Source organism: Streptomyces sp. NRRL S-646, assembly GCF_000720765.1.
Classification (GTDB): domain Bacteria; phylum Actinomycetota; class Actinomycetes; order Streptomycetales; family Streptomycetaceae; genus Streptomyces.
Window position 1 is genome coordinate 57,672 of the sequence record NZ_JODC01000033.1, and the last position, 42,880, is coordinate 100,551.

Genomic DNA, 42,880 nt, shown 5'->3' on the forward strand with positions numbered 1-42,880 from the left:
GGACCTTCGACGGCGTCGGCGCGATCAGCGGCGGAGGCGGCAACAGCAGACTCCTGATCGACTATCCCGAACCCCAGCGCGGCCAGATCCTCGACTACCTCTTCCGGCCCGGCTACGGCGCCTCCCTGCAGATCCTCAAGGCCGAGATCGGCGGGGACACCAACTCCACCTCCGGAGCCGAACCCAGTCACCAGCACACCCGCTCCGACCTCAACTGCGACCGGGGCTACGAATGGTGGCTGATGGAGCAGGCCAAGGCCCGCAACCCGAACATCAAGCTGTACGGGCTCGCCTGGGGCGCGCCCGGCTGGATCGGCGGCGGGAACTTCTGGTCCACCGACATGATCAACTATCTGGTCTCATGGCTGGGCTGCGCCAAACAGCACGGACTCGGCATCGACTACCTCGGTGGCTGGAACGAGCGAGGCTACAACGTCTCCTGGTACGAGCAGCTGCGCAGCGCGCTCAACAGCAACGGCTACGGCAGCGTCAAGATCGTCGCGGCCGACTCGGACTGGGCCGTGGCGAACGACGTCGACTCCAACCCGGCGTTCGCCGCAGCGGTGAACGTCATCGGCACGCACTACCCCTGTGGCTACCGTTCCTCCCAGTCCACCTGCTCGGTGCCGTCGGCCGCCACCTCGTCCGGCAAGCAGCTGTGGGCCAGCGAGAACGGCTCGGACGACTACAACGCGGGAGCCCCGGCCGTGGCCCGCGGCATCAACCGCGGATACATCGACGGCCGGATGACCGCGTACCTCAACTGGCCGGTGGTCGCCGCGATCACCCCGAACCTGCCGTACCCCACCATGGGACTCGCCCTCGCCTCGCAGCCGTGGTCCGGGCACTACGCGATCGGCAAGAACACCTGGGTGATGGCGCACACCAGCCAGTTCACCGCTCCCGGGTGGCAGTACCTCGACGCCTCCAGCGGCTACATCGGCGGCAACCGGAACAACGGCAGCTACGTCTCGCTGAAGTCCACGAACAACTCCGACTACTCCACGGTCATCGAGACGATGGATGCCGGCAGCGCCCAGACGCTGAACTTCAACGTCACCGGAGGGCTGTCCACCGGAACCGTCCACGTCTGGTCGACCGACGTCAACTCCGGCAACCCGGCCGACTATTTCGTGCAAGCCACGGACATCACACCGTCGGGCGGCGGCTTCAGCCTGACCGTGCAGCCCCACCGCATATACACCCTGACCACCACGACCGGTCAGGGCAAGGGCACCGCCACCGGCCCCGCCCAGGGCGCGATGAGCCTGCCGTACAGCGACTCCTTCGACGGCTACGCCACCGGCACCGAGGCGAAGTACCTCATGGACTGGCAGGGCGCCTTCGAGGTGGCGGGCTGCGGCGGCGGCCGCAGCGGCAGGTGCGTGCGCCAGATGAGCCCGCAGAAACCGATCACCTGGGACGCGTTGTCCGATCCGCACGCCCTGCTCGGTGACGTGGGCTGGAGCAACTACACCGTCTCGTCCGACGTGCTGCTCGAACAGCCGGGATACGCTGAGCTGATCGGCCGCGCGAACGGGCAGGACTACAACAGCACCGGAGGACTCAACGCCTACCACCTGCGGGTGAGTGACACCGGAGCCTGGTCGATCCTGAACTCCAACACCAACGGCACCGTCTCCACCCTCGCCCGTGGCACGACCACGGCGCTGGGCACCAACCGGTGGCACACCCTGGCGCTGACCTTCTCCGGCAGCACCATCACCGCCGTCATCGACGGCTCCACGGTCGGTTCCGTCAACGACCGCACCTGGGCCGGCGGACAGGTCGGCTACGCGACCAGCCAGGGCGAGACGGCACAGTTCGACAACCTGTCCCTCACGCCCGGCAGCGGCGGAACCGGCGGCGGCACGACCGCCACGATCGTCGGGGCCGCCTCCGGCCGGTGTGTGGACGTACCGAACCAGTCGCAGACGTCCGGTACCCAGGTGGAGCTGTGGACCTGCACCGGCGCCGGCAACCAGAAGTGGACGCGCAACTGATCCGGCGACTGCCTAGATCACCCACCCCCGTCAATGACCTGAGAGGTTCCGCATGACCTCCTCCTCCCTCCCGATCAGCCGACGCCGGCTGCTGGCCGCGACCGGCGCGGCCACGGCCTTCGGCCTGCTGCGGTTCGCCCCCGAGGCCGCCGCGACCGACGGCCCCGCGAGCTACACCGCGAGCTGGTCCTCCGTGGACCAGCACCCCCCGGCCGCGGCCTGGTTCAAGGACGCCAAGTTCGGCATCTACTACCACTGGGGCGTCTTCAGCGTCCCCGCCTTCGGCAACGAGTGGTATCCGCGCAACATGTACATCGGCGGCTCGAACGAGAACAAGCACCACATCGCCACCTACGGCGACCCCTCGGCCTGGCCGTACAACAACTTCATCGACGGAGCCCGCGACAAGGCCGGCAACTTCGTGCAGTTCGCCCCCAGACTGGCCTCCCAGGGCGGCAACTGGGACCCGGAGGCGTGGGCCCGGCTGTTCAAGTCAGCAGGCGCCAGGTTTGCGGGCCCGGTCGCCGAGCACCACGACGGCTTCTCCATGTGGAACAGCCGCGCCAACCCGTGGAACTCGGTCCGGCACGGCCCCAGGCTCGACCTCGTCGGGCTGCACGCGCAGGCCATCCGTGGGCAGGGCCTCAAGTTCATGGCCTCCCTCCACCACGCCTACCACTTCAACGGCTTCTACGACCACGTGCCGAACCAGTCGGACCCGAACCTGCGCATCCTCTTCGGCCAGCAGGGCTCGGCCGCCGAGAACCAGCTCTGGTACGACAAGCTGGTCGAGGTCGTCGACGGCTACCAACCGGACCTGATCTGGCAGGACTTCGACCTCAACCTGGTGCAGGAATCGGACCGGCTGCAGTTCCTCGCGTACTACTACAACCGGGCCGTCGCCCGGAACAAAGACGTCGTCGCGACCTACAAGGACGGCCTCGACAACAAGGGCGAGGTCTTCGACTTCGAGCGCGGCGGCCCGGCAGGACTGCTCACGCCGTACTGGCTGACCGACGACAGCATCTCCTCCTCCAGCTGGTGCTACACGGTCGGCATCGGCTACTACTCGACGCAGGCACTGCTGCACTCGCTGATCGACCGGGTCAGCAAGGGCGGCACCATGCTGCTGAACATCGCCCCGATGGCCGACGGCACCATCCCCTCCGGGCAGCAGTCGATCCTGCTCGCCATGGGGGACTGGCTCGGCCGCTTCGGAGAGGCGGTCTACGGCACCCGCTCCTGGACCAGTTACGGCGAAGGCCCGACCAAGATGGGCGGAGGCTCGTTCAGCGGACCCGTGGCCGGCAAACCGCAGGACATCCGGTTCACCCGCAGCCAGGACAACAAGGTCCTCTACATCACCGCGCTGGGCTGGCAGGGCGGCACGATGACCGTCACCACGCTGAACTCGAACCAGATCAACCTCAGCAGCCTGACCGGCGCCCAACTGCTCAACAACGCCGCCGGCACCTACGTGAACCTGCCCGCGCCGACCCAGGACGCCTCCGGCCTGCACCTGGCCATGCCCTCGTCGAACCCGCCGTTCAGTGCCCTGGCGTACACGGTCAAGCTGACCTTCTCCGGCGAGATCCCCGTCCTGGGCGCACCGGGTGGCTCCACGACCTGGGTGAAGATCGCCAACGCGACCAGCGGACTGGTGCTCGACAGTGGGGGCAACGTCGCCTCCGGCTCCAACCTCAAGCAGTGGAACTACGACGGCAGCACCAACCTGCAGTGGCAGCTGATCGACCTCGGCAACGGCTACCACCGCATCATGAACCGCACCAACGGCATGGCCGCCGACAGCTGGGGCAACTCCGCGAACGGCGCTCCCGCCCGGCAGGAGACCTGGAACGGCGGCAACAACCAGCAGTGGTCGCTCAACAGCCTCGGTGACAACCGCTACCAGATCGTCAACCGGGGCACCGGCACCGCCCTCGACGGCAGCGGCAGCACCACGGTCGGCTCGACGACGGTGCTGTGGACACCGAACTCCAGCACCAACAACGAGTGGACCATCACCGCCGTCTGAACCCCCCGACGACCGACGCTCCCTGTCCATCCCCCGACCAAGGAAGCAGGTCTGCATGAAACGCAAACCGCTCTTATTGACCATCACGGCCGCGTTACTCCTCGTCCTGTCAGCTGCGGGCACCTCGTTCAGCAGAGGCCTCACTGCACCCGCGTCGGCCACGGCCACCGCCGGCTGCGGCAAGGCCCCGACGCTGACGAGCGGCACCCACACGATCCAGAGCGGCGGCCAGACCCGCAGTTACATCCTGCGGGTGCCTGCCGGCTACGACAGCAACCACCCCTACCGGCTGATCTTCGGTTTCCACTGGCGGGGCGGCACGATGGGCGACGTCGACTCGGGAGGAACGGACGGATACAACTGGTCCTACTACGGCCTGCGGCGCCTGGCGGACAACGCGAACAACGGCACGATCTTCGTCGCCCCTCAGGGCAACGGCAACGGCTGGGCCAACCCCGGAGGCCAGGACGTGGCCTTCGTCGACGCCATGGTCAGCCAGATCGAGGCAGGTCTGTGCGTCGACACCACCCAGTTGTTCTCCGCCGGCTTCAGCTACGGCGGCGCGATGTCCTACGCACTCGCCTGCTCCCGGGCGACGGTCTTCCGCGCGGTCGCGGTGTACTCCGGCGCGAACCTCAGCGGGTGCAGCGGCGGCAACCAGCCCATCGCCTACATGGGACTGCACGGCCTCAGGGACAACGTGCTGCCCATCCAGTCGGGACGAGACCTGCGCGACACCTTCGTCCGGAACAACGGCTGCACCCCGCAGAACCCGCCCGAGCCGGCCTACGGAAGCCTGACGCACATCATCACCACCTACTCAGGATGCAGGTCCGGATACCCCGTCGTCTGGGCCGCGTTCGACGGAGCGGGCCACGACCCCGGTCCGATAGACGGTTCCACCGGTGACGGCTGGCGCACCTGGACGTCGGCAGCGGTGTGGCAGTTCTTCGCACAGTTCGGCTCGAACCAGCCGCCGCCCCCGCCGCCCTCCGGCAACCAGGAGATCGTCGGCCAGCAGTCGGGGCGCTGCCTCGACATCAACAACTCCACGACGGCCAACGGCACGCAGGCACAGCTGTGGGACTGCAACGGCGGCTCCAACCAGCGGTGGACACACTCCGCCGGAAAGCAGCTGGTCGTCTACGGCAACAAGTGCCTGGGCGTCGGCCAGTCCGCGGGCAACGGCACCGCGGCGGCGATCTGGGACTGCAGCGGGCAGGCGGACCAGCAGTGGAACATCAATCCCGACGGCACGATCACAGCCGTGCAGTCCGGGCTCTGCCTGGACGCCAGCGGCCAGGCGACCGCCAACGGGACGAAAGTCCAGCTGTGGAGCTGCTCGGGCGGTGCGAACCAGCACTGGCGTCTGCAGAACTGACCCACCGGGCGCCAGGCACGTCATCGTGCGGGCCTGGCCCCGCGGCTCCTGGCGGCGGAAGCGGGCGTGGACAGCCACAGCCACCCCGGCGGCGTTAGGCTCCGGAACATGCGGATCTCCGTCTCCTCGGACATGGACGAACACGTGGCGCGCTCGCTCGTCGCGGAACTGAACAGGCGCGGCCACGAGGTCGTTCCCCACGGGGCGCTGAGCCCCGGGGACGACCCCCAGTGGGCCGCGTGCTCCCAGGCCGCGGCCCGCGAGGTCGCCGAGGGGACCGCCGACCAGGCGGTCGTGTGCTGCTGGACCGGCACGGGCGCGTCCATCGCCGCCAACAAGGTGCCCGGCGTACGGGCCGCCCTGTGCACCGACGCGTACACGGCGGACGGCGCCCGCCGCTGGAACGACGCCAATGTGCTGGCGCTGAGCCTGCGACTGACGTCCGAGGCGCTGCTCAGGGAGATCCTCGACGCCTGGTTCGCCGCCTCGGCCAGCGAGGACGCCGAGGACCGGGCGAACGTGGAGCTCGTGGGACGGCTCGACGTCGGCAGGAGCACCAACTGAACGGCACCCCCTTGCTTACTTCAATAAAGGCGCTTTAGTTTAGTCAGCATGATGTTGACCCAGCGGGAGCGCGAGATCATCGCGCTGCTGCGCCGAGACCCGCTGGCCGGGCCGCAGGCGATCGCCGACGCCCTCGGCAGCACCCGGGCCGCGGTGAACGTGCACCTGTCCAACCTGGGCAAGAAGGGCGCCATCCTCGGCCGCGGCTACATCCTCCGCGAGGAGAACGCCGTGGTGGTCGTCGGCGGGGCCAACGTCGATGTGAAGGTACGCAGTCTCGCCCCCGTACGGCAGCGGACCAGCAACCCGGGGCGGGCCGGCACCACCGCGGGCGGTGTGGGCCGCAACATCGCGGAGAACCTGGCGCGGCTGGGCACCCCGACCCATCTGATCGCCGCCGTCGGCCGGGACGCGGCGGGCGAGCGGCTCCTCGCCGAGACCGCGGCGGCCGGGGTGCGCCTCGACCACGTGCACCGCAGCGCCCACCCGACAGGGACATACACGGCGGTCCTCGACGCCGACGGAGACCTGGTCGTGGCGGTCGCCGACATGGCGGCCACCGAAGCTCTGGCGCCCGAGGACCTGCACCCGGCCCGCGAGCTGATCGCCCACGCCGACATGCTGGTCCTGGACGGCAATCTGCCCGCCGAGCTGCTGGCCCACGCGATGGACATGGCGCAGCCCGCCGCCATACCGGTGGTGATCGACCCGGTCAGCGCCCCCAAGGCGGCCCTGCTCGGGCCGCTGCTCACCGCTCGCCGCCCGGTCTTCGCCCTGACACCGAACCTCGACGAACTGCGCGCCCTCCTCGGGCACCCCATCGGCGACAGCGAGGCCGACGTGACGGCCGCCGCCGACACGCTGCACACCCGCGGGGTTCGCCATGTGTGGGTACGGCTCGGGGCGCGCGGCAGCGTGCTGAGCACCGCGGGCGAGGAGGCGACCTTGCTGCCCGCGCCGCCCGCCGAGGTCGTCGACGTCACCGGCGCCGGGGACGCGATGCTCGCCGCGTTCGTCCACGCCCTGCTGGCCGGAGGCGACCCGGTGGACGCCGCCCGCTACGGACACGCGGCCGCGGCCCTGACGGTGCAGAGCCCGGCGACGGTGCGCCCCGACCTGACCCCGCGTCTGATCGAGGACGCGCTGACCGACCCGACCGAACCGAACGACCTGAACGATCCGATGCGGAGCCAGAGATGACCACGCCCACCCCCGCCCCGACCCCCGCGACCCCCGTCCCGCACCCGCGTCTCGTGCTGACCGACGAGGTCCGCGAGGCGCTGCGCGACGGGCGTCCCGTCGTGGCGCTGGAGTCGACGATCATCAGCCACGGCATGCCGTACCCGCAGAACGTGCAGATGGCCGTGGAAGTCGAGCAGATCATCCGCGACGGCGGCGCCGTCCCCGCGACGATCGCCGTCCTGCACGGCCGTCCCCACATCGGGCTGACCCAGGCGGACCTGGAACTCCTCGCGACGGCGCCGGACGTCACCAAGGCCAGCGTCCGCGACCTCGCTTACGTCATCGCGCGGGGCACTCACGGCGCGACGACCGTCGCCGCGACCATGCGGCTGGCCGCGCTCGCCGGAATCCGTACCTTCGTCACCGGAGGCATCGGCGGTGTGCACCGTGGCGCGCCGACGACGTTCGACATCAGCGCCGACCTGACGGAACTGGCCGCGACCGGCGTCGCGGTGATCAGCGCGGGCGTCAAGAGCATCCTCGACATCGGCCTGACCCTGGAGACGCTGGAGACCCTCGGCGTGCCGGTTCTGACCTACGGCACGGACGAGTTCCCGGCGTTCTACTCGCGCCGCAGCGGCTTCACCTCGCCCATGCGCGTGGACTCGCCCGCCGAGATCGCCGCCGTGATGCACGCCCGCTGGGATCTCGGCATCCCCGGCGGCGTCAGCATCGCCAACCCGGTGCCCGAGGACGAGGAGGTCCCGGCCGAGCGCATGGACGGCGTCATCGCCCAGGCCCTGGCCGAGATGGACAAGGCCGGCATCACCGGCAAGGACACCACCCCCTACCTCCTCGGCCGGATCGTGGAGCTCACCGGCGGCGAGAGCCTGCGCACCAACATCGCGCTGGTCAAGAACAACGCCCGGCTCGGTGCGCGCATCGCCGTCGAGTACGCCAAGCTCGGCTGAGACCGCGCCGCGGCTCACAGACTCCACAGCGCCGCCACCAGCGGCCGCCGCAGATCCGCCCGCCGTACGCACAGCCCGATCGGGAACGGCTCCGGCGGCGGATCTGCGGGAACCACCGCCAGCCGGTCCCGCACCGCACTGTGCTCCAGTACGAGCCGCGGGACCACGCCCGTGCCGCAGCCCAGGGCGACAAGCGTCAACAGCCCCTCGTGGCCGTCCGGTTCACAGGCCACCTCCGGTCGCATGCCGCGGGTGCGGAACCAGCGGTCGGCGGCCTCGCGGACGAGCCCGCGATGGGGAAGGACGAACGGGCCGTCGAGACCGGGGTCCGGGCGGTCCCGTGCGGTGACAAGGACCAGTTCGGTGACCGCGACGGTACGGCTCACCAGTCCCTCCGGCAGCCGCGCCGGGATCCCTGCCACGGCCACGTCGACCTCGCCCTCGTCGAGCCGGGCCAGTGCGGCCGCCGCGTCACCGGTGCGCAGGTCGAGCAGGACCTGGGGGTGGGCGGTCCGGAAGGGGGTCAACAGGTCGGGCAGCAGCGCCTGGCAGGCGGTCACCGTGGCGAACACCGCCAGTCGGCCGGTGAGTTGGGCCGGATCGGGATGCTCCTCGCGGTAGGAGCGCCACAACTCCAGTGCCTGCACGGCGTATTCGCGAAAGCGGTGCCCCTCCGCAGTCAGCGACACGCCGCGCGGCCCGCGCTCGAACAGCCGGTGCCCGAGATCGGTCTCCAGGCGCTGCACCGTGCGGGTCAGCGTCGCCGGGCTGACATGGCAGTCGAGGCTCGTCCGCCCGAAGTTCAGCGTCTGCGCCAGATGCAGAAAAAGACGCAGCTCCCGATGGTCGTCCCGCACCCGTGACCTCGCTCTTTCACTTCGCGCAACACTCCGCTGCACATGTTGCGCTTGCTGCAACGAACTCCCGGAGCCTACAACTCGACCATGACCTCCACCGCGTACACCTCCCGCGTGTTCCCTCTCGAAACGATGCACGTGCCCGGCGGCACCGAGACCATCCTGCGCGGCGGCCGGCACCTCTTCCCGCTGCTGCCGCAGGCCTTCGCCGGCGTCGGCCGCATCGGCGTCATCGGCTGGGGCCCGCAGGGCCGCGCCCAGGCCCTCAACCTGCGCGACTCGCTCGCCGGTACAGACATTCAAGTGGCCGTCGGACTGCGCCCGGGCTCCGCGTCGGCCGCCGACGCCCGCGCCCACGGCTTCACGGAGGAGAACGGCACACTCGGCGACTGGCTCGCCGTCACAGCCGAAAGCGACCTGCTGATCCTCCTGATCGCGGACGCCGCCCTCGCCGCCCACCACCAGCAGATCTTCGCCGCCCTCAAGCCCGGCGCCGTGATCGGCCTCTCGCACGGCTTCCTGCTCGGCCATCTCCGGGAAACCGGCGGGGAGTTCCCGTCCGGACACGGAGTGATCGCCGTGTGCCCCAAGGGCATGGGCGACTCCGTGCGCCGCCTGTACCAGCAGGGCGAGCAGATCAACGGCGCAGGAATCAACAGCAGTTACGCCGTCCACGCCGACCCCGACGGTCGTGCCGTCGACCTCGCGCTCGGCTGGTCGGTCGCGCTCGGATCGCCGTACACCTTCCGCACCACGCTCGACAGCGAGTACCACTCCGACATCGTCGGCGAACGAGCCATCCTGCTCGGCGCCGTGCACGGCATCGTCGAGAGCCTCTACACCCGCGCCCGCCTCGACGGCCACAGCCCCGTCAGCGCGTACGAGAAGACCTGCGAGAACATCACCGGACCGATCGCCCGCACCATCTCGCACAGTGGGCTCCGGGCCGTGCGAGAGGGCCTCGACCCGGCCGGCCGGGACGTCTTCGACCGCGCGTACACCGCGACGTACGCGCCCGCCCGAGAGATCGTCGCCGAGATCTACGACGAGGTCGCCGACGGCACCGAGCTGCGCAGCGTGATCCTCGCCGAACGGCGGCTCGGCAGCCGCCCGATGAGCGAGATCGGCGGCTCACCCATGTGGTCGGCCGGCGACGAGGTGCACGCCCGGCGCGGCGAACGCGACCTGCCGGTCGACCCGTTCACCGCGGGCGTCTTCGTCGCCACCATGACCGCCCAGATCGACGAGTTCGCCGAACGCGGCCACCCCTGGTCGGAGATCGTCAACGAGTCCGTCATCGAGGCCGTCGACTCCCTGCTGCCCTACATGCACGCCCGCAACGTCGCCCACATGGTCGACAACTGCTCCCGCACGGCCCGTCTCGGCGCCCGCCGCTGGGGCCCCCGCTTCCAGTCGGCCTACGAGCAGATCGCCTACCCGGCCGCCGAGCGCCCTGCGGACGAAGCCCTGTTGACGGCCTTCGACACCCACCCCGTCCACGAGGCGCTGGCCGCGGCGGCGAAACTGCGGCCGTCCGTGGACATCTCAGTCTCCTGAGGTCGTTGTCAGTGGCGGCGGTTAGCCTGCGGGCATGATCGAGACGACCGGCGACGACCGCCGCTTTCCGCCCGCCCTGGCCGCCGTGGCCGAGGTGGCGTTCGACTACGACGACGGCGAGGGCATCGACTTCGAGCCCTACAACGCCTTCGACTCCGCGGAGGAGACCACCGACTGGATCCGTCACTGGACCGGCAACCACGAGCTGGACGGCGACGCCTACCGGGTCTTCGGACAGGACGGCACCGGAGGCCTCGTCGCCCTCTGGTGCGTGCGGCCCGGTCGGCCACTCGCGGAACAGCCCGTGGTGTTCCTGGGGTCGGAGGGGGAGCGGGGTGTCGTCGCCGGAAACCTTTCCGACTTCCTGTGGGTGCTGGCCGACGGCCTGGGCCCGATGGAGGTCATCGAGTACGAGCAGCGCGAGGCCCGCCCGAACCCGACGCTGGCCGAACTGGCCGACAGGCACGCCGGCACCCCGCGCCGGACCGCCCGGGAGATCATCGCCGAGGCGCAGGCCGAGTTCCCGGCCTTCTCCGAGGACCTGGACGAGCTCTGCCGTTGACGCAGCCGATCAGATGTCGGCCGCCTGGAGGTACTGTGCCACCCCGTGCCCGAGCGACCAGTCGGCCGACCCGTTCTCGGTCACGGTGACGAAGACGTTCCGCGGCTCGGTCCCCGCGTAGGCCTGCGCCAGTTCGGCGATCCGCCGGTACAACGCCTGCTTCTGAGCAGCCGTGCGGCCGGAGCGCATGGTGATCGCGACATAGACGATGCCGTGGTCGCGCTGCACGCCGAGGTAACTGCCGTACCGCAGCGTGCTGTTGGTGCCGTCGTGGCCGACCAGGATCTGGAAGTGGTCGTCGGCGGGAATGCCGAGCGTCTCCACCAAAGCCTCGTGCACGGCTTGGCCGAGCGCGTCGAGGCGTGTGGCGTCGGCTCCCAGTGCGTCGATACGGACCAGAGGCATCGGCGGTGGTCCTCCTTTCCGCTCAGCGCCACTCGACGGCGAACGCCCGGCCGGGGTTCTCCGTGAGGACGCGATTGACGAGTTCCTCACCCAGTTCCAGCGCGAGCCGCGGCCGCACTCCGCCCAGCAGATACGGCATCCCCGGACCGCCGTCGACCGACCGCGCCCCGGCCACCACCGTGTCCCCGCCGAGCAGCAGCCGGTGCCCGAAACCCGCCTCGGTGAGGGCCCGGACCGCGACCGGCATGCGCCAGTCCGTGGCGTGATGGGCGCGGGACGGGCCGTCGAAAGCCAGCCAGCAGCCCGCCTCGGCGGCCTGCCGCTGGACCACAAGGTCGGGGGAGCGGTTGAGGTGGCCGAGGATCACCCGCTCCGGCGGGACACCCAACTCGCCGCACAGCAGGTCCAGTACGTCGAGCGCACCCGTGCCCATCTCCAGGTGGACGGCGATGGGTGCCCCCGTCGCGTGGTGGGCCTCGGCCGCCGCGGTCATGGTCCAGCGGGCGTGCGCGTCGAGCGCATGGAAGCCGCCGGCCACCTTGACGAGCCCGGCGCGGACGCCCGACGTGCCGATGCCGTCGGTGAGTTCGGAGACGAACACGTCGGCAAGCCTGCCGCGCAGCTTCTTGAGCAACTCCGGTGCGTAGTGAGCGGCTTGGTGCAGTCCGGTCGCGCAGACCACGTGCACGCCGGCTGCCCGGGACAGCAGGGGCAGGTCGGCGGCCCGACGCCCCATCCCCAGAGGCGTCCACTGCACGACGCTCGCCCCGCCCGCCGCACGGAACGCCTCCAACTCGGCCCGCGCGGCTGAGGCGTCGCTCAGCTCCTGGCCGGGCAGTTGCGGGCTGCTGAGGAAGAGATGGTCGTGCGCGTCGCACACACCCAGGTCCTCGGGCCGCACGTCCCCCAGCACCGTGCGGACGCTGCTCACCACTGCCGCCCGCACGGCAACTCGTCACGCCCCGGCGCCGACATGTGCAGCACCTCGAACACGTCGCCCTCGGCCTTCGGCGTGTCGTGCTCCCACAGCGAGAAGTGGACGAGCTCCCAGCGGCTCGAGTCCACGGCCGCCGCCGCGAGCACCGCGCCGTCCTCGCCGGCCAGCCGCGCGGTCTCCCGCGCCGCGTCCGCCATGACGTCGGCCAACACCACGCCCTCGGGCACCGGTTGACGCCGCCGCACCGCGAACCGCGCCGGTGAGCCGGGGGCGCCGCCCTCCTCGTACGCCAGGCCCGTCCACTGCCGGACCGACGGTCGCCCGAAGTCGTTGCTGAGCCCCTGGAAGGCGCCGCCCCACAGGAAGGTGTTCATGCCCTCCATGGTGTTCCACAGGTAGAACGGCGCGTACTGGTTGACCGGCGAGCCATTCACCCCGCGCTCGCGCAGGAGGAACGTCTTGAAGCCGAGGCCCTGCCAGTCGTCCAGCAGATGCCCGATGCGGGCGACCCGGCCGCGGATGATGCCAGTGTCGTAGTCGGCGGGCAGGGTCAGCTCGTACTGCATGGCGTGCATCGGGTGCCTCCTCAGGCGGGGTAGTCCTCGAGGCCTACGTGCGCGTCCCACTCCGCGGTGGTGCCGTCTTCGGCGGCCTCGACGACCGCGAGATGCGTCATGAAGGTGCGCGGCCCGGCGCCGTGCCAGTGCCACTCGTCCGGCTCGATCCACACGGTGTCGCCCGCGCGGATCAACTCCGGTGCACCGCCCTTGCGTTGTACGAGACCCTCGCCCTCCAGGACGTGCAGCACCTGACCGTGCGGATGGCGGTGCCAGGCGGTGTGGGCGCCGGGTGTGAAGTGGACGTTGAACATGCGCAGCCGGGACGGTGCCGCGGGCGCGGCTATCTCGTCGAGCCACACCGAGCCGGTGAAGTTCTCCGCCGGGCCCTGCCGGGTGTCGGGGCGCTTCCTGGTGATGTGCACAGACCTGAACTCCTAACGCGGGGCGAGAAGGGAGAGCAGCCCTCGGACGCCGGCGTCGAAGGCGGTGGGGGAGCCGGAGGCGCGGGCGAGGACATAACCGCCCTGGACGGTGGCGAGGACGGTCGCGGCGATCTCCTCGCCGTCCAGCGAGGGCGCGAACTGGCCCTGCTCCTTGCCCTCTTCGACGATCCCGGCGATCTGCTCGCGGATCGCGTCGAGCGTCTCGTCGACCGGTGCGCGCAGCTCGTCGCTGGCGATGACGTCCGGATCCATCGTGAGCCGCCCGACGGGGCAGCCGCGCAGCACGTCACGCTCGCGCAGCAGATAGGCCTCGATGCGCTCGTACGGCGTTCCCGGCCCGCCCAGTACTCCCTCGGCGGTGGCCCGCAACTCCTCGGCCGTCCGCCGGATCGCCGCCAGCGCGAGATCCGGCTTGCCCTTGAAGTGGTGGTACATGCTGCCCTGTCCGGCGCCCGATCGCTCCAGGATCGCCTTGGGGCTGGTGCCCACGTAACCGCGCTCCCACAGCAGCTCACGGGTGGACTCGATCAGCCGGTCCGAGGTGCTCTCCGAGGTGCTCATGAACCTACTGTACATACTAGTAGTTACAGAAGTCGAGCCCTTTGGGAGCAGCGGACCCGACCCCGTGTACTCCCCGGGAGGTACGCGCACTGCCGCTGGCCGTACGACGACCCGGACCCCTCCCCGGCGGGAGTCTCGAGCCATCACCACAAGACGCACCACAGACCGTTCAGGAGATGACCCGAGATGCAGACCCTCGCAGACTGGCACGGCGGCCCCGGCCCGTGGATCCTCTTCTTCCCGCTGATCTGGGCGGCCGTCGTGATCGGCGTCGTGACCGTCCTGCGCCGCACCGTGTGGCGCGGTCGCGGCGGCCCGTGGCGGGCCATGGGGGACACCCGCCCCTCCGGCGACTCACCCCTCGCAGTCCTCGGTCGTCGCTTCGCCTCCGGTGAGATCGACGAGGACGAGTACTGGCGCCGACTGTCCGTGCTGGACGAGCAGTTCGGCCGCACCAAGGGCGGTGCGGCGTGACCACCACGACCGCCGTCCGCACGGCCGCCCGGGTCGTCGACGCCGTGAAGGTGTACGGCCGCGGCGACACCGAGGTGAGGGCCCTGGACGGGGTGAGCGTCGACTTCCCGGTCGGCCGCTTCACCGCGATCATGGGACCCTCGGGCTCCGGAAAGTCCACCCTGATGCACTGCGCGGCGGGCCTCGACACACTCAGCTCGGGCACCGCGTACATCGGTGACACCGACCTCGGCGGGCTCGACGACCGCCGGCTCACCCTGCTGCGCCGCGACCGCCTCGGCTTCGTCTTCCAGGCGTTCAACCTGGTGCCGACGCTGAGCGTCGCGGAGAACATCACGCTGCCCCTGGACCTCGCGGGCGGCAAGGGCGACCCGGAGTGGATCGAGGCGCTCATCGACGTCGTCGGCCTGCGCGACCGCCTCCACCACCGGCCCTCAGAACTCTCCGGCGGGCAGCAGCAACGCGTCGCCGTGGCACGGGCGTTCGCCGGGCAGCCCGACGTCGTCTTCGCCGACGAGCCCACCGGCAACCTCGATTCCCGCTCCGGCGAGGAGGTCCTCGGCCTGCTCGGCCGCGCGGTGCGCCAGACCTCCCGCACCGTCGTCATGGTCACCCACGACCCGGTCGCCGCAGCCCACGCCGACGAGGTCGTCTTCCTCGCCGACGGACGCCTGGTCGACCGCATGGAATCCCCGACCGCCGACAAGGTCCTGGACCGCATGAAAGCCCTCGAGGTGCCGTCATGAACGCCTCCGTACGCCTGAGCGTGTCCTCCCTGCGCGCCCACAAGCGGCGCTTCGCCGGCACCTTTCTCGCCGTCTTCCTCGGCGTCGCCTTCCTGGCCGGCACCCTCGTCATGGGCGACACGCTGCGCGCCAGCTTCGACTCGATGTTCGGCAACGCGACCAGTGGCACGGGCGCCGTGGTGCGCAGCGCCGATGCCATCACCACACCGGGCGAGAGCCAGGGCGTGCGCCAGCCGGTCGACACGGCCCTGGTGAACACCCTCGAACAGGTGCCTGGAGTCGCGGCCGCGGCACCCGACATCGAGGGCGCCGGCCAGCTCGTCGGCAAGAACGGCAAGCCCATCGGCGGCAAGGGCCCGCCCACCCTCGCCGGCAACTGGATCACCGACGCCAGGCTCAACCCCTACCAGCTCGCCGAGGGCCGCGCCCCGCAGAGGGCCGGCGAGGTCGTCGTCAACCGCGGCGCCGCCAAGAAGGGCAACCCGAAGATCGGCGACACCACCACCCTCCGAACCCCCGATCCGGTCAAGGTGACCATCGTGGGCCTTGCGACCTTCGGCGGCGAGGACGGCATGGCGCAGGTGACCTTCACCGGCATGACCCGCGCCGACGCCGAGAAGTACCTCACCGCCCGCCCCGGCGAGGCGGCGAGCATCAAGGTGCGGGCGGGCCCCGGCGTCAGCGAGAAGAAACTCGTCGACCGCCTGACTCCCGTACTCCCCAAGGGAGTCGAGGCCATCACCGGTCAGGCGTCGGCCCAGGAGAACACCGACATGATCTCCAGCCAGTTCCTGACCATCTTCACCACCTTCCTTCTCGTCTTCTCCGGCATCGCCCTCCTCGTCGCGACCTTCTCCATCCACAACACCTTCGCGATCGTCGTCGCCCAACGCACTCGGGAGAACGCCCTGTTGCGCGCCCTCGGTGCCTCCCGCCGACAGGTCACCGCAACGACCCTGATCGAGGCCACCGCCGTCGCCGTGACCGCCTCGGTGGCGGGCCTCGCGGGCGGCATCGGCATCGCCGCCGGACTTCAGGCCCTGTTCCCGGCGATCGGATTCCCCTTCCCCGACGGCAACCTGGTCATCAGCGCCCTGTCCATGACGCTTCCGCTCGCGGTCGGCATCGTGGTCTGCCTGGGCTCCGCGCTGCTGCCCGCAGCCCGCGCCGGCCGCACCGCCCCGCTGGCCGCACTGCGCGAGACGGCCGTCGACACCTCCGGCGCCTCCCGCACCCGCGCCGTCACCGGCATGGGCCTCGCCGCCCTCGCCGTCGCCAGCACGCTCAGCGGGGTCCTGGTCTCACCGTCCCTCTGGATGGCGGGACTTGGCGCCGTCCTTGCCCTGGTGGCGTTCGTCGTCCTCGGCCCGGTGGCCTCGACCACGGCTGTACGCATCCTCGGCGGCCCGCTCGACAAACTCCGCGGCGTCACCGGCGGTCTCGCCCGCCGCAACGCCCTGCGCAGCCCCAAGCGGACGGCCGCCACCGCCAGCGCCCTGATGATCGGCGTAGCCGTCGTCTCTCTCTTCACCGTCTTCGGCGCCTCACTGAAGGCCACCATGAACCAGACCGTGTCCCGGTCCTTCGCCGGCGACGTCGCCGTCAGCACACCGTCCTTCGGCGCGGGCGGCAGCGGCCTCAGCCCCCGGCTCGCCGGCGCGATACAGCAACTCCCCGAGGTCCACACTGCCGTGGGCCTGGGCCGCGGAGTGGCGAAAGTCGACGGCAAGGGACGGGCGTTGACCGTCACCGACCCCGTCGCCCTGGAGCGCACCTTCGACCTCGGCAAGGTCGACGGTTCACTCCGCGCCCTCGGCACCGACGGCATCGCCATCACCAGGGCGGAAGCCGACAAACAGCACCTGTCCACCGGCAGCCGGGCGCGACTCAGCTTCACCGACGGCAAGAAGCAGACCTTCACCGTCCGAGCGGTCTACGGCCAGTCCGAACTCGCCGGCGACTACGTCATCACGCGCGCTGCCTGGGCCCCGCACCGCACCCAGGACTCCGACAGCCTGGTCGCCGTCTCCTTCAAGGGCGGCGTGAGCACGGACGCGGGCAAGGCCGCGGTGCAGAAGGTCGCCGACCGGTACGGCAACCCCGAGGTGCAGACCCGCAGCGAGTACGCGCAGTCCTCGGCCGGTGGCATCGACATGATGCTGACCCTCGTCTACGCCCTGCTCGCCCTGGCGGTCCTCATCGCGCTGCTCGGCATCGCCAACACCCTGACCCTGGCGATCCACGAACGCACCCGCGAACTGGGCCTGCTCAGGGCCGTCGGCCAGACCCGTCCCCAACTGCGGGCCATGGTCCGCTGGGAGTCGGTGCTCGTCGCCGCCTTCGGCACGGCCGGCGGCCTCGGCCTGGGCGCCTTCCTCGGCTGGGTGCTGGTCAAGGCCTCGGACGGCGCCAGCGACAGCGCCTTCGCCTTTGCGATTCCGCCCACGCAACTGGTGATCGTGGCCCTGGTGGGCCTGGCAGCCGGCGCCCTCGCAGGCCTGCGCCCGGCCCGCCGGGCGGCCCGCCTGGACGTCCTGCGCGCCATCGCCACCGAGTGACCGACGCCCGGCTACAAGGTCGTCGAGCCGCCCTGCCCAACGGCACTTCGGCGGCCGGCCGGCTCCACGGCATGGGCCCTCCAACGCCCACTGCACCGCCGGACACCGGCTGAGGCGCCCCCGGAGGCGACCGACCCAAAATCACCGCCCGGTCAGCCGGCAACGGCGGACCGGGCGGGAGCGTGCGTGGACCTGTGGCCGTCGGCCGCGTGCTCGACCTCCACGAGCCGGCGGGCCGGCTTGTCGGCCGTACGGCGTGGAGGGCGGGCCGGCGCCGCCACCGGAGCGGGCGTGGTGGGCAGTGCGAACCAGACGACCTTGCCCGAGTCGCCGTCGGGGCGCGCCCCCCAGCTCTCGCTCACCGCGGCCACCATGGCCAGCCCGCGCCCGGTGGTGGCGGAGGCTTCCACGTCCCGCACCTCGGGCAGGCGGGGGTCGTGATCGCGTACGGAGACCATGAGCCGGTCCAGCACCAGCTCTATCTCGACGGTGCACAGCTTGTCGGGCTGGGCGTGCAGGTGGACGTTGGTCAACAGCTCCGTCACACCGAGCGCGGCCCGGTCGATGAGGGGGTCGAGATGCCAGTAGCGCAACTGCGCAGAGACGATTCTGCGGACCTGGCCGATCCGCGACGGCAGGGCTTGCAGCTCTACCGTGCAGTGCCTGCTTGGGTGACTGATCACGGCTGCGACTCCCCGACTTAAGAGGTCCGGAAGAACACGGAGTACGGATCCAGCAGGTGCCTGAGGGCCTGGCCACCTGCCGTCGTGCCCGGCGGGCTGGTTCGCAGCGTTATCGCCGGTAAACCCAGAGTGACGTGAGAACAGCGTGACCCAGGGGGCGTGGGACCGCAACTCGCGATCGGCTCCGCCGACCGTGCGGGTGCGAGCCCGCCGCCGCCCTGAGGGCTCTGTCAGCCGCCGCGCCCCGCCGCTTTGCGTACGGCCTCGATGAAGCGGCGTGCCGCGGGCGGCCCCGGCTCGCCCGGCGCCGGGTCGTGATCGCCCAGGGTCAGCAGGTACCGCTTGCCGTTGAGGTCCGCGAGCGCCCGGTCCTCCGCGGAGAACCAGGGCTTGGAGGCGCGCACCGCCTGCACCGGCGCGCTGTCGATCTCGGTGCCGTAACTGGTGAGCAGCGCAAGTCTGCCGTCGCTGATCCGGACCTGCCCGGCCCGGGTGAGCGAACGCAGCCGTTTGCCGATCCGCACGCCCGTCGCCGTGAACTCCGGCTCCGCCATGCCGCCCGCCCCCTTGTGGCCGTCCGGTGCGCTGGACCCTGCTCCTCCGTGGGCGTGTCCAGCTCGTGTCGTGATCCAGTGTGCGCCCCCGTTCGGTGCAGTCTGCCTGCACCCGACGGCGAGCACCAGTACGCACGACACGCTCGGAGTGAGCGCCCGGAGCACTCGCGCGAATGCGCCCCCACCTTCGCCCGCCCTTTGGCCCCAGGGTGTTCTTTGGGGTGCTCAAAGGTGCGTTTATGCAGGTGAGAAGCGTGCGGAAGGTGTTTATGATCGATGCGTCGGCCGCGCGACGCGCCGTCGGCGCACAGCCTAAGGAGCACCCGTCGTGAGCACCTCCCAGCAGACCCGGACCGGCAAGACCCTCGATGTCGACCACAGTGACGCCGCCTACCGTGACTGGCTGAAAGAAGCCGTCCGCAAGGTCCAGGCCGATGCCAACCGCTCGGCCGACACGCATCTGCTCCGCTTCCCGCTGCCCGAGAAATGGGGGATCGACCTGTACCTGAAGGACGAGTCGACCCACCCGACCGGCAGCCTCAAGCACCGGCTCGCCCGCTCGCTCTTCCTCTACGGACTGTGCAACGGCTGGATCCGGCCGGGCCGCCCGGTGATCGAGGCGTCCAGCGGCTCGACGGCCGTCTCCGAGGCGTACTTCGCCAAGCTGATCGGCGTGCCCTTCATCGCCGTCATGCCGCGCACGACGAGCGCGGAGAAGTGCCGCCTCATCGAGTTCCACGGTGGGCAGTGCCACTTCGTGGACGACTCGCGCAAAATGTACGAGGAGTCGGCGCGCCTTGCGGTGGAGACGGGCGGCCATTACATGGACCAGTTCACCTACGCCGAACGGGCCACGGACTGGCGCGGCAACAACAACATCGCCGAATCCATCTTCCGTCAGCTGGAGTTGGAGCGGTTCCCGGAGCCCGCGTGGATCGTGGCCACGGCGGGCACCGGCGGCACCTCGGCGACCCTCGCGCGCTACGTCCACTACACCCAGCGCGACACCCGCATCTGTGTGGCCGATCCGGAGAACTCCTGTTTCTTCGAGGGCTGGACCACCGGCGATCCGGACGTCACCAGTGACTGCGGCTCGCGCATCGAGGGCATCGGCCGTCCCCGTATGGAGCCGAGCTTCGTGCCCGGCGCCGTCGACCGGATGATGAAGGTTCCCGACGCGGCCACCGTCGCCGCCGTACGGGCGCTGGAGCAGGCCATCGGCCGCAAGGCGGGGGGCTCGACGGGCACCGGACTGTGGAGCGCGCTGAAGATCGTCGCCGAGATGGTGGCCGAGGGGCGGAAGGGGAGCGTGGTGACGCTGCTGTGCGATCCGGGCGACCGCTACCTGGACAAGTACTACTCCGACGCGTGGCTCTCCGAGCAGGGGCTGGACATCGAGCCTTACTCTGCGGCGATCGACTCCCTGCTGGAGACGGGCGTCTGGCCCTGCTGAGCGAAATCCCCAAGCGGATTCGGCCGCGCCCCTGAGGGGCGCGGGGCTGTGTCGATATGCGGCTCCGCCGCGTGGGCGCGACCAGCCACGACGGACCCGCAGTCCACCGACGGCCAATCGCGGCGCTTCCCGCGGAGCGCCTAGCGCGCGAGCCGCCGGTCCAGCGAGATCACCGCATCACGGAAAGCCCGCCCGAGCCCCGCCCGTGCCGCCTTCACCACGAACCGGAACAGCGCCGTCCCGTCCGCGCCGAAGGTCCACTGCACGCGCGTGCCCGTCCCGGCCGGTATCAACCGCCACTCCTCGGCGAGGGCGCGGGCGCCTGGTGCGTTGGTGACGTCGACCCGGTAGGCGTACACCTCCGCCTCCTTCGCCGCGATGACCGTCTCCCGGAAGCGCCCGCCTCCCTTGAGCCGGATGTCGCGCCCGGCACCGTCGTCGAGGGATCGTGCATGTGTCACGGCCGCGAACCATTCCGCCCACCCGGGCACATCGTCGTTGAGGGCGTGGAAGACCGCCTCGGGTGCCGCGGAGATCTCCTGAGCGAAGACCAGACGCACGGGGGCGGTGTCGACGAAGTCGAGCCCGACGGGACGCAGACGGTGGGCCATGAACGCGAACCCCCTTGACGGAGAAGGGCGGTTGACCGGGGCGACGTCACGATAGCTGGCGACCCGTCAGATGTCAGCAGCGCCCGGAGGGATCAGCTCTCCGGCTCGCCCACCACGACCAGCCGACGCAGATGCTCGGAGATCTCCTCGCGCGCGTCGCCCGCCAGGCCCGCGTCCGTCACCAGCGTGTCGACCTGCTCCAGCGCCGCGAACGAACTCAGGCCCACCACACCCCACTTGGTGTGGTCGGCGACCACCACCACCCGCCGCGCCGACTGCACCAGGCGCCGGTTGGTCTCGGCCTCCGCGAGGTTCGGCGTCGACAGGCCGGCCTCGAGCGATATGCCGTGCACACCGAGGAACAGCACGTCGAAGTGGAGTGCCGCGATCGCCTGGTCGGCCACCGGCCCCACCAGCGAGTCGGAGGGCGTGCGCACCCCGCCGGTCAGCACCACCGTGGCCGCACCCTGCCGGGGGCCGGAGGTGCGCTGCGCCGCATGGAAGACGTCGGCCACCCGCACCGAGTTCGTCACGACGGTCAGATCCGGCACCTCCAGCAGATGGTGGGCCAGCGCATACGTCGTCGTACCGCCCGACAGCGCGATCGCGGTACCCGGCGCCACCAGCTGGGCCGCCGAGCGCGCGATGTCCTCCTTGGCCGTGAGCTCCAGACCCGACTTGGCCTCGAAGCCCGGCTCGTGCGTGCTCGCCTCGACGACCGGCACCGCGCCGCCGTGCACCTTCTCCAGCACGCCCTGGCGGGCCAGCGCGTCCAGGTCGCGGCGCACCGTCATGTCCGACACGCCGAGCTTGCGGGTCAGCTCGTTCACGCGAACCCCGCCCCGGCGCCGGACCTCGTCCAGAATCAGGGCGCGCCGCTGCTCCGCGAGGAGGTTCTGATTCTCGCTCACGTACGCTCCGGTCCTTTCGCCTGGGGCCGTCCGACACGCCCTGCACACCTGCTCCGACAAGGACATTCTCCCCTGTCCCGGTGCGCGGACGTCCCATCCTTGCACGGGTGGGCCCCCAGGACGCCACCTGCCCGACGCGCACATGTCACCAATGCCCCTTCTGTTACCCGCAGATCACCCGGATCGGGGAGATTCCGTGTTCAGGGGTGTACGCCCCCGCCCGAGCGGAGATCCTTGTGCCCGCACGGACACAAGAAGACGGCGCGTCACGGGGGAAGTGCGAACAGTGGAACGTGCACAGGAACGTGTCCCGACCAGCGGCCCCATCCCGGGTCCCGAGGGGTCCGCAACCGCCCTGGAGCTCCTGGTCCACGGCGTGGGCGGCACCACACCCCAGGAGATGCTCAATGATCCGCGCACGGTGCGGATCACCGGCGACGACACGGCGGCCGTCTTCCGGCGCGCCGAGGACGTCGACGCGGAGAGCAGACCCGAGGACTACCGCGGCCGACCGGTGCCGGAGGCGTACGTCTGGTGCAATCTCACCTCCGGCAACAGCGCACGGGCCCTGTGGCTGCTGCTCCTGCCGTTCATGGTGGTCAACCTCGCCCACTGGATGCGGCCCACCGCGCGCGGCCACCGGCAGACGGTCCGCCTGTACGGGCTGCTCGTACGGCTGGCGGCCCTGACGTTGACGGTGCTGCTGGTCGCGGCCGCCTGCGAGGTCGCCCTGGACCTGGCGGCCTGGCAGTGCGCGGGCACGCGCGCGTGCGCGGAGCGGCACTCCTGGCTCGGCTTCCTGTCGCCCGAGGTGTCGCACAACGGCTGGTGGAGCAGGCCCGGACGCCGGCTCGCCGTCGCGGCCCTGGTGCCCGCCGCGCTCACCGGCCTGCTGTGGTACCTCTCCCACCGCACCTGGAGCGCGTACGAGTCCCAGCAGCCCATCGACCGCCGGCCCGAATCCGACGAGGAGACCGGCCGCACCGCGCTGGACCGGCCCGGCTTCTGGTACGGCCGTCGACTGGTCGCCCGGCTGCGCGCCGCCCACACCGCGGCGGGCCTGCTGACGGTCGCCGCGGCGGTCGCGTCCTCCGCGGCACGCTTCGACGGCAGATCAGGCGGCCCGGCGGCACTCGACCTCGCGGGCGAGATCCTGGAGGTGGCGCTCGTCGCCACCGCCGCGGTCGTGGTGTGGGTGGTCTGTCGCCGCGGGCGCAGCGAGAACCGCCTCGACCAGGAGCTGGACGAGCGCCTCGTACGACGCCTGCCGCTGACCGCCCTCCTCCTGCTGCTGCTCTCCGCGGTGTACGCCGGTTGGGAGCGCCCGGGCTGGCAGTCGGGCGGCCTGCTGGCCGGCGGCGGCACCACCTTCGGCGCTCTCGCCCTGGTCCAGGGCTTACTGGTGATCGCCCTCGCGGTGGTCGCCCACCTGCTGTACCGCAGCCACCCCGACACCCGCACCGTGCTGCGCGGCCAGGGCGGACCCGCCGTCGCGATGCTGGCCTGCGCCCTGGGCGGGGTGATGTCCGGTGGCCTCTCCCAGCGGGTGTCCGACTGGCTGGACGGCACCGGCGCCTCGATCGACGGCCCGCCGGTACTGCTGACCTGGCAGGCGTCCGTGATCCCCGTACTGCTCCTCGTCCTGCTCGTCTTCTGCGCCGGGCTGGGCCGGCGGGCCTGGCTGCTGCGCCGCACCGAACTGGGCACCGTCGAGCTCGACTACCCCGGCGAACCCAAGGACACGGCGCGCACCCGCCGCATCGCCACCACCCGCGCGCTGGCCGCACTCACCGACCGCGGTCCCCTGGTCGTCGCCGTCACCTCCGCCACGACCCTGCTGCTGGGCGCCGGAGCCCTCCTCGGCGCAAAGAACACCGAACAGGCGCCGGGCGAGGCCGCGCAACACGCCTTCGCCTTCGTGCACGGCGCGGCACAGACCGCCCAGGCTCTGGGCTCCTGGCTGATCGGCCTGGGCTTCATACTCTTCGTCACCTGGGGCAGGCGCGCCTACAAGGACGCCTCCGCGCGGCGCACCATCGGCATCCTGTGGGACGTCGGCACCTTCTGGCCACGAGCCGCCCACCCCTTCGCCCCGCCCTGCTACGCCGAGCGCGCGGTACCCGACCTGACCTGGCGGATGGCCACCTGGACGCGGGCCACGGGCGGCCGCCTCGTGCTCTCCGGGCACTCCCAGGGCAGCGTGCTCGCGGCCGCCGCGGCGTGGCAGCTGAAGCCGTCCGTCCGCAGGAGGGTCGCCCTGCTGACCTACGGCTCCCCGCTCGAGCGCCTCTACGGCCGCTGGTTCCCGGCCCACTTCGGCCCCGCCGCCCTCAGTTCCCTGCACCACGACGTCGACTGCTGGCGCAACCTGTACCGGCTCACCGACCCCATCGGCGGCCCGGTCCGGCTGTCCGGCGACTGCGGCCCCGAGGTGGACCGCGCACCCCTGAAGGACCCTCTCGCCTACGGCCGCACCGCCCAGCACCCGCTGCCGGCCCCGATCCTGGGCCACGGCGACTACCAGGCCGACCCGGCCTTCGCCGAGGAGCGGGAACGGCTGCTGGCCCGGCTGCGCTCGGAGGTACCAGCTCCACGCCCCGAGACACGGTCTCAGGGGGTGTCGGGAAGATCCTCGGCGTAGAGCAGGGTCAGATCGTCCGTGCTCGGCTCGTCGACCTGCGCGACCCGGCCCGCATGCCGCTCGACCATCGCCTCGAAGGTCTGGCGGGCGGTCCGGCCGTTGCCGAACGCCGGGCCCTTCGGGATCGCCGTGAAGTACTTCAGCAGCGCGTCCGCGGTGCCCGGCGCCAGCCGGTACTCGTGCTCGTCGGCCTGCTGCTCGACGATCCGCAGCAGTTCGTCGGGCTCGTAGTCGCTGAAGGTGATGGTCCGTGAGAAACGGGACGCCACACCGGGGTTGACCGAGAGGAACCGCTCCATCTCGGCCGTGTAGCCCGCGACGATCACCACGACCGCGTCCCGGTGGTCCTCCATCAGCTTCACCAGCGTGTCGATGGCCTCCTTGCCGAAGTCCCGGCCCGAGTCCTCCGGTGACAGCGCGTACGCCTCGTCGATGAACAGCACACCGCCGCGCGCCCTGTCGAAGGCCTCCTGGGTGCGGATCGCCGTCGAGCCGATGTGTTCGCCGACCAGGTCGACCCGTGACACCTCGACCAGATGCCCCTTCTCCAGCACGCCGAGCGAGGCGAGGATCTCGCCGTAGAGGCGGGCCACGGTCGTCTTGCCGGTGCCGGGGGAGCCGGTGAAGACCAGATGCCGCTTGACCGAGGCCGCCTTGAGGCCCGCCTGCTGCCGGCGCCGGCCCACCTCGATCATGTCGGTCAGCGCCCGCACCTCGCGCTTGACGCTCTCCAGGCCCACCAGCGCGTCGAGTTCACCCAGCACGGCCTTCGACGTCCGCGCCGACTGCTCGGGCTGCGAGGGCTGCGCGGCGGCAACCAGGGGCTCCTGCTCGGTGGTGCGCTGCCCGGGGATCGCGCCCAGCAGCCCGGGCGAGTGTGCGGCCGTCTGTACGACGGTCTCCCGGGCCGCGGGCGGCCTGAGGCCCGAGCTCTCGTCGCTGGTGCAGTCCTCGACAACGGGGCCCGAACCGGGGGCCGCGTCGCCGCCCTCCGCGAACTCGTACCCACCGCGCGCGCACCGCTCCGTGCGGCACTTGCGCAGTGTCGTACGGCTGCCGTCGATCACATGGAAGCCGTAGCCGCCGCTGCCCGTCACCCGGCAGCCCACGAAGCTGCCGCGGCCGCCCGCCGACACGTAGAAGCCCGCCTCGGCGGGGGAGTCGATCGTGCAGCGCTCGATGGTGGGGTCCGCGCCCTTGGTGACGATCACGCCGGTCTGGGTGGCGTCGATGGTGCAGTTGCTCAGGGTTCCGCCGCTGCCGTGGTCGCGGAACCAGGCACCCGTCGCGGCGTCCCGGATGCGGCAGTCGTCGAGTTGCGCGGTCGCGCCGTCGCTCACCGAGACGGCGGTGTTGCGGACCTGGGACAGGTCGCTGTCGACGACGTCCGCGCGCGAGCCGCGGTCCAGGACGAACAGGGCGTCCGGCACGTCGTGCACCCGGCAGGACTCCAGCACCGCGGTGGCGCCGTCGCTGACCCACACCGCCGGGTAGTCGCCCGTGCTGTCGAAGATCTCGCACTGGTTGGCGTCCACGCGCGTGCCCGGATCCCACACCGACAGGCCGTTGCGCCCGAACTGACGCACCGTCGTCCGGGTCAGGGTGAGCACCGAGCGCGAGCGCAGATCGACCGCGTTCTCCGGGATGTCGTGGATGCGGCAGTCGGCCAGGGTGAGCACCGCGTCCGTGTCGAGCGTGACACCGTCCGCGGTGGTGCGGTGCACATCGCAGTCCGTGAGGTGCGCGGTGGCCCGGCCGGTGACCTGGACGCCGCTGCCCCGGACCTCGTACACCTCGCAACCCACCGCTTCCAGCGCGGAGTTCTCCCCGGTCGCCGACAGCCCCGCCCCCGAAGCGTGATGGATCCGGCAGCGCTCGAGGCGCGGGTGTGCTCCGCCGCGGACCGCGACCCCCGACTGACCGGCGGCCACGACCTCGCACTCCTCGAACACCCCGCCTCCGCCGTCGAGTACGGCGATACCGATGCCGGCCGGATTGTCCACGGTGCACCGCCGCACGGTCGGACGCGCGCCTGCGCGCACCTCTATGCCGGCCGCGGAGCGGGTGATGATCCGAACGTCCAGCAGTTCCGGTGTGCCCTCCTCGACCAGCAGGGCGGGCACCGAAGCGTCCTGCCCCTCCACGTGCAGGTCCTGGACCACGGCGGAGGCACGCACGGTCAGCGGCACCCCGTCCACCGGTGCGATCCGCACCGAACCGGCAGAGCCCTCGGGCCCACGGAGGGTCACCGACCGCTGGACGACGAGGTTTTCCCGGTAGGTGCCGGGTGCGACGGTGAGGACGTCACCGTCGGCGGCGGCCTCCAGGGCGGCGGCGAGCGATGCGTACTCACCCGTGCGGCGTCGCCACCGCGATGTGCCGGTGTGCGTCACCTGGACCGTGCCCTGTGCCATGGCGTTGCTGTGCCCCCACCTCGTGGTACGCGGGTTGATGCCGATTGCGTTCGGCCGGTCCACCGTAGCGTGCGCGCGGGCGGTGGGTTGACCAGAGCCGTAAGGCCGTCAGCTGCCCGTCCCGGTCCTGCCCCAGTCCGGGCCCGCCCGGTCCCAGGCCTGGTCCCAACGGGCGTACCGGCGACGGACCATGCGCCAGACGATCAGCCGCCTGCCGCCCTCGACGGCACCCGCGGTGAGCATGGCGGCACCGAACCCGGCGAGCACTGCGTGGGTCGTCGCCGTCGTGGAGTCCAGCGGACGGGCCACTATCTGGCCGTGCAGGTCCGTCCATATCTTGAAGTGGTCGCCGGGGTTCGGGGACTTGAGCTCCGCCAGGGCCGCGCCGTGGTGGCCGGAGCCGTCCGGTGCGGTCCAGTCGGCGATGACGCGGCTGCGCAGGTCCCGCGCCGAGGACGTCTCGGGGTCGGTGTCCAGTGGGGAGCGGTCCAGTTTGCGCACCACGGTGGCCGTCACCAGGTGGCGGGCCGTGCGCTGGTCCCGGACGGACTGCTGCAGGGCGTCCCGGGCGATGCCGCCGACGAGAGAACCGATCACGGGCGCGACGGCCAGGATCAGCAGCAGCGCCACCAGCGCCACCCACGCCTCGATCAGATCGCTCGTGCGCCGCAGCGGATTGTGCCGCCAGCGCCAGAGGCCGCCGATTGCTCGCACTGTCCCGCACCCCCTTCCCGCTCCGTGATAACCCCCGGTGGAGCCGTTCACCCGCGGGCCCGGTCAAAGAGAGATCGAAATCACCTGTCACCGGGGCCTCTCATGAACTTCTCACGAAAACTCAACGCCGAGGCCCCCGCCCATGGTTCCCGCACTCCGGTCCTTGTCCGGATCTTTCTTCGCGGACCGCCTCGCAGCCGCCGACCGCTCCGCGAGCTATGCGAGGACCGTCACCGGATCGCCGACGCGGATCGCGCCGGGGGAGAGGGGAACCAGGTTCTGGCCGAAGGCCAGCTTGCCGTCGATGCGGCGGTGGCGTCCCAGCGTGGCCAGTGGTTCCTTGCCCCGCACAGCGGTGCCCTGGTCGGTGGTGGTCACCACGCAGCGCCCGCACATCTTGGCGATGCGGAAGGTGACCTCGCCGATCGCGATGCGGGACCAGTCGTCCTCGGCCCAGGCCGCGGTGCCGGCCACGACCACGTTCGGCCGGAAGCGGTTCATCGGCAGCGGCCCCTCGCCCGGGCGAGCACCTTGGGCGATCAGGGAGTTGAGAGCCTCGAGGGAGGCGACCGTGGTGAGCAGAAGTGGGTAGCCGTCGGCGAAGCTGACTGTCTCGCCCGGCCGTGCGTACTCCGGGTCCACGGGCCGGCGCGTGGCCGGGTCGTCCATGTGCACGAGGCGCACACCGGTGCCGAGATACGCGCTGCACCAGGCGTGCGCGGCCGTCTCCGCGGCGAGAACCCCCTCTACCTTGTCGCCGAAGATCTCCACCGGCACCGTGCCGACCGGACGGGGCACCGGAACGGACAGTGGGTCCATGCCCGGCGCGGACAGACGAACGCCGCCGCCGGGCACGAGCTCGGCGGCGGCAAGCGCAAGGCGCGGCTGCTGACGTTGTGTGACGACCTTTCCCCCGTCGTCGATCAGCACCCAGCGCCGGTCTCCGGCCAGCCCCCAGGGCTCCACGACGGCTTCCCGGGGCGCAAGGCCCCGGAACGCCTTCACCGGATGCACGTGAATCGACTGCAGCAGCGCGTTCCCCATCAGGCCATCCTGCCAGGCGGCAGTGACAGCCGGGGAGGACGGATCAGTAGCCGCGGTACTGCTGCTGGTTGTTGTACGGGTCCTGATACGGAGCCGGGGCGGGCCGGGCAGCCGCGGGGCGCATCGCCTCGTAGCCCGTGCCGGCCGCCATCGGCCGTTGTGGCTGCGGCGGCTGCGGGCCGGGATAGCCGCGCGCCGTGGCCTGCTGAGGGATGTAGGCCGCGGGCGCCTGCTGCAGTGGTGCCGGCTGCTGCGCCTGCGGATAGCCGTAGGAGGACTGGGAGGGACCCGCCGGAAGGGCCGGCAGGGCCGACGGCAGGGCCGGCAGGTAGCTGCCCGGCGCGTCGTACGCGGCGGGGACCCGGATCGGAGCGATCTGCGGGGTGCCCCGCTCGGCGACGAGCCGGTCGTAGATCGGGGTGTCCGGGAAGGCGGAGTAGTAACCGCCGCCGAAGGTGGAGCGGGGGGAGGTCATGGCTCATAAGTTAAGCCCTCGATGTGCTAGTTGGGGAGACCGATAAGAGGGTTGTTTTGAGTGTTCGCAGTGACGCGGGATCCCCAATGCGAGCGAACTTGGCAAAAAAGGGCGTCGAACGAGGTACCGGTCCTGTAAAGGCCGAGCTCGGGACGGGTTACCGGCGGGTTGGTCACCGGTCCTCCTGTGCTCCTCGTGGGAGTTCGCCGTCCCGGGGAATAGGTTGTGCGGGTAGAGAACGGAAGAGCCGCCGGGATCCGGACGGCGCAGTGACACGTGATGGGGGCGGACATGTCAATGCCGAAAGGATCGAATACGCCGGTGCCGACGACGGCACTGCGGGTGGAATTGGGCTGGCGTTCCGGTCCCGGTGTGCCGGACGCGGACGCCTCGGCACTTCTGCTCGTGGGCGGCAAGGTCCGCTCCGACGGCGACTTCGTCTTCTACAACCAGCCCGCGCACGCCTCCGGGGCGGTCCGATACGAGGGCAAGCGCGACGGCGGCGGCCGCATCGTCGACACCCTGCTCGTCGACCTCGCGCGCGTGGAGCCCGCGATCGAGACGATCGTCCTCGCCGCCTCCGCGGACGGCGGCACGTTCGGACAGGTCCCCGACCTCTACATCGAGGTCCGCGATGCCGCCCAGGGCGGCGTGGCCGCCCGCTTCGACAGCACGGGCGCAAGCGTGGAAACCGCTTTCGTGCTCGGTGAGTTCTACCGCCGCCAGGGCGCCTGGAAGTTCCGCGCGGTCGGCCAGGGCTACAGCAGCGGACTCGAGGGCCTGGCCACGGACTTCGGGATCACTGTGGACGAACCGCAGCACAACGCCCCCGCGCCGCCGGTGGCCACGTCCCCGCCCGTCGCGCCGCCGGTGACCATGCCGCCGCCCACTGCGCCGCCGGTCCACATGCCCCCGCCGGTCGCGCCTCCGGCCGCCGTGCAGCCACCTCCGCCACCCGCACCCCCGGCGCAGCCGGTCCGCCTGAGCAAGGTGACGCTCACCAAGGCAGCCCCCGCGGTCTCACTGGCCAAACAGGGCGGCACCTCGGGCGCCATGCGCGTGAACCTCAACTGGCAGGTGCGCAAGCAGTTCTCGGGATGGGGCAGCAAACGTGGCCGCGCGGTCGCCATGCACGCAGACCTCGACCTCGACCTGTGCGCCCTGTACGAACTCACCGACGGCAGCAAGGGTGTCGTCCAGGCCCTCGGCAATGCCTTCGGGGCCCTGCAGCGGCCGCCGTACATCCATCTTGACGGCGACGACCGCACCGGCGCCGTCGCGAGCGGCGAGAACCTCACCATCAACCTCGACCACAAACAGTCCTTCAGGCGGATCCTCGTCTTCGTGACCATCTACGAGGGCGCACGCTCCTTCGCGGACCTGCACGCCACGGTCACCCTCCAGCCGCAGTTCGGCGCCGCGATCGACTTCTCGCTCGACGAGTGCACGGTCCCCTCGACGGTGTGCGCGCTCGCCCTGATCACCAACACGGGCAGCGACCTGGTCGTCCAGCGCGAGGCCCGCTACCTGGTGCCCGAGCGCGGGGTGAGCCCCCAGCGGACCGTCGACTACGCCTACGGGTGGGGCATGAACTGGACTCCTGGCAGGAAGTGAGCGCCTGGTGCCTTGACCGGGAAGGTTCGCCGGGTTGGTGGGCGTCTCTGCGGGGTCTGAGCAGGTTGGATGTGAGCCAACGTCCGATCCCAGCCGTGGAGGCGCGATGGCCGAGCCTGTGCGGGTGCGCAGACTGACCGACCAGGAGGGGCAGAAGCTGCAGCAGATCGTGCGCCGGAGCAGCACCGGCTCTGTGCGCTGACGGCACGCGACGATGCTGCTCGCCTCGGCCGGCGGGAACCGGGCGCCGGTGATCGCCTTGGAACGCTTCCCGGCTCGCGTGTTCGCGTTCGACGAGGTCGGCCCGTTGGGCATCCGCCCCACCGGCGGGGCCCGCTGAGCCCCTTCCGATCACCCCGAGCGGCACCCCGCGACCTATCGGCGCAGCCACGGCATGCGCTACTTCCACGGCTGCTACTCCCCCAAGGAGGTGTCCCTGCGCGGAGTACCGGGGCGAGGTTCCTGTCAGCACAGGCACTGCTGAATGCAGCGCTCGCTCAACCAGTGGGCAAGCCTTCCCGGTCAAGAGCCTAGAGAGGGTGCTCGTCCGCGACGGCGTCCGGGCGGGCGTAGGTGCGGCCCTTCCAGGCCGCACCGCGTCCCCGGTAGTGCTGCACCGCGGAATCGAGAGTCATCAAGAGATAGAGGAACGCGGTGAACGGCAGCAGCGGAGCGAGCCACAGCGGCTGGCGGTAATAGCGGAGCATCGGGATGTACGTTCCCGTCATCACCAGCCACGCGGCACCCCCGACGAGTCCCGCTGCCCCATCCCCGGCGGCCAGACCTGCCACCAGGGCCGCGGGCGGCACCAGATACACCAGCACCAGCCCGGCGACCGTCCCGACCAGCAGCAGCGGGTTGTGCCGCAACTGCGCGTACGCGCTGCGTGACACCATCCGCCACAGATCGTGCAGCCGGGGATAGGGCCGCACGCTGTCCACCCGCTCGGCCAGCCCCAGCCAGATGTGCCCGCCGCTGCCCTTGATCGCGCGCGCGAGCGCCACGTCGTCGATGACAGCGTGCCGGATCGCGTCCGGGATCCGCGCCCGCGCGGCGGCCTCGGTGCGCAGCAGCACGCAGCCACCCGCGGCGGCCGCAGTGCGTGTCCCCTTCCTGCCGATCCGGCGGAACGGGTACAGCTGCGCGAAGAAATAGACGAAGGCCGGCACCACGAGCCGCTCCCACGGGCTCTCCACCCGCAGCCGCGCCATCTGTGACACGACGTCGAAGCCGCCGCTGCGCGCGGCGGCGACCAATGCGCGCAGGCTGTCCGGCGCGTGCGCGATGTCCGCGTCCGTGAGCAGCAGATATTCGGGTCCACGCGCGCGTGCCAGGTTGATGCCGTGCCGCACGGCCCACAGCTTGCCCGTCCAGCCGACGGGCGGTTCGCCGGGGGAGGCGACGGTCAGGGGCAGTCCGCCGCGGGTGTCCGCCAGTGCGCGGGCCAGCTCCCCGGTGCCGTCCGAGCTGCCGTCGTCGACCAGGAAGATCTCCGCCCGGCCCGGATACTCCTGGGCGAGCAGCGACGGCAGGCTCGCGGGCAGCACGGCGGCTTCGTCGCGCGCGGGGACGACCACGCACACCGACGGCCACTCGTCGGGATCCCGGCGGGGCGGCAGCCTGACGTCCGTGCGCCAGAAGAAGCCCTGACACAGCAGCAGCCACAGCCAGGCGGCGAGTGATACGGCGGCGATCCACACGATGGCGCTCACCCGCGCAGTCTGCCCCACCCGACCTGCCCGCAAGGGCCCATCGTCTATCGTGGCCGGGTGAAGATCGCGCTCATGGACTCCGGAATCGGTCTGCTTCCTGCCGCCGCCGTGGCGCGCCGTCTGCGGCCCGACGCGGATCTCGTCCTGTCGTGGGACCCCGACGGGATGCCCTGGGGACCGCGCACCCCGGAGGACATCACCCAGCGTGCCCTGGACGTCGCCGGGGCTGCCGCGGCGCACAAGCCCGACGTTCTGATCGTCGCCTGCAACACCGCGTCCGTGCACTCCCTTCCGGCGCTGCGCGCCCGTTTCGAGCCGGAGCTGCCGATCATCGGCACCGTGCCCGCGATCAAGCCCGCCGCCGCCGGCGGCGGCCCCGTCGCAATCTGGGCCACCCCCGCCACCACGGGCAGCCCCTACCAGCGGGGTCTCATCGCCGAGTTCGCCGCGGGTGTGGACGTCACTGAAGTGCCCTGTCCCGGGCTTGCGGACGCCGTGCACCACGCCGACGAGGCGGCGGTCGAGGCCGCCGTTGCCGCGGCCGCTGCACGCACCCCCGACGACATCACGACCCTCGTCCTCGGCTGCACCAACTACGAACTGGTCGCCGAGCGCATCCGCACCGCCGTGCAGCAGCCCGGTCGGCCGCCGCTCATCCTGCACGGCACCGCCGGCGCGGTCGTCGCCCAGGGCCTGCGCAGGATCGGCGCGCAGCCCGCCCCCGAGGCCCCCGCCGACGGCACTCTCACGGTGCTACTCAGCGGCCGTGAGGCCGAGCTGCCCGAGACCGCGCTGACCTATGAAGAGGGACGTTTCCTCAAGGCGGTCAGCCCCGCACGGTGACCGGAAGCCGCGAAACGCACGCCCGCGGTCCGCGCTACGCCCGGTGGGCACGGTCACACTCCGCGACTCGGTGCCCGCGCAGCGAAACCTGAGTAACCTCGTAGCCATGAGGGACCACCCCCACGGTGAGAAAGCCAAGCACTCCGACGTCTGGACCGGACACGCCACCAAGCGGGTCCAGTGGCTGCCGGCGCTGGCCGGGGCGGCCGTCATGGCGCTCGGCATCGAGCTGGCCGTCGACTCCGCCTGGACGTCCGGCATCGTTCCGCTCGTCATGGCCGTCGTCGGCTGCATCGCTGCCGGCCTGCTGGTCCTCTTCGGCACGCTCGCGTTCCTGCACGTCGATCTGAAGCTGGACACGGAGTGCCTCGAGGTGCGCTGCGGCCACATCGGTGTGCCGCGCCGCCGCATTCCCCTCTCCCATGTCGCCGGCGCCGAATTCACGGCGCACGTCAACCCGCGCCACTGGGGCGGCTGGGGCTACCGCTGGCGGCCCGAGAAGGGCACCGCGGTCGTCGTGCGGCGCGGCGAGGGCGTCGTCCTGCGCCTGTGGGACGGGCACACGTTCACGGTCACCGTGGACAACGCCGAGGCCGCGGTCCGGGTCATCAAGGACCGGCTGCGTCCGGGCACGACCGGCGCACTGCACTGAGCACCCCCCCGTCATGGTGTGAGCCGGTCACGGCGCGGGGGTACGCCCACCTCCTGCTGCGGTGACTCGTCGGCGAGCGGACTGGCCGTGGCCAGGCCGGCAAGGAGGCCCGCGCCGACCGACACGGCGGTGAAGCTCAGCGCGTTGCCGACCGCGGCGATCGCCGCCAGTCCCGTCAGGGCCGCCCCCGCAGTGAGCACCACCGGTGTGGGCCGAGGAGAGCGCCACAGCGCATGCAGCACCCAGCAGAAGGAAGCCCCCAGCAGGACCACGCCGACGACGCCCTGTTCCGAGGCCTGCTGCAGCAGCGCCGAGTGCGGCTTGCCGTCCGAGAGCAGGGTCCGGGTGGCCGTCGTGCTCAGTTCACCGAAACGCTCCGGTCCCACGCCCAGCGCTGCATTGCGGTGCGCCAGATGCAGGGCGTCCTGCCACAGCTGGATGCGGTGCTGGGTGAGCGGGCCGTCCAAGGAGGCGGTCAGTCCCTCGGGCAGGGTGTGTGCGGCGACGGCCCAGGTCAGACCCGTGACCAGGGCCCCGGTGAGGGCGAGTCCGGCGACGCCCGCTCCGCGGCTGTGCATGCGGCCGGCAGCCAGCGAGCACAGCAACACGGCGGTACAGACGACGAAACCGCTGGTCGAGCCCAGGACGGCTGCGGTCACGGTGATGCCGGCCGCCAGCGCGCCCATGGCGAACCGCCCGGCCGGCGAGTCGGCGGCCCAGGCAGCGCAGCACGCAGCGCCCACGCACAGGGTCAGCAGTGCCGCAGTGGCACCGGCATGTCCGAGTGGTGCCACGATCTGCGGTCCTGGGGCGAGGTGCGGCACGGCCACCGCCAGGCCCAGCCCGGCCAGCGCCCCGGCACACGGCGCGGCCACCGGCAGCAGCGCCCCGCAGATCCGCCCCGCGGCATAACCGGCCACCACGGCCAGCACCGCGAGCAGCACACCCTCGGGGCGGCCGTCATGCACGGTCGCCGTGACCAGCGACCAGGTGGCACACGCCCCGAGCACCACCACACCCACCGCGTCAGAAACGTTTCGTCTCTCGCCGACCTCCCCAGGACCGGCTTCAGACGTCATCCCTGTTGAACCCACCCCGCCCCCCGAACCGGACCGAAGCCCCCCGACCTCGCACGACCCAGGCCGCCGAGGCCGTGACCGGCCGCGCGACTGTGGCTGGGCACACCGTAACGGCTGATGGACGTTTTGTGGATGAGTTGGGCCGAGTTGCGCAGGAACGATGCGGCACCTGCGTCGCGCAGCGTCCCCGTGCCGCCCCGCGGACCGCGCTGTCCGTGTCAAGGTCACGCGCCGTACACTCCCGGAGTGACCGTCACCGCAACCTCCGTGGACGAGTCGGACCAGTTGCAGCCGCAGACCGCGCCCGCATCACGCGCGGCGCGCCTCGTACGCCTGGTTCCGGCCCTCGCCGCGGCGCTCTCCGGAGTGCTGCTCTACGTCAGTTTCCCGCCCCGCACCCTGTGGTGGCTGGCCGTTCCGGCCTTCGCCCTCTTCGGCTGGGTGCTGCGCGGCCGCACCTGGAAGGCGGGCCTTGGCCTCGGCTACCTCTTCGGCCTCGGCTTCCTGCTGCCGCTGCTGGTGTGGACCGGCGTGGAGGTCGGCTCCGTGCCCTGGCTGGCGCTGGTCGCGATCGAGGCGATCTTCATCGCGCTGGTCGGTGCGGGCGTCGCCGTGGTGTCGAAGCTGCCCGCGTGGCCGGTGTGGGCGGCAGCGGTATGGATAGCGGGCGAGGCGGCACGCGCGCGCGTGCCGTTCAACGGCTTCCCCTGGGGCAAGATCGCATTCGGTCAGGCCGACGGCATCTTCCTGCCGCTGGCAGCGGTGGGCGGCACCCCTGTACTCGGCTTTGCGGTCGTCCTGTGCGGCTTCGGCCTCTACGAGGTCGTACGGCTCGCCCTGGATGCGCGGCGAACCCGGGCCGTCCAGCGGTCGGCCGCGGCCGTCGCCCTGCTGAGCGTGGCCGTCCCGGTGGTCGGCGCGGTCGCCGCCCGTGCGCTGGTCAGCGACAAGGCCGAGGACGGCTATGCGACCGTCGCGCTCATCCAGGGCAATGTGCCGCGCTCCGGGCTGGAGTTCAACGCTCAGCGGCGCGCCGTGCTCGACTACCACGCGCGCGAGACGAGGCGCCTGGCCGCCGAGGTCAAGGCAGGGAAGACGCCCAAGCCCGACTTCGTGCTGTGGCCGGAGAACTCCTCCGACGTCGATCCCTTTGCCAACGCCGACGCGTACGCCGTCATCGACGGCGCCGCCAAGGCGATCGGGGTGCCCATCTCGGTCGGCGGCGTGGTCGAGCGGGGCGGCAAGTGGTACAACGAGCAGATCCTGTGGGACCCCAAGAAGGGCCCGACGGACACCTACGACAAGCGGCAGATCCAGCCCTTCGGTGAGTACCTGCCGCTGCGCTCCCTGATCGGCGCGATCAACAGCAACTGGACCTCGATGCAGCGCCAGGACTTCACCCGGGGCACCAAGCCGGGCGTGTTCACCATGGACCACGCCAAGGTCGGCCTGGTCACCTGCTACGAGGCCGCCTTCGACTGGGCGGTGCGCTCCGAGGTCACCGACGGTGCGCAGTTGATCTCCGTGCCGAGCAACAACGCGACGTTCGACCGCAGCGAGATGACCTACCAGCAGCTCGCCATGTCCCGCGTCCGCGCCGTGGAGCACAGCCGGACCGTCACCGTGCCGGTCACCAGCGGCGTCAGCGCGGTCATCATGCCGGACGGGAAGATCACTCAGAAGACCGGCATGTTCGTCCACGCCCACCTGGTGCAGAAGGTGCCGCTGCGCTCCTCGGAGACGCCCGCCACCCGGGTGGGCATCCTGCCGGAGATCGCCCTGGTGCTGGTCGCCGCGGGCGGCCTCGGCTGGGCGATCGGCGCTGGTGTACGCGGGCGGCGCGCCCGGAACGTGTAGCCGTACGCCCCGCGCACGCCCCGCGAAGTGCGCCGGGACCGGGACACCGGCCCCTTAGGGTCGGTGTCATGGCGACTCCTGACTTCATCCGCGAGATCCGGGCCTCCGCAGGCCACCAGCTGCTCTGGCTTCCCGGCGTGAGCGCCGTCGTCTTCAACGACGCGGGCAGAGTCCTGCTCGGGCAGCGTGCCGACAACCACCGGTGGGCGCTGATCTCCGGCATCCCGGATCCCGGTGAGCAGCCCGCCGCCGCCCTCGTGCGCGAGGTGCAGGAGGAGACCGGCGTCCGGGTCGCCGTCGAGCGGCTGATCACGGTCCGGTCCGGTCGGCAGGTCACCTACCCCAACGGCGACATCTGCCAGTTCATGGACCTCTGCTTCCGCTGCCGCGCCCTCGACGGCGAGGCCCGGGTGAACGACGACGAGTCCTTGGCGGTCGGCTGGTTCGCCCTGGACGAGCTGCCGGACATGACCGACTACCACTACTTCCGGATCAAGCAGGCCCTGTCCGACGAACCCACATGGTTCGAGCCCATGAGTTCCGAGTGAAGTATGGGCGATGAGCACATGTGGGGAGGCGGTGCTGCTGCTTAGGGTCGAGACATGACCCCGCCCAGCGCCCTCCCGGCTCCCCACGCCCCCTCCCTCGACCTCGGCGGCCGCACCGCCCTCGTCACCGGCGCCGCCGGTGGTATCGGCCGCGCCTGTGCGCTGCGCCTCGCGGCCGCCGGGGCCAAGGTGAGAGCGGTCGACCGGGACGCCGAGGGCCTGGACACGCTGGCCGAGCAGGCCCGGGGCCTCGCGGGCACGGTCGAACCGCAGGTCCTCGACCTCACCGACCTCGACGCCGCCGAACTGGCCGCGGCGGGCACCGACGTGCTGGTCAACAACGCCGGGCTGCAACTGGTGCGCCCCATCGAGGAGTTTCCGCCCGAGGTCTTCCACACGGTGCTCACCGTGATGCTGGAGGCACCTTTCCGCCTCATCCGCGGAGCGCTGCCCCACATGTACGGCCAGGGGTGGGGCCGCATCGTCAACGTGTCCTCCGTCCACGGACTGCGCGCCTCGGCCTACAAGTCGGCCTATGTGGCCGCCAAACACGGTCTGGAGGGCCTGTCCAAGACCGCCGCCCTCGAAGGCGCACCCCACGGCGTCACCTCGAACTGTGTGAACCCCGCCTATGTGCGCACCCCCCTAGTCGAGAAGCAGCTCGCCGACCAGGCGCAGGCGCACGGCATTCCCGCGGAGCGCGTCCTGGCGGAGGTGCTGCTGCAGGACAGCGCCGTCAAACGGCTCATCGAACCGGAGGAGGTCGCCGAGGCTGTGGCCTATCTGTGCAGCCCGCAGGCCTCCTTCGTGACCGGCACCTCGCTGGCCCTCGACGGCGGCTGGACCGCACACTGACCGGGCAGGCACCGGTGCAGCCACGAGTTACGCAGATTCGCCCCACGACGTCCGTACCGGCGGTCCTGACTGCCGTGCTTCTCTGCTGGGGGTCCGGGGGCCCGCGCCGGAGGCGTCGATGTCACAGCCCCCGGAAAGGCACACTGTCCACAGGGCTGACGGAGCGGCCTCGCGATGAGTAATCCTGTGGGCATGTCCCGCGATCACGTGCAGTCCGCCGAGCGCACCGACGCCGAAGCCGCAGCTGGTGCGCTCACCGGCGCGGAGACGCCGTTCCTTCAGCTGCTGGCCAGGGGCGCGTCCGCCGACGCCTACGAGCAGCCGGTGCTGCTGGCCCGCGCCGAGGGGCGGAGCGCCGAGGCGATCGCCGCGCTCGAGCACGCCAAGCTGCTCGCGCTGCGCGTGCGCGCGGAACTGGAGGGGCGCCGCCGCCGCGAGGCCGAGCTGTCCGCGCTCTTCGAGACCGCCCACGACCTCGCGGGCCTGCGGGACCTGGACGCCGTACTGCAGGCGATCGTGCAGCGCGCCCGCTCCCTGCTCGGCACCGACGTCGCCTACCTCAGCCTGAACGACCCGGAGCGCGGCGACACCTACATGCGGGTGACCGAGGGCTCGGTCGCCGCCCGCTTCCAGCAGTTGCGGCTCGGCATGGGGGAGGGGCTCGGCGGCCTCGTGGCCCAGACGGCCCGCCCGTATGTCACCGACGACTACTTCGAGGACGACCGCTTCCAGCACACGCACGCCATCGATGCCGGTGTGCGCGACGAGGGCCTGGTCGCCATCCTCGGCGTGCCCCTGATGCTGGGTCATCACGTCATCGGTGTCCTGTTCGCGGCCGACCGGCGCGCCCGGGTCTTCGAACGGGAACAGATCGCGTTGCTCGGCTCGTTCGCCGCACTGGCCGCGGCCGCAATCGACACCGCCAACCTCCTCACCGAGACCCGCTCGGCCCTGGCCGGCCTGGAGCGCGCCAACGAGATCATCCAGGACCGCAGCGCCGTCATCGAGCGCGCCTCCGACGTTCACGACCGGCTTGCGGAGCTGGTGCTGCGCGGCGGCGGGGTCCATGACGTGGCCGCGGCCGTCTCCCAAGTCCTCGACGGCACGGTCGAGTTCACCGAGGCGGGCGACGCACCTGCAACACCCCTGGAGGCTTCCCGGGCCGAAGGGCACGCCGTACGGCACGAGGACGACTGGATCGCCGCCGTGGCCGCCGGCGGCGAGCTGCTCGGCGCGCTCGTCCTGCGCGGCCACCCCGGCCTCGACCCCGTCGACCAGCTCACCCTGGAACGGGCCGCGATGGTCACCTCGCTGCTGCAGCTCGCCAGACGCTCGGCCGCCGAGGCCGAACAGCGCGTCCGTGGCGAGCTGTTGGACGACCTCCTCGACGCTCGCGACCGCGACCCGCGCCTGCTGCGCGAGCGCGCATCCCGGCTGCACGCCGACCTCGACGCCACCCACGTGGTGCTCGCCGCCCGACTCGACGGCACCGCACCCGACGCCGACCAGGAGGCGGCCGCCCGCCGCCGCCTGTGGTCCGCCGCCTCCCACCTCGCGGCGACCCGGCACGGCCTGGCCGCCGCCCGCGACGGCGGCACCGTCCTGCTGCTGCCGCTGGCCCCCGGCGACACCGCCACCGACGTGGCCCGCCGTACCGCCCGCCAACTGGGCACAGCCGTCCACGAGGCGGTCACCGTCGGTGCATCCGCCCCCGTCCAGGACCTCGCCGCGCGCCCCGACACCGCGGCCGCCGCCTACGCGGAGGGCCGACGCTGTCTGGACGCCCTGCGCCTGCTCGGCCGCCCCGGTGACGGGGCCGCGGCCGAGGATTTCGGTTTCCTCGGCCTGCTGCTCGCCGGGGACCGGGACATCGCCGGCTTCGTCGACCGCACCATCGGCCGGGTCGTCGCCTACGACGAACGACGCGGCACCGACCTCGTGCACACCCTCGACGCCTACTTCACCTGCGGCATGAGCCCCGCCCGCACCAAGGACGAACTGCACGTCCACGTCAACACGGTGGCGCAGCGCCTGGAGCGCGTCGGCCGCCTCCTGGGCGACGACTGGCAGGACCCGGCCCGCGCCCTGGAGATCCAACTCGCCCTGCGGCTGCACCGGTTGTCGGCACGCGCACAGCACTGACCCCCGTACGCCAGGCGTACGGGGGGAGGCTGACGGCGGGTCACACGGTGCGGGCGTCCGCCGCCGGGGCAGTCGAGCGGTCCGCGCCGGCGGCCGGTTCGACCTCGGCCAGGTCCCGGTGACGGGTCTCCTTGGCGACCCCCACCGCGAGGACCGTCAGAACGGCCGCGGCGATGACGTACAGGGCGATCGGGGTGGAACTGTCGTAGTCGTCGAGCAGCGCGGTGGCGATCAGGGGTGCCGGGGCGCCCGCCGCGACCGAGGCGAACTGGGCGCCGATCGAGGCACCCGAGTAGCGCATCCGGGTCGCGAACATCTCGGAGAAGAAGGCGGCTTGGGGTGCGTACATCGCGCCGTGCAGCACCAGGCCCACGGTGACCGCGAGGATCAGGTTGCCGAAGCCGCCGGTGTCGATGAGGGAGAAGAACGGGAACATCCACAGCCCGACGCCGACCGCGCCCAGCAGATACACCGGCCGCCGTCCGACCCGGTCCGACAGCGCCCCCCAGGCCGGGATGACCGCGAAGTGCACGGCCGATGCGATCAGCACCGCGTTGAGCGCGGTCTGCTTGGACACGCCTGCCGACGTGGTGGCGTAGACGAGGATGAACGCGGTGATGACGTAGTAGCTGATGTTCTCCGCCATGCGCGCGCCCATCGCGACCAGCACGTCCCGCCAGTGGTGGCGCAGTACGGACACCAGCGGCAGCTTCTCCGCCGCCGCGCTCCGGTCGGCCTTGCGGGCCTCGGCCTGCGCCAACGCCTGCTGGAACACCGGCGATTCATCGACAGACAGACGAATCCACAAACCGACGATCACCAGCACGCCGGAGAGCAGGAACGGGATCCGCCAGCCCCAGGACCCGAAGGCGTCGTCCGACAGCACGGCCGTCAGCACGGACAGCACACCGGTGGCGAGCAACTGCCCCGCGGGCGCGCCGGTCTGCGGCCACGAGGCCCAGAAACCGCGGCGCCGGGCATCGCCGTGCTCGGACACCAGCAACACGGCCCCGCCCCACTCACCGCCCAGCGCGAAGCCCTGGACCAGGCGCAGGGTGGTCAGCAGCACGGGCGCCGCTGCGCCGACACTCGCGTGCGTCGGCAGCAACCCGATCGCGAACGTCGCCCCGCCCATCAGCAGCAGACTCAGCACCAGCAGTTTCTTGCGTCCGATGCGGTCGCCGTAGTGCCCGAAGACCAGTGCGCCCAGCGGACGGGCGGCGAATCCGACGGCGTACGTCAGAAAGGAGAGCAGCGTGCCGACCAGGGGGTCCGAGTCCGGGAAGAACAGCTTGTTGAAGACGAGCGCGGCAGCGGAACCGTAGAGGAAGAAGTCGTACCACTCGATGGTGGTGCCTATGAGGCTGGCGGCGACGATGCGCTTGAGGTTCGCGGGCGGTGGTGGAGCGGTTGCTGCGGAGGCCATGTTCGCCACTTCCTCGTGTGCGGTGGGGACGGGTACGTTTCGGCACACCGTAGAAACACGCAGGTCAGGCGCACATGTGGTGGGGCAACATAGTTCGGGGATCGGCTATGCGTGCGGCCACCATGCCGGCTCACGACAGGGCGGTGCAGGGACTCAAAGGTGGTCGAAACGAGTGCCGTTCGGGATGCGTAGTTCGGGGTGATTTGACGGTGCGGTGCTGACTCCCGTGCTGGTTTGGTGCTTGAGGGACGGAGCCCGCCCTCGCGGCTCAGCCTTCACGGGGATGGGTAAGGTGCTGCGCCTGAACGCGGTGCGCGTTCGTCCCACCTCGATCCCTTGAGCCCGCGCTGCCGCGGCCAGGGAATCCAGCGTCCACTCAGCTGGCCCGGACTCGTCGAAGGCCCACCCGAGATGACGGCAGCGGCACCGTCAGTCTTGATAGCGACACCCCGGTGAGATCACCTCATGCACACGACAGCGTTCGGACGGGGCCTCGACGCGGACCGGTGGGGCCGCTCGACCGGGTTCGGGGAGCATCCGTCGTGCACCGGTGGACGCCCTGATCAGTCAGCCGGCGCTGTGCCACATCCGAACGAAGTGGCCTGCGGCCCCGGCCCGAAGGCGGGGAGGCGGGGAGGCGGACATGGCTTGCGGACGGGTTCTCGCGCGCCGGGCCGCGCCTTAGACTCCGACCGCTCCGAAATCTGACGATCTTTTGGAGGGTGCGCAGGATGAACCAAACTCTCATGACCGCATTGGCGGCAGCAGCGTTGGCTGTGTCCGGGGGCAGCACCACCGCCTCCGCTTACGATGCCCCGCCGCGCACCACGCACGGTCCTTGCCAGTACACCCAGAC

General features: G+C 71.3%; 37 protein-coding genes and 1 pseudogene (1 of these 38 running past the window's edge). 21 read left to right on the forward strand and 17 right to left on the reverse strand.

Features of this window, described 5'->3' with window-relative positions:
- The 6 genes from IH68_RS0145885 to IH68_RS0145910 form a co-directional block, all read left to right on the forward strand.
- On the forward strand, nucleotides 1-2,003 hold the 3' portion of the coding sequence (locus IH68_RS0145885) for an RICIN domain-containing protein (protein WP_030948955.1). 151 nt of this gene lie to the left of the window's left edge; the window shows 2,003 of its 2,154 coding nt (coding positions 152-2,154); its start codon lies off the left edge, out of view; it ends in the stop codon at nucleotides 2,001-2,003.
- Between the two features lie 52 nt (nucleotides 2,004-2,055).
- Complete coding sequence (locus tag IH68_RS0145890) at nucleotides 2,056-4,038, forward strand: alpha-L-fucosidase (RefSeq protein WP_030948958.1); 1,983 nt, start codon at nucleotides 2,056-2,058, stop codon at nucleotides 4,036-4,038.
- Nucleotides 4,039-4,093: 55 nt separating this feature from the next.
- The gene (locus IH68_RS0145895; protein WP_030948961.1) at nucleotides 4,094-5,419 is read left to right on the forward strand and encodes an RICIN domain-containing protein; all 1,326 of its coding nucleotides are present in this window, start codon (nucleotides 4,094-4,096) and stop codon (nucleotides 5,417-5,419) included.
- 108 nt (nucleotides 5,420-5,527) lie between these two features.
- Nucleotides 5,528-5,983 (forward strand): RpiB/LacA/LacB family sugar-phosphate isomerase, encoded by a 456-nt coding sequence (locus tag IH68_RS0145900; RefSeq protein ID WP_030948964.1) that lies wholly within the window; start codon nucleotides 5,528-5,530, stop codon nucleotides 5,981-5,983.
- Nucleotides 5,984-6,031: 48 nt separating this feature from the next.
- On the forward strand, nucleotides 6,032-7,183 hold the full coding sequence (locus IH68_RS0145905; protein ID WP_030948967.1) for a carbohydrate kinase: 1,152 nt from the start codon (nucleotides 6,032-6,034) through the stop codon (nucleotides 7,181-7,183).
- Nucleotides 7,180-8,136 (forward strand): pseudouridine-5'-phosphate glycosidase, encoded by a 957-nt coding sequence (locus IH68_RS0145910; RefSeq protein WP_051834077.1) that lies wholly within the window; start codon nucleotides 7,180-7,182, stop codon nucleotides 8,134-8,136. The genes IH68_RS0145905 and IH68_RS0145910 overlap by 4 nt, the downstream gene beginning before the upstream one ends.
- Nucleotides 8,137-8,150: 14 nt before the next feature.
- Here the strand turns inward: IH68_RS0145910 and ilvY are convergent, their stop codons facing one another.
- A complete protein-coding gene (ilvY, locus tag IH68_RS0145915) occupies nucleotides 8,151-8,993 on the reverse strand; it encodes an HTH-type transcriptional activator IlvY (protein ID WP_030948974.1) in 843 nt (280 codons plus the stop codon).
- An 87-nt stretch (nucleotides 8,994-9,080) separates the two neighbouring features.
- Here ilvY and IH68_RS0145920 point away from each other — a divergent pair, with 87 nt between their 5' ends.
- Both IH68_RS0145920 and IH68_RS0145925 read left to right on the forward strand, forming a co-directional pair.
- Entirely contained in the window at nucleotides 9,081-10,550 is a 1,470-nt protein-coding gene (locus tag IH68_RS0145920; RefSeq protein ID WP_030948976.1) for a ketol-acid reductoisomerase, read from the forward strand.
- Between the two features lie 34 nt (nucleotides 10,551-10,584).
- Nucleotides 10,585-11,112: a hypothetical protein gene (locus tag IH68_RS0145925; RefSeq protein ID WP_030948978.1), complete on the forward strand. Its 528-nt coding sequence runs from the start codon at nucleotides 10,585-10,587 to the stop codon at nucleotides 11,110-11,112.
- Nucleotides 11,113-11,121: 9 nt separating this feature from the next.
- Here IH68_RS0145925 and IH68_RS0145930 read toward each other — a convergent pair whose 3' ends face one another.
- Genes IH68_RS0145930 through IH68_RS0145950 form a run of 5 tightly spaced genes read right to left on the reverse strand, consistent with a single transcriptional unit; the run spans nucleotide 11,122 to nucleotide 14,033 of the window.
- Nucleotides 11,122-11,517 (reverse strand): tautomerase family protein, encoded by a 396-nt coding sequence (locus IH68_RS0145930; protein ID WP_030948981.1) that lies wholly within the window; start codon nucleotides 11,515-11,517, stop codon nucleotides 11,122-11,124.
- 22 nt (nucleotides 11,518-11,539) lie between these two features.
- Nucleotides 11,540-12,448 carry a phosphotriesterase family protein gene (locus IH68_RS0145935; RefSeq protein ID WP_030948983.1) on the reverse strand — a complete coding sequence of 303 codons (909 nt, stop codon included), beginning with the start codon at nucleotides 12,446-12,448 and terminating at the stop codon, nucleotides 11,540-11,542.
- Nucleotides 12,445-13,029: a DUF4865 family protein gene (locus IH68_RS0145940; RefSeq protein WP_030948985.1), complete on the reverse strand. Its 585-nt coding sequence runs from the start codon at nucleotides 13,027-13,029 to the stop codon at nucleotides 12,445-12,447. Before IH68_RS0145940 ends, IH68_RS0145935 begins: the two co-directional genes overlap by 4 nt.
- A gap of 11 nt (nucleotides 13,030-13,040) precedes the next feature.
- A complete protein-coding gene (locus IH68_RS0145945; protein WP_030948987.1) occupies nucleotides 13,041-13,436 on the reverse strand; it encodes a cupin domain-containing protein in 396 nt (131 codons plus the stop codon).
- A 12-nt stretch (nucleotides 13,437-13,448) separates the two neighbouring features.
- A complete protein-coding gene (locus tag IH68_RS0145950; RefSeq protein WP_030948991.1) occupies nucleotides 13,449-14,033 on the reverse strand; it encodes a TetR/AcrR family transcriptional regulator in 585 nt (194 codons plus the stop codon).
- A 171-nt stretch (nucleotides 14,034-14,204) separates the two neighbouring features.
- Here IH68_RS0145950 and IH68_RS0145955 point away from each other — a divergent pair, with 171 nt between their 5' ends.
- The 3 genes from IH68_RS0145955 to IH68_RS0145965 are packed head-to-tail and all read left to right on the forward strand — an operon-like array spanning nucleotide 14,205 to nucleotide 17,796.
- Nucleotides 14,205-14,492, forward strand: a complete 288-nt coding sequence (locus IH68_RS0145955; protein ID WP_030948994.1) for an SHOCT domain-containing protein — start codon at nucleotides 14,205-14,207, stop codon at nucleotides 14,490-14,492.
- Nucleotides 14,489-15,238 carry an ABC transporter ATP-binding protein gene (locus tag IH68_RS0145960; RefSeq protein WP_030948997.1) on the forward strand — a complete coding sequence of 250 codons (750 nt, stop codon included), beginning with the start codon at nucleotides 14,489-14,491 and terminating at the stop codon, nucleotides 15,236-15,238. Before IH68_RS0145955 ends, IH68_RS0145960 begins: the two co-directional genes overlap by 4 nt.
- Entirely contained in the window at nucleotides 15,235-17,796 is a 2,562-nt protein-coding gene (locus IH68_RS0145965) for an ABC transporter permease (RefSeq protein ID WP_030949000.1), read from the forward strand. Before IH68_RS0145960 ends, IH68_RS0145965 begins: the two co-directional genes overlap by 4 nt.
- Nucleotides 17,797-17,948: 152 nt before the next feature.
- Here IH68_RS0145965 and IH68_RS0145970 read toward each other — a convergent pair whose 3' ends face one another.
- Together IH68_RS0145970 and IH68_RS0145975 are read right to left on the reverse strand one after the other, a co-directional pair.
- Nucleotides 17,949-18,479, reverse strand: coding sequence for an ATP-binding protein (locus IH68_RS0145970; RefSeq protein ID WP_078912913.1), 531 nt, complete (start codon nucleotides 18,477-18,479; stop codon nucleotides 17,949-17,951).
- Between the two features lie 230 nt (nucleotides 18,480-18,709).
- On the reverse strand, nucleotides 18,710-19,033 hold the full coding sequence (locus tag IH68_RS0145975; protein WP_030949005.1) for a hypothetical protein: 324 nt from the start codon (nucleotides 19,031-19,033) through the stop codon (nucleotides 18,710-18,712).
- A 328-nt stretch (nucleotides 19,034-19,361) separates the two neighbouring features.
- Between IH68_RS0145975 and IH68_RS0145980 the strand changes: the two genes are divergently transcribed.
- A complete protein-coding gene (locus IH68_RS0145980; RefSeq protein WP_030949008.1) occupies nucleotides 19,362-20,486 on the forward strand; it encodes a PLP-dependent cysteine synthase family protein in 1,125 nt (374 codons plus the stop codon).
- A gap of 140 nt (nucleotides 20,487-20,626) precedes the next feature.
- Here the strand turns inward: IH68_RS0145980 and IH68_RS0145985 are convergent, their stop codons facing one another.
- Together IH68_RS0145985 and IH68_RS0145990 are read right to left on the reverse strand one after the other, a co-directional pair.
- The gene (locus tag IH68_RS0145985) at nucleotides 20,627-21,097 is read right to left on the reverse strand and encodes an SRPBCC family protein (protein ID WP_030949011.1); all 471 of its coding nucleotides are present in this window, start codon (nucleotides 21,095-21,097) and stop codon (nucleotides 20,627-20,629) included.
- A gap of 92 nt (nucleotides 21,098-21,189) precedes the next feature.
- A complete protein-coding gene (locus IH68_RS0145990) occupies nucleotides 21,190-22,008 on the reverse strand; it encodes a DeoR/GlpR family DNA-binding transcription regulator (RefSeq protein WP_030949014.1) in 819 nt (272 codons plus the stop codon).
- Nucleotides 22,009-22,294: 286 nt separating this feature from the next.
- Between IH68_RS0145990 and IH68_RS0145995 the strand changes: the two genes are divergently transcribed.
- Nucleotides 22,295-24,649: a hypothetical protein gene (locus IH68_RS0145995; protein ID WP_030949017.1), complete on the forward strand. Its 2,355-nt coding sequence runs from the start codon at nucleotides 22,295-22,297 to the stop codon at nucleotides 24,647-24,649.
- On the opposite strand, the gene IH68_RS0146000 is transcribed toward IH68_RS0145995, so the two are convergent.
- The 4 genes from IH68_RS0146000 to IH68_RS0146015 form a co-directional block, all read right to left on the reverse strand.
- Nucleotides 24,619-27,063 carry a right-handed parallel beta-helix repeat-containing protein gene (locus IH68_RS0146000; RefSeq protein ID WP_030949020.1) on the reverse strand — a complete coding sequence of 815 codons (2,445 nt, stop codon included), beginning with the start codon at nucleotides 27,061-27,063 and terminating at the stop codon, nucleotides 24,619-24,621. The two genes, IH68_RS0145995 and IH68_RS0146000, sit on opposite strands and share 31 nt — an antisense overlap.
- 108 nt (nucleotides 27,064-27,171) lie before the next feature.
- Complete coding sequence (locus tag IH68_RS0146005; RefSeq protein ID WP_030949021.1) at nucleotides 27,172-27,777, reverse strand: hypothetical protein; 606 nt, start codon at nucleotides 27,775-27,777, stop codon at nucleotides 27,172-27,174.
- A gap of 216 nt (nucleotides 27,778-27,993) precedes the next feature.
- A complete protein-coding gene (locus tag IH68_RS0146010) occupies nucleotides 27,994-28,821 on the reverse strand; it encodes an MOSC domain-containing protein (protein ID WP_030949022.1) in 828 nt (275 codons plus the stop codon).
- A 43-nt stretch (nucleotides 28,822-28,864) separates the two neighbouring features.
- Entirely contained in the window at nucleotides 28,865-29,296 is a 432-nt protein-coding gene (locus IH68_RS0146015) for a DUF6643 family protein (RefSeq protein WP_030949024.1), read from the reverse strand.
- A gap of 297 nt (nucleotides 29,297-29,593) precedes the next feature.
- On the opposite strand from IH68_RS0146015, the gene IH68_RS0146020 reads away from it, so the two are divergent.
- Nucleotides 29,594-30,910 carry a TerD family protein gene (locus IH68_RS0146020; RefSeq protein ID WP_030949026.1) on the forward strand — a complete coding sequence of 439 codons (1,317 nt, stop codon included), beginning with the start codon at nucleotides 29,594-29,596 and terminating at the stop codon, nucleotides 30,908-30,910.
- A 106-nt stretch (nucleotides 30,911-31,016) separates the two neighbouring features.
- A pseudogene (locus IH68_RS58815) lies at nucleotides 31,017-31,367 on the forward strand (hypothetical protein); the annotation flags it as partial.
- 73 nt (nucleotides 31,368-31,440) lie between these two features.
- Here the strand turns inward: IH68_RS58815 and IH68_RS0146035 are convergent.
- Nucleotides 31,441-32,640: a glycosyltransferase gene (locus tag IH68_RS0146035; protein WP_037886401.1), complete on the reverse strand. Its 1,200-nt coding sequence runs from the start codon at nucleotides 32,638-32,640 to the stop codon at nucleotides 31,441-31,443.
- A gap of 39 nt (nucleotides 32,641-32,679) precedes the next feature.
- Between IH68_RS0146035 and IH68_RS0146040 the strand changes: the two genes are divergently transcribed.
- Together IH68_RS0146040 and IH68_RS0146045 are read left to right on the forward strand one after the other, a co-directional pair.
- Nucleotides 32,680-33,465: a glutamate racemase gene (locus IH68_RS0146040; RefSeq protein ID WP_030949031.1), complete on the forward strand. Its 786-nt coding sequence runs from the start codon at nucleotides 32,680-32,682 to the stop codon at nucleotides 33,463-33,465.
- 106 nt (nucleotides 33,466-33,571) lie between these two features.
- Nucleotides 33,572-34,117, forward strand: coding sequence for a hypothetical protein (locus IH68_RS0146045; protein WP_030949034.1), 546 nt, complete (start codon nucleotides 33,572-33,574; stop codon nucleotides 34,115-34,117).
- Nucleotides 34,118-34,128: 11 nt separating this feature from the next.
- Here the strand turns inward: IH68_RS0146045 and IH68_RS0146050 are convergent, their stop codons facing one another.
- A complete protein-coding gene (locus IH68_RS0146050) occupies nucleotides 34,129-35,196 on the reverse strand; it encodes an O-antigen ligase family protein (RefSeq protein ID WP_030949037.1) in 1,068 nt (355 codons plus the stop codon).
- A gap of 246 nt (nucleotides 35,197-35,442) precedes the next feature.
- Here IH68_RS0146050 and lnt point away from each other — a divergent pair, with 246 nt between their 5' ends.
- The 4 genes from lnt (at nucleotide 35,443) to IH68_RS0146070 (ending at nucleotide 40,598) form a co-directional block, all read left to right on the forward strand.
- Nucleotides 35,443-37,053 (forward strand): apolipoprotein N-acyltransferase, encoded by a 1,611-nt coding sequence (gene lnt, locus IH68_RS0146055; RefSeq protein WP_030949039.1) that lies wholly within the window; start codon nucleotides 35,443-35,445, stop codon nucleotides 37,051-37,053.
- Between the two features lie 68 nt (nucleotides 37,054-37,121).
- Nucleotides 37,122-37,601, forward strand: coding sequence for an NUDIX hydrolase (locus IH68_RS0146060; protein ID WP_030949042.1), 480 nt, complete (start codon nucleotides 37,122-37,124; stop codon nucleotides 37,599-37,601).
- Nucleotides 37,602-37,655: 54 nt separating this feature from the next.
- Entirely contained in the window at nucleotides 37,656-38,456 is an 801-nt protein-coding gene (locus IH68_RS0146065; RefSeq protein WP_030949044.1) for a 3-hydroxybutyrate dehydrogenase, read from the forward strand.
- A 192-nt stretch (nucleotides 38,457-38,648) separates the two neighbouring features.
- Nucleotides 38,649-40,598, forward strand: coding sequence for a helix-turn-helix domain-containing protein (locus tag IH68_RS0146070; protein ID WP_030949047.1), 1,950 nt, complete (start codon nucleotides 38,649-38,651; stop codon nucleotides 40,596-40,598).
- Nucleotides 40,599-40,638: 40 nt separating this feature from the next.
- On the opposite strand, the gene IH68_RS0146075 is transcribed toward IH68_RS0146070, so the two are convergent.
- A complete protein-coding gene (locus IH68_RS0146075) occupies nucleotides 40,639-42,024 on the reverse strand; it encodes an MFS transporter (protein ID WP_030949050.1) in 1,386 nt (461 codons plus the stop codon).
- Nucleotides 42,025-42,880 lie beyond the last annotated feature (856 nt).

Excerpts from the sequence above, each read along its gene's own strand:
- IH68_RS0145890 (WP_030948958.1), top strand. The coding sequence starts at position 2,056 with ATGACCTCCTCCTCCCTCCCGATCAGCCGACGCCGGCTGCTGGCCGCG.
- IH68_RS0145895 (WP_030948961.1), top strand. The coding sequence starts at position 4,094 with ATGAAACGCAAACCGCTCTTATTGACCATCACGGCCGCGTTACTCCTC.
- IH68_RS0145900 (WP_030948964.1), top strand. The coding sequence starts at position 5,528 with ATGCGGATCTCCGTCTCCTCGGACATGGACGAACACGTGGCGCGCTCG.
- IH68_RS0145905 (WP_030948967.1), top strand. The coding sequence starts at position 6,032 with ATGATGTTGACCCAGCGGGAGCGCGAGATCATCGCGCTGCTGCGCCGA.
- IH68_RS0145910 (WP_051834077.1), top strand. The coding sequence starts at position 7,180 with ATGACCACGCCCACCCCCGCCCCGACCCCCGCGACCCCCGTCCCGCAC.
- IH68_RS0145920 (WP_030948976.1), top strand. The coding sequence starts at position 9,081 with ATGACCTCCACCGCGTACACCTCCCGCGTGTTCCCTCTCGAAACGATG.
- IH68_RS0145925 (WP_030948978.1), top strand. The coding sequence starts at position 10,585 with ATGATCGAGACGACCGGCGACGACCGCCGCTTTCCGCCCGCCCTGGCC.
- IH68_RS0145930 (WP_030948981.1), bottom strand. The coding sequence starts at position 11,517 with ATGCCTCTGGTCCGTATCGACGCACTGGGAGCCGACGCCACACGCCTC.
- IH68_RS0145940 (WP_030948985.1), bottom strand. The coding sequence starts at position 13,029 with ATGCACGCCATGCAGTACGAGCTGACCCTGCCCGCCGACTACGACACT.
- IH68_RS0145950 (WP_030948991.1), bottom strand. The coding sequence starts at position 14,033 with ATGTACAGTAGGTTCATGAGCACCTCGGAGAGCACCTCGGACCGGCTG.
- IH68_RS0145955 (WP_030948994.1), top strand. The coding sequence starts at position 14,205 with ATGCAGACCCTCGCAGACTGGCACGGCGGCCCCGGCCCGTGGATCCTC.
- IH68_RS0145965 (WP_030949000.1), top strand. The coding sequence starts at position 15,235 with ATGAACGCCTCCGTACGCCTGAGCGTGTCCTCCCTGCGCGCCCACAAG.
- IH68_RS0145975 (WP_030949005.1), bottom strand. The coding sequence starts at position 19,033 with ATGGCGGAGCCGGAGTTCACGGCGACGGGCGTGCGGATCGGCAAACGG.
- IH68_RS0145985 (WP_030949011.1), bottom strand. The coding sequence starts at position 21,097 with ATGGCCCACCGTCTGCGTCCCGTCGGGCTCGACTTCGTCGACACCGCC.
- IH68_RS0146000 (WP_030949020.1), bottom strand. The coding sequence starts at position 27,063 with ATGGCACAGGGCACGGTCCAGGTGACGCACACCGGCACATCGCGGTGG.
- IH68_RS0146010 (WP_030949022.1), bottom strand. The coding sequence starts at position 28,821 with ATGGGGAACGCGCTGCTGCAGTCGATTCACGTGCATCCGGTGAAGGCG.
- IH68_RS0146015 (WP_030949024.1), bottom strand. The coding sequence starts at position 29,296 with ATGACCTCCCCCCGCTCCACCTTCGGCGGCGGTTACTACTCCGCCTTC.
- IH68_RS0146020 (WP_030949026.1), top strand. The coding sequence starts at position 29,594 with ATGCCGAAAGGATCGAATACGCCGGTGCCGACGACGGCACTGCGGGTG.
- IH68_RS0146045 (WP_030949034.1), top strand. The coding sequence starts at position 33,572 with ATGAGGGACCACCCCCACGGTGAGAAAGCCAAGCACTCCGACGTCTGG.
- IH68_RS0146050 (WP_030949037.1), bottom strand. The coding sequence starts at position 35,196 with ATGACGTCTGAAGCCGGTCCTGGGGAGGTCGGCGAGAGACGAAACGTT.
- IH68_RS0146060 (WP_030949042.1), top strand. The coding sequence starts at position 37,122 with ATGGCGACTCCTGACTTCATCCGCGAGATCCGGGCCTCCGCAGGCCAC.
- IH68_RS0146065 (WP_030949044.1), top strand. The coding sequence starts at position 37,656 with ATGACCCCGCCCAGCGCCCTCCCGGCTCCCCACGCCCCCTCCCTCGAC.
- IH68_RS0146070 (WP_030949047.1), top strand. The coding sequence starts at position 38,649 with ATGTCCCGCGATCACGTGCAGTCCGCCGAGCGCACCGACGCCGAAGCC.
- IH68_RS0146075 (WP_030949050.1), bottom strand. The coding sequence starts at position 42,024 with ATGGCCTCCGCAGCAACCGCTCCACCACCGCCCGCGAACCTCAAGCGC.